A 56,410-nucleotide genomic window follows, 5' to 3' on the forward strand; every position below is an offset into this window, starting at 1 on the left:
CGTTGCGGCCTCGCTGGTCAAGGGGATGAAATCGGCGTTTGCCGCCTCCCCCACCAGCAGATGCTCACGCACGAGACGGGCGTTGCTGTCCGGGCTTTCGACATCGACCCAGCGCTCGTCGGCCAGCGTCACCTGCACCCGCTCCCAGGCAAGCGGCCTTTGGGCGAGGGCGGAAAAAAAAGGCACCGGCGTGGAGCCGCCGGAGACGACCAAAAGCACCTTCTCCTGGCGCTCGAGATCCTCGGCCAGGGCCTGATAAACCGCTTCGGCCAGCTGTTCGGCCAGCGCTTTACGTGCGTTGCTCATGTCAGTAGTCCTCGTACCAGCTGCGCCCGTCCTGGGTGATCATGGCGATCGACGCCACCGGCCCCCAGGAGCCCGCCGGGTAGCGCCGGGGCGGCGTTTCGCGCGTTTTCCAACCTTCGATGAGCTGGTCGCACCAGTGCCAGGCGTACTCGACTTCGTCGCGGCGCACGAACAGGTACTGCTGGCCCTTCATCACTTCCAGCAGCAGCCGCTCGTAGGCATCGGGAATCCGCGACTTGGGAAAAGCACTGTTGAAGTCCAGATGCAGCGGGCCGGGGCGCAGGCGCATGCCCTTGTCCAGGCCGCTATCCTTGGTCAGTACCTGAAGCGCGATGCCCTCTTCCGGCTGCAGACGGATGATCAGCTTGTTGGCGGCGATATCGCGCTGGTCGGGGTCGAAGATGTAGTGCGGCTGCTGGCGAAAGTGAATGACGATCTGGGACAGCTTTTCCGGCATCCGCTTGCCGGTGCGCAGGTAGAACGGCACGCCGGCCCAGCGCCAGTTGGACACCTCGGTTTTCATCGCCACAAAGGTTTCCGTGCGGCTTTCGGTATTGGCGCCGTCCTCTTCCAGGTAACCAGGCACGGACTGGCCATCGCTGGTGCCGGCAATGTACTGACCGCGCACCACGTCGCGCCCCAGCGCCTCGCCGGTAAACGGCTTGAGCGCCTTGAGCACCTTGACCTTTTCGTCGCGAATGGCATCGGCGTCCAGATTCGACGGCGGGTCCATGGCGATCAGACAAAGAAGCTGGAGCAGGTGGTTTTGCACCATATCGCGAAGCTGGCCGGCGTCGTCGAAGTAGCCCCAGCGCCCTTCGATACCGACCTTCTCGGCTACGGTGATCTCCACATGTGAAATGTGGTTCTGATTCCACTGGGTGCCGAACAAGGGGTTGGCAAAGCGCAGCGCGATCAGGTTTTGTACCGTTTCTTTACCGAGGTAGTGGTCGATGCGGTAGACGCGCTCTTCCGGGAAGACAGCGCCGATGGCGTCGTTAACCTCTTTCGAGGACGCCAGGTCGTAGCCAATGGGTTTTTCCACCACCACGCGGGTATCGTCGTCGAGGCTTTCGCTCGTTGATAGGTTATGGCAGATATCGCCGTAGATGCGCGCCGCCACGGAAAGATACACCACCATGGGATGCTTCGAGCCTTCGCGCCACTGTTTGATTGCGGCGTAACCTTCGGCCTCTTTGAAGTCGAGCTGCAGGTACTCGAGCCGGTTCAAAAAGCGCGCGAGACTTTCCGGGTCCTGATCATCATTTTTGAGACGTTTTTGGAGCGCCTCATTGACCAGCTCGCGAAAAGCCTCGGTATCGTGATCCTGGCGGGCAAGCCCCAAAATGCGCGTGGCCTCAGGCATCAGCCCTTCGCGGTCGAGATGATAAAGGGCTAAAAAGAGCTTGCGCGTGGCAAGGTCCCCCAGCGCGCCGAACAGCGCCAAATCGATGGCGTGGTTGGGGTCGCCCAGAGGGGATGGGGGCTGGCTCATCGTGACTCCTTGAATCTTGAGGCCGCTCAACGTTGTTTAATTACCTAAAATTTATCCGATGGCGGCTACTATACGCAATAAACGATGTAATTTTACTACTAAATGATCACTGCTCGGCCAGCGCGTCTGAATACGCCGCCGTGCCAGCCAGGACCGCTCGCTAAAGACTTGCTGGCATAAAAAAAGTATCCCTTACTTTTTACAGACTTTTTATACTACCCCGTGCTGAGATAGCGCTGGATGATCCTCGAGGGAACGCAATGCCCTTTTTGAATGTGCATAGAGTGAAACACTGGGCGCTTCGCCGGCGCTTTGCGCCCATCGTGCGAATTCTGGCGGTGCTCTGGGTAGTGCTGGCGCTTTTCATGCTGGTGCCGCTAGTGGTGCTGCTCTGGGAACATGACCCGGACGCCAAGGCCTTCATTCTGGCGATCGTGATCGTGATGACGCTCGCCGGGGGGGCGCTTGCCGCGACGCACCGCGTTCCCATTGAGCTTAAACCCTGGCAGATGTTTGTGCTAACCGCGGCAAGCTGGGCGAGCGTTAGCGGCTTTGCAAGCCTTCCCTTGATTCTGGGCGCCCCGCAATTGAGCGTCACCAATGCGGTGTTCGAATCGGTGTCGGCGATCACCACCACCGGCTCCACCGTGATGGTGGGCATCGAGCATCTTTCTGACGGCCTCAAGCTCTGGCGGGGTTTGATGCAGTGGCTCGGCGGTATAGGCATCATCGTGATGGGCATCGCCATTCTGCCGTTTCTGAAAGTGGGCGGCATGCGCCTTTTCCATACCGAGTCCTCCGACTGGTCGGACAAGGTGATGCCGCGAACAGGCGGCATTGCCAAGGCCACCTTGAGCATCTATGTGGCGCTGACCCTACTGGCCATGATCTGCTACTGGCTAGGCGGCATGCACCCACTGGACGCCATCGTGCATGCCATGTCATCGCTTTCGACAGGCGGCTTTGCCAACTCCGATGCCTCCTTCGGGGCTTATGCGGAAAAGCCCTGGCTCTTGTGGATGGCCAGCGCCTTCATGCTCAGCGGCGCGCTGCCCTTTGTGCTGTATATCCGCTTTATCCGCACCTCACGCAGCGCGCTGTGGAAAGACCAGCAGGTACGCGGGCTCTTGAAGCTGCTGCTGGCGGCGATCCTGATCCTCAGCGCCTGGCGGGTGCTTCAGGGCGATGACTGGTTCGTGTCGCTCACCCACGTTACCTTCAACGTGATTTCCGTTGTCACTACCACCGGCTACGCGTCGGATGATTACACGCTGTGGGGGTCGCTGCCGGTGGTGGCGTTTTTCTACCTGACCTTTGTCGGGGGCTGCAGCGGCTCCACCAGCGGTGGCATAAAGATCTTCCGTTTCCAGATTGCCATGCTGATGCTGCGCAACCAGCTGCGCTATCTGATTCATGCCAACGGTGTCTTCACCACGCACTATAACCAGCAGCCGGTTACCAGCGATATTTCCAGAAGCGTGGTGGCGTTTTCCTTCTTCTTCTTCATCACCATCGCGGTGCTGGCCCTGCTGCTCTCTGTGCTGGGGCTGGACCTGGTAACCGCCGTGACCGGGGCGGCCACGGCGGTGGCCAACGTGGGCCCGGGGCTTGGCGATACCATTGGCCCGGCCGGCAACTTCTACACCCTGCCGGATGCGGCGAAGTGGCTTTTGTGCATCGGCATGCTGATGGGCCGGCTGGAAATCCTCACTGTGGTGGTACTGATGACACCGATGTTCTGGCGTCGCTAGATGGCGTGCGCGCGCACGGGCTCCACTAAAAGCCGATACCCGACGCCGGCTTCGGTCTGCAGCAGTACCGGCGTCTGGGGGTCGTCGCCGAGTTTCTGGCGCAGCCGGCTGACCACGATGCGAAGGTAGTGGGTATCGTCCACGTGGGTCGGGCCCCACACTTCCTTGAGTAGCTGGGTCTGGGTCACCACCCGGCCCGTATAGCGGCACAGGCGGGCCAGCACCGCGAACTCCTTGCGAGTAAGGTGCACCGGCACCTGGTTCAACGCTACCCGGCGAAGCTCCAGGTCAATGGTGAGCCCCTGGCTTGTATAGCAGCGGGCGACCGCCTCGCCCTTCGCCCGCAGCGCCTGGCGCTGCACGGCGCGGATACGCGCCAGAAGCTCCTGAATGCCGAACGGCTTGGTCACGTAGTCGTTGGCACCGTTATCCAGCGAGCTGACCTTCTCCTCTTCACGGTCGCGCACGGAGACCACGATCACCGGCACGCTGCTGTGCTCGCGGATGCCGCGCAGCACCTCATGGCCATCCATGTCGGGCAGCCCCAGATCGAGCAGCACCACGTCCGGCGCCTGGGTATACACCGCGCCCAGCGCCTGCTCGCCGTTCTCGGCTTCGATTACCGCGTACCCCTGGGACGCCAGACTGATGCGCAGAAAACGCCGGATCTGCGGCTCGTCGTCAACAATCAGTATGCGTGTGCTGCCTTCACTCTTCATCGGCTCTTCCTGGGTCGGTCTCCAATAGCGGCAGGGTCATGATGATGGCGGTGCCCCGCCCGCTTTCTGCGGTATCGGCACTGATCGTGCCCCCGTGGGCGCCGACCATGCCGCGGCAGATCGCAAGCCCCAGGCCACTGCCGTGAGCACTGCGGTCGCCGTCGCCACCGCTGTAGAACATGTCGAATACCTGCTCGCGCAGATCATGAGCAATGCCCGGCCCCTGATCCTCGATGGTGATCACCAGCGTCGCGGGCTCTCCTTCACGCAGGTGCGCCTTGATACAAAGCTCGCCACCCGGCGGTGAAAATCGCTGGGCGTTATCCAGCACGTTGACCAGCGCCTGCTCGATCAGCGCCGGATGAACGTACAAAAGCGGCAGTGACGCGGGCCAAAACCGGCGCACCGTCACGTGCTTCAAGGAGTGCCCCAGGCGTTTGAGCGCCGAGTTGATCAGGTCCTCGAACGCCACCCAGTCACGCTCGAGCTTGAGCGTGCCGTGGCCCAGACGCGTCATGTCCAGCAGGTTCTGGATGTAGCGGTTAAGGCGCTCACTTTCGGACAGAATACCGTCGAGCAGTTCGCGCTGGTCACTGTCGCTGAGCTGTGGCCTGAGGTCGATCAGCGAGCTGGTCGCCCCGATGATCGAGGCAAGCGGCGTGCGCAGATCGTGGGAGACCGATGACAGCAGCGCCGAGCGCAGCCGCTCGTTCTCCTCGGACACCCGCGTGGCGTTGAGCTCGGACACCAGGCGGGTACGCTCCAGCGCCATGCTGAGCTGGCGCACCAGGGTATCCATCAGCGCTTCCTGCTCGTGGCTCAAGGCCTTGGGAGCCGCCGACAGCTTGAGCGCCAGCATGCCCACGCCTTGCCCCTGCACGGTCAGCGGCGTCAGGCGCCAGGCCTGCTGGCTGAGCGTCTGGGTGCCGCGGCCGCTGGGTTTCTGGTGCTGCCAGCTCCATACCGCGGCCTGCCGGGCGGTGATGTCCAGGTGCTCGGAAGCCGGCAGCGCATGCACTACGCGCACTTCGCTGGCACTTTCGGCACTCTCGAGAAATGCGGTAGGCACCATAAAGCAGTCCACCAGGGTATCCACCCCCACCTTGGCAACGCCTTTGCTGTCGGTCGCCATGGAGAGCTGCTCGGCGTAGCGCAGCAGCAGCCGGGTCTGGTCGCGGCTTGCGCGCAGCGCCATCAGCCGCTGACGCCCGCGCCCGGCAAGCTGGCCCACCACCAGGGCCACCAGAAAGAACAGCACCACCGTCAGCAGCTGGCCGCGCTCCACCATCGCAAAGGTCAGGCGCGGCTGGGTAAAGAAGAAATTGAACACCAGAAAACCGGCCACGGCGCTGAACATGGCCATGGTGGTGCCTGCCCATACGGCGCTGAACAGGACCGCGGCCAGAAACACCAGCGACAGATTGGCAAGCTCCAGCCAGGGTTCCAGCAAAAGCGCCACGCCAAGCGACGCCGCCACGCCCAAACTGGTGGCGATGAACTGAGAAGGACGCAGCCGTACCCCCAGGCGACGCAGCGGCCGACGGCGGTTGCCGCCTCCCTTTGCCACCACGACGATATCGAATGCCTCGGCACGGGCCAGCAACCGCTGAGCCAGCGGCCGCGACCATGGCCATGCGCGGCGTCTGACCTCGCGCCCCACCACGATCGTGGTGGCATTGATGGCGCGGGCGTAATTGACCACTTCCCCCAGCTGGCTTTGCCCCTGCAGGCGTAGCGAATCACCGCCCAATCGGGTCACCAGGCTGAAGGTCTGTTCGACCGCCAGCTGCTGCTCGGCGCTGTCGGCGCCCTTGTCTACATAGACGGCGCGCCACACCGCCAGGCGCCGCTCGGCCATCCGGTGGGCCGCGCGCACCAGCGATATATCCTCGTCACCGCCGTTGATGACCACGACCAGATGCGGCCTGACCGGCCAGGGCCCCGCCCGCCCACCGGCGTCCATGGCCACCTTTACATCGGCATCGACCCGCTCGGCCATGGTCTGAATGGCCAGCTCGCGCAGCGCGTTGAGGTTCGACTCGTTGAAATACCCCTCCATGGCGGCCCGGGCCTGCTCGGGGATGTACACCTTGCCACGCCTCAGTCGCTCGAGTAACTCTTCGGGCGTGAGGTCAACCAGCGATACATCGCGGGCGCGCTCGAGCAGCGTATCGGGCACGGTTTCGCGCATGCGGATGCCGGTAATCCGGGCGACGTCGTCATTGAGGCTCTCCAGATGCTGGACGTTGACCGTGGTCCACACGTCGATGCCCGCCTCCAGAAGCTCCTCGATATCCTGATAGCGTCTGGCGTGGCGGCTGCCGGGGATATTGCGATGGGCGAGTTCATCCACCAGCAGAATGCCGGGGCGCCGCGCCAGGGCGGCATCGAGATCGAACTCGTGAAACGTTCGCCCGTGGTGCTGCAGGGGCGAAAGCGGAATGCGTGCCAGCCCCTCGCACAGCGCCTCGGTGTCGGCACGCCCGTGGGACTCCACCACGCCGATCACGATATCCTCGCCCTCTTCCATACGTTCGCGCGCGGTGCGCAGCATGGTGTAGGTCTTGCCGACGCCAGGAGCGGCGCCCAGGAATACACGCAAACAGCCGCGCGCCTCCCGGCGCGCGGCTTTGAGTAATGCATCGGGATCGGGCCGCGGATCCGCTGAATACATCGTATCACTCCACGGTGTTTGAAGGGGTATCGTTTGCTGCCGAGTCAGCCCCCGGTGCAGCCGGGTAGCGTTCATCAAGGCTTGCGTTCAGACGCAGCACGTTGATCACCGGCGCCCCCAGCCAGCCGGTATTCTCAAGGGCGGGCTCAAGCAGCGCGGTCACGCTAGCTTCGTCGATTTGGCGTGCCTGCGCTACCCTTGCCACCTGGAGCCTGGCGGCTTCCGGCGACATATGCGGGTCAACCCCGGAACCGGAGGCGGTAATCAGATCGACAGGTATCTGATCGACACTGACACCTTCACGCAGGGCAATGGCCTGGGCGTCGGCTTCAGCCCGCTCGCGCAGCGCCACGTTGCTGGGTGCCAGATTGGAGCCGGATACACTGGCCGCATCGTTGCCCGCGGCAGAGGGTCGGCCGATAAAGTATTCATTGCCCACAAAGGTCTGGGCGACCAGGCGGGAGCCGATGACCCTTCCCGAGGCGTCCCGCAGCAGGCTGCCGCCCGCCTGTTCCGGAAACAGCCAGCCGCCGACGGCGGTGGTGGCCAGGGGGTAGGCAAGCCCCAAAAGCACGGCCATCACGGCCAGAAAGCGCAGCGCGCTGCTCCACGAGGCGCGTGTCTGAAGGGCCTCGTCTTCCACGGGTAACGTTTCTTGCTCGACGTTCTCGACAGTTTCCATCGATGTTTCTCCTAAAGGAACAGGGCGATCAGCATGTCCAGCAGCTTGATGGCAGGGAACGGCAGCAGCAGCCCGCCGAGCCCATAGATGAGCAGATTGCGACGCAGAAGCTCCGTGGCCGAAGCCGCCTTGACCGACACCCCGCGCAGGGCGAAGGGGATCAGTGCCGGAATGATCAGCGCATTGAACAGCACCGCGGCCAGCACCGCCGAGGTAGGCGAGTGCAGATTCATCACATCCAGCACGCCAAGCGCTGGAATGCTCGCGGCAAACAGCGCCGGCAGAATGACGAAGTACTTGGCGACGTCGTTGGCCAGCGAAAACGTGGTCAGCGCTCCGCGCGTCACCAGCAGCTGCTTGCCGATTTCCACCGCGCTGATCAGCTTGCCGGGGTCGGAGTCCAGATCCACCATGTTGGCGGCCTCGCGGGCGGCCTGAGTGCCCGAGTTCATCGCCAGACCAAGATCCGCCTGGGCAAGCGCGGGCGCATCATTTGTGCCGTCCCCTACCATGGCCACCAGGCGGCCGCTGGCCTGCTCTTCGCGAATCAGCGCCAGCTTGCGCTCCGGGGTCGCCTCGGCAATGTAGTCATCCACCCCTGCCGTGGCGGCAATCGCCGAGGCGGTGATCGGGTTGTCGCCGGTGATCATGACCGTCTTGATGCCCATGGCGCGCAGCTCGGCAAACTTCTCTGCAATACCGCTCTTGATCACGTCAGACAGTGCCACCACGCCCAGCAGCTGCTTGCCTTCGGCCACGGCGATGGGCGTGGCGCCGTCTCGGGAAATACGCGCAATCACCTGCTCGTAGTCGCCGGGTATCTCGCCGCCCTGCGCCGTCACCCAGGCGGCGATGGCGTTGGGCGCCCCTTTGCGCAGTGTGCGTCCGCTCGTCAGGTCAACGCCGGAGAGCCGGGTCTGTGCGCTGAAGGCTTCAAACGTGGCGCCGTCGGCCTCTTCACTGAGCTGACTATCCACGCCCTGCTCGGTGGCCAGCGCGACAATCGAGCGGCCTTCCGGGGTCGGATCGTCCAGTGAGGTCAAGAATGCCACGTCGCGCAGGCGCTGACGCGATACCTGCTGGCAGGGGGCAAACTCCGTGGCGCGGCGATCCCCCAGGGTAATGGTGCCGGTCTTGTCCAGCAGCAGCGTATCGATGCTGCCGGCAATCTCGACGGCCTTGCCCGACTTGGCCACCAGGTTGGCGCGCAGGGCGCGCTCCATGCCGGCAATGCCGATGGCCGGCAGCAGGCCGCCGATGGTGGTGGGAATCAAACACACCAGCAGCGCCACCAGCATCACCGTGGACGTTTCCACACCGACGAAGGCAGCCATGGGCACCAGGGTCACCACCACGATCAGAAACACCAGGGTGAGCATGGCCAGCAGCACCGACAGCGCCAGCTCCGAAGGCGTCTTCTGACGGCTGGCACCTTCGACCAGGGCAATCATGCGATCCAGCAGCGACTCGCCGGGATTGGCGCTCACCTCGATGATCAGCTGATCCGACAGCACCTTGGTACCTGCGCTGACACCGCTGTTATCGGTACCGGCTTCACGCAGTACCGGGGCGGATTCGCCGGTCACCGCGGATTCGTTGATGGACGCCGCGCCCTCGACGATGTCGCCATCCGCCGGAATCAGCTCACCGGCCATCACCTTCACCCTATCGCCGCGGCGCAGGGAATCGGCGGACACTGGGTGGATCGAGCCATCGGCATCGAGCCTCTGCGCGGTGAGTTCTCCCTTGGTCTTGCGCAGTGCCCCGGCGTGCGCCTTGCCGCGTGACTCCGCCAGCGACTCCGCGCCGGTGGCGAACAGCACCGTGGCCAGCAGCAGCAGCGCAATGGCCAGGGCAAAGCCACCGTTTTCACCCTGGGCAAAGGCCACGGGGGTCAGCGCAAAGCACACCACGGTGCCAATGGCGACCACGGCCATGACGGGATTGCGGGCCAGAAGCTGCGGCGCCAGGCCCTTGATCGCGCCGGTGACCACCTGCCCCACGGGCAGCGAACGGCGTGGCTTGTTGACTAACGGTGTATCTGACATCTCGTTTCTCCTAGAAGCCCTGCACGACGGCTTCGGCAATGGGGCCCAGCACCAGCGCCGGCAAAAAGCCCAGCAGATTGACAATCACGATCACCCCGGCGGTCAGGCCCATGAACGCCAGGCTGTCCATAGGAAGCGTGCCCCGGCCAGCAGGAGCCGCGCGCTTGCCCGCCAGCCACGCGGCCACCGCCAGAGGCACCAGCATGGGCAGAAAACGCCCCACCAGAAGCGCCACCACACAGGCAAGGTTCCACCAGGGCGTGGCGTCCCCCAGCCCCTCGAAACCGGAGCCGTTGTTGGCAAATGCCGAGGTAAATTCGTAGAGCACCTGGGACAGGCCATGGAAGCCGGGATTCGAGTTCTGCACGGCGCCAGGCATGGCCACCGTGAGTGCCGAAAGCCCCAGAATGACCAGCGGCTGGGCCAGAATTGCCAGGGAAATCCAGCGCATCTCGCGGGTCTCCAGGGGCTTGCCGAAAAGCTCCGGTGCCCGGCCGACCATCAGTGAGCCGACAAAGGCGGCCAGCATCAGGTAGAGAAAGAAGCCAATCAGCCCCACCCCTATGCCACCAAAGGTCACGTTCACGAACATGTCCATCAGCAGCATCATGCCGCCCATGGGGTTGAAGCTGTCGTGCATGGCATTGACCGAGCCGTTGGAGGTCTGGGTGGTCCAACTGCCCCACAGCGCGGAAAGGTCCGTACCGAAACGGAGCTCCTTGCCCTCCAGGTTGGCCCCGGGCTGGGAAAGCTCGGCAAGCGCGACGTTGGGCATCCGTTCGGAGTAGACCACCACCGAGGTGGAGACGAGCGAGAACACCAGCATCACCACCCCCACCCCCAGCATGAGCCGCCGACGACCGCTGATCAGGGCAATGGCAAACAGCAGCGCCACCGGAATCAGCGTAAGCGAGGCGGTTTCAATCACGTTGGCAAGCGGCGTGGGGTTCTCGAGCGGCACGCTGGAGTTGGGTCCGTACCAGCCGCCACCGTTGGTGCCCAGCTGCTTGATGGCAACCATGGAGGCCACCGGCCCGAGCGGAATGGACTGTACCTCCTCGACCTGGGGGTCCAGCATTTCAACCTGAGGCGCCGCCTGATAGCTTGCCGGTACGCCCTGCCAGGTGAGCAGCAGCGCCACCACGACGGCCAGAGGCAGCAGAACGCGTACCACGCCGCGGGTCAGGTCCTGGTAGTAGTTGCCCACGCCTTTGAGCACGCTGGCGCCGCGCTTGATCAACAGCGTGCGCGCGATGGCCACCAGCACCGCAAGCCCCGTGGCCGGGGTCAGAAACTGCAGCGTGACAATCGCCAGCGTCTGGCTCAGGTGCGAAAGCTGCGCCTGGCCCGAGTAGTGCTGCTGGTTGGTGTTGGTCGCAAACGATACCGCCGTATGCAGCGCGGTATCCCAGGGCATGCCGGCGATACCGTCCGGGTTCAGCGGCAGCATGCCCTGGAACATGAAGACCAGCCAGGCCAGCAGGATCAGCCCTGCATGGAGCTTCAGGATGGCCAGCGCATAGGCCTGCCAGGTCATGCTCTGATGGCTGTCGATACCTGCCAAGCGGTAGATGGGGGTTTCAATGACGGCGAACAGCGCATCCATCCGGGTTCGCCTGCTCCCCAGCGCCCGCCCCATGTAGAGCCCCAGCGGCACGCCGAGCAGTGCCACCAGCGCGTAAATCGCGATCATGTCATTCATGGCGATCTCCTAGAAACGCTCGGGGCAGATTAATGCGTAGAACAGATACGTGGCCGTAACCGTCGCGATGATCAGCAGTACAATATTCATCAATACGCCTCCTGTGATTGACCCAACGAGCATAAGAAGAGCAGGCGTAAAAATTCGATGTCGTTTGGGGCCTCAGGCGTTAAAAAGGCGTAAAAAAACGCCATTCAAGGCGTTTTGGAGGGATCTTGCGACCGCGTGCTCTCGACAGCTTCCCCATGAATAAGGGACTATCGACGCTGCCCTGTTGATCAAGTGAACCTGCCCCGATGAAAATCATCATTCTTGGCGCCGGCCAGGTCGGCGGTACGCTGGCCGAACACCTCGCGCGTGAAGAGAACGACATCACCGTGGTCGACACCGATGCCGCCAAGCTCCGCGAGCTGCACACCAAACTCGATATTCGCACCGTCACCGGCGCCGGCTCCTACCCCATCGTGCTGCGCCAGGCCGGCTGCGAGGACGCCGACATGCTGATCGCCGTCACCAACTCCGACGAAGTCAACATGATCGCCTGCCAGGTGGCGCATACGCTATTTCGCACGCCGACCAAGATCGCCCGGGTGCGCGCCACGCCCTATCTGACCCGCAAGGGCCTGTTTGCCCACGAAGCGATTCCCATCGACGTGCTGATCAGCCCCGAGCAGGTGGTCACCGATCACGTACGCCGCTTGATCGAACACCCGGGGGCGCTGCAGGTGCTGGAATTCGCCGGTGGGCTCGTCCAGCTCGTGGCGGTCAAGGCGTTCTACGGCGGCCCGTTGGTGGGCCAGGACCTCGCCTTTCTGGGGCGCCACATGCCCAACGTCGACACCCGCGTAGCGGCCATCTACCGGCGCAACCGGCCGATCATCCCGCGCGGCGATACGGTGATCGAAGCCGACGACGAGGTGTTCTTTCTCGCCGCGCGGCGCGATATCCGCGCGGTGATGAGCGAGCTCAGACGCGTCGAGCGCGGCTTTCGCCGGGTGGTGATCGCAGGGGGCGGCAACATCGGCGAGCGCCTGGCCGAGCATCTCGAGCACAGCCATCAGGTCAAGATCATCGAGCACAGTCTCGAGCGCTGCACCACGCTTTCAGAGCGCCTCGACCGCACCGTGGTGCTCCACGGCAGCGCCACCAGCAAGCGGCTGCTCGAAGAGGAGAACATCGAGGATTGCGACATCTTCTGCGCGCTGACCAACGACGATGAGGTCAACATCATGTCGTCGCTGCTGGCCAAGCGGCTGGGGGCCAAGAAGGTGCTGACGCTGATCAACAACGCCGCCTACGTGGATCTGGTGCAGGGCGGCGAGATCGACATCGCGATTTCACCGCAGCAGGCGACCATCGGGAGCCTTCTCACCCACGTGCGCCGGGGCGATATCGTCAACGTGCATTCGCTCAGACGCGGGGCTGCCGAGGCGATCGAGGCGATCGCCCACGGCGACAAGCAGTCGTCGAAAGTGGTGGGCCGGGCGGTGCGCGACATCGACCTGCCCGAGGGCACGACCATCGGGGCGATGGTGCGCGGCAAGGAGGTCATCATCGCCCACGGGGACGCCACGGTGGAAAGCGGCGATCACGTGATTCTGTTCGTGATCGACAAGCGACGGATTCGCGACGTCGAGCGGCTTTTCCAGGTGGGCTTGAGCTTTTTCTGAGGGCTCAGATCTCCACGGCGCGCCCGATATACTCGATGGGGCCGGTGGGCAGGCCGGTGGGCGAACCGGTGGCGTCTTCCAGCGTGAGCTCGAAGAGCTGGTTGTCCTCGAGCGGCGGCAGGTCATCGAGATTCAGGCGGATGGGCTCGCCGGGTTCGACCAGCCCTAGTGACACGGGCCGCTGCCAGTCGTCGGCCTTGGTCCAGAACTCCAGCGTCTTGCCTTCGGGCACCTCGAACGTGCCCAGCGGTATCAGCTCGATTTGACGGCGGTTGGCCGCCTGCACCACCCAACCGGCAGACTGGTTCTGCGGCGCCAGCAGCACCACCATGTACTCCGGCGTGACGGGGCCCAGCGGCTGCAGCAGCAAAAGCGCGGCCATCAGGATCGTGGCGGCGACGCCCATCCCGGACACCGCGCGCCAGAAGCCAAGGCGCTGCCAAAGGCTGGGCGCCTGGACGGGCGGGTTCGACAACGAGGCCGTGTCGACCGGCGCCGGGCGGCGCTCGTCGAGGCTTCGCTGAATACGTGGCCAGAGAAAATCGCTCGGGGCCACCGGCTCGGTCAGCGCGTTGTAGGGGAAAAAGCGCTCTTCCCAGTCGCGGACCGCTTGCTGTAGGGCTGGGTCGTTTTCCAGGCGCGCTTCGAATGCCTGGCGCTCGGTAAAACTCAGCGTGCCGAGAACGTACTCTCCCGCCAGGGCGTGGTTGTCATCGTGTTGATCGGCGGCTTTCATGCCAGACACTCCCTTAAACGCACCAGGCTGCGCTTGATCCAGGCCTTGACCGTGCCCAGCGGCGCACCCGTGTGTGCGGCGATTTCTGCATGGCTCAAGCCATCGACATAGGCCTGAAGCACGCAGTTGCGGCGTTCGACATCGAGTTCTTTCAAGCATTCGTCCATTCGCTGGCCGGTTTGCCAGTCGAAGGCGTCGACGCTCTGCCCTTCCGGGCGTCTCACATCCTGCTGCTCGAGGGTATCCGGCTCGACCTCGTCACCACTCAGGTCACGCCGTCGAATGGCGTTGAGTGCCAAGTGACGGGCGATGCTGTAAATCCAGGTACGGGCGGCGCCCTTTTGCGGGTCGAAGGTATCGGCCCGCTGCCAGATCGACAGAAAGGCGTCGTGGACGATGTCCTCCGCCATACCGCGGTCCTTGACGATACGCAAAACGACGCCGAGCATCCGTGCGCCTTCCTGGCGATAGAGGGCGTGAAGCGCCTCCTGCTCTCCGTTGGTGCAGCGTCGTAGCGTTTCGGCGACATCTAATTCGTTGATGTTTTCGGACACAGCCATGCTCCCTCGTGATGCGCTGGCTCATTTCCCTGTGCGCGGAGGTAGCATAACGAGTAAGGGCCCGCTTAACGAGCCCTTGATTCAACTGAGGCGGGCCAAGCCCTCCTCACTGCTTCTTATCGCGCGAGGCTTACTCGGCCATGAAGAAGTTGTAGTCGGCCTGATACGTGACGATGGCGGTCGCGCCTTCGTGGTCGGCGTTACACTCCATGTCCGGGGCGACGCCGCCTTCGGTATTCAAACGTTGAATGTAAGTAACGCCGGTCATGGCGCCTTCACCTTCGGCCGGGTTGGCTTCGACCAGCTGAAGCGGAATGTTGCCTTCACCGTTGTCGGCAGTGGCAAGCTGGGTACCGGTCACTTTGGAGCCGTCCAGCGCTTCCCACGTGGCGGGCGGGCCGTAGTAGCTGCCAACCTGGTTGCCGTCGCTGTCGTTGAGCGCCGCGCTCGGGCCCTTGAAGACCCACTCGACGTCGCCGGAATCGTTGGTTTCACACATGTATTTGATCGCACCAACGCCGACGGTTTCGAGCGCAACGGCGTGGCCGTCCGGTACCTGGACGTCCTCTGGCGTTTGTGCCAGAGCAGCGTGACTGAAGGATGCAATCAGGGCGGTTGCCAGGGTAGCACGCGTTAGATGTTGAATAATCATTTCAGTCTCCTTAAAGGTTGTTGTCAGCCGCATCATTCCCGGCGGCTGTACAGGGGATACACACGAGCCTCCCGTTTGGATGCACTTTTTTTAAAATTTTTTTGGCGCGCCACGCGCTATCCGCTTTTGGGCCTTTTCTTTTATAGTCAAAACAGCGTCTTACCCTTCGAAAAACAGGGGCGTCAACGTAGCGTCATAGGGTCTCGCTACGCTTTAAAGAAAACCCTACCGCCTTTTGCCTTTTGCCTTTTGCCTTTTGGAGTACTGCATGTCGTTACACCAAGCGCCGTATACCCTGTCACGCCGCACCTTTCTGGGCGGGCTTGCCGCCTCCTCCTCGCTGATTCTGCTGCACCCGTTCGCCGTGCACGCCTCGCCCCGGCAGGCGCACCTACGGCTGATGGAAACCACCGACATTCACGTCAACGTGCTGCCCTACGACTACTACGCCGATCAGCCCAACGACACCATGGGGCTTGCCCGCACCGCCTCCTTGATCGACGCGGTGCGTGCAGAGTCCACCAACGCGATGCTGATCGACAACGGCGACTTTCTCCAGGGTAACCCAATGGGCGACTACATCGCCTACGAACGCGGAATGCGTGAAGGCGACCGTCATCCGGTGATCGACGCCATGAACGTGCTGGGCTACGACGTCGCCACCCTGGGCAATCACGAGTTCAACTACGGCCTGGACTTCATGTTCAAGGTGCTCAACGGGGCCAACTTTCCCTACGTTTGCGCCAACCTGACCCGCGGCGCGCTGGCGGCCAACCCGCGTGACGACGATCTTTTCCTGCGCCCTTATCTCATCAAGGAGAAGACGATCATCGATGGCGCCGGGCGCGCCAGCACCGTCAAGGTGGGCTTCATCGGCTTCGTGCCGCCGCAAATCATGGTATGGGACGAAAAGCATCTTGCCGGCGCCGCCAATACCCGCGATATCGTCGAGGCGGCCAACGCCTGGGTGCCGGTCATGAAGGAGGAAGGCGCGGACATCATCGTGGCGTTGTCACACTCGGGGATCGACGGCGCGCGGCCGACTGAGCGCATGGAGAACGCCTCGCTCCATCTGGCCGGGGTCGAAGGGATCGACGCGATCTTCACCGGCCATCAGCATCTGGTCTTTCCCGGTCCCACCGACTTTCAGAACATCGACGGGGTCGACCCGCAGCGCGGCACGCTGATGGGCAAGCCAGCGGTCATGGCGGGCTTCTGGGGCTCGCACATGGGACTGATCGACCTGATGCTCGAACGCGACGGCGACCGCTGGCGCATTGTCGATTTCACCACCGAGGCGCGGCCGATCTATCACCGCGAAGAGAGCCGCGACGTGGTGCCCACCGTGACCTCCAGCGCCGCCGTCACCGCCGCCGTCAGCGAGGAGCACCAGGCGACACTCGACTACATCCGCACGCCGGTCGGACGAAGTGCCGCGCCGCTCTACTCCTACTTCGCGCTGGTCGCGGACGACCCCTCGGTACAGCTCGTCGCCAACGCACAGACCTGGTACATCAAGGAGATGCTGAAAACCGGCGAGTACGCGGATCTACCGGTGCTCTCCGCCGCCGCGCCGTTCAAGACCGGCGGCCGCGGCGGGCCCGACTACTACACCGACGTTCCGGCCGGCGATATCGCCATCAAGCACGTGGCGGATCTGTATCTTTACCCCAACACCATTCGCGCCGTGGCGGTCACCGGCGCCCAGGTGCGCGAGTGGCTCGAGATGTCCGCCGGCATGTTCCACCAGGTGCCCGAGGGCACGGTGGATGCACCGCTTCTCAACAAGGACTTCCCCTCCTACAACTTCGATGTGATCGACGGCGTGAGCTATCGCATCGATCTGTCAAAGCCCGCGCGCTACACCGCCGAAGGCGAGCTTGCCCGCCCGGAGGCGCGCCGCATCGTCGATCTGACCTTTAACGGCGCGCCGATCGATTTGGAACAGCGGTTCGTGGTGGCCACCAACAACTACCGCGCCGGCGGCGGCGGCAACTTCCCCGGCATCGACGCGGATGCGGTCATCTTCGTTGGGCCGGACACCAACCGCGACATCATCGTGCGCTATATCGTCGAGCAGGGAACGGTGGACCCGGCGGCAGATTTCAACTGGTCGTTCAAGCCGATGCCGGACACCACGGCGCTGTTCGACACCGGGCCCGGCGCGCAGCGCTACCTGGACGACGTGGCGCAGACCACGGACATCGAACCCGCCGGGGACGGTGACAACGGCTTCGCGCGCTATCGCATCAAGCTTTGAGCGTTTACACGTGCAGGCGCCCTCGGCGCCGGCACGTGCCAAAAGCGGGCGTTAACGAAAAGGGGCGCGGCGCCCATGGCGCCCCGCCCCTTTCGATGTGAGAAGCTACCCGAGGCACAGCCCCGGGTGGCCGGCTTACTGCGCCGCTTTGTGCATGGCAAGCGCGGTATCGAGCATGCGGTTGGAGAAGCCCCACTCGTTGTCGTACCAAGCCATGATCTTGACCAGCCGGCCGTTGACCCGGGTGTGGTTGGCGTCGAACGTCGAGGAGTTCGGGTCGTGGTTGAAGTCGATCGACACCAGCGGCTGGGCGTTGACCGCCAGCACCTTGGAGTTCGCCGCGGCCTTTTCGACGATCTCGTTGATCTCGGCCTTGGTCGTATCGCGGCCAGCGGTGAAGGTCAGATCCACCAGCGATACGTTGATGACCGGCACGCGCACCGCCAGACCATCCAGCTTGCCGTCGAGCTCCGGCAGCACCAGCCCGACCGCCGCCGCGGCGCCGGTTTTGGTTGGAATCATCGAGTGCGTGGCGCTGCGCGCGCGGTACGGGTCCGAGTGGTAGACGTCGGACAGGTTCTGGTCGTTGGTGTAGGCGTGCACGGTGGTCATCAGTCCGTTCTCGATGCCGACGGCGTCGTTGAGCGCCTTGGCCACCGGCGCCAGGCAGTTGGTGGTGCAGGAAGCGTTGGAGACGACGGTGTGCTCGGCGGTCAGGATGTCATCGTTGACCCCAAACACGACGGTCGCGTCGGCGTCCGGGCTCGGCGCCGAAATCAGCACGCGCTTGGCACCGGCCTCGATGTGCTTGGCGGCGGCGGCGCGCTTGGAGAAAAGCCCGGTGCACTCCATCACAAGCTCAACGCCAAGCGCCTTCCAGGGCAGGTTGGCCGGGTCGCGCTCGGAGGAGATCGCGATGCGGTCGCCGTCCACGGTGATGCTCTCTTCGTCGTGCTCGACGGAGAACGGGAAGTGGCCGTGCACGGTGTCGTGACGCAGCAGGTGGGCATTGAGCGACGCCTCGCCCAAATCGTTGATCGCCACGACCTCGAAGCGGTCGCGATAGCCGTTTTCGTAAAGCGCGCGCAGCACGTTGCGGCCGATACGACCAAAACCGTTGATGGCAATCTTGATGCTCATGAGACACCTCGTTTGGCAGATAAAAACCGGGGTTGAAATCGGTCGAGAAACGGGAAGAAGGCAGGCAGCGGAAAAATCGTCAATTCAGTAAAAAAATTACAAAAAAGTGAAAGATACGCGTAAATGAAGCCGATCATGTCGCATTCAGGCGCTCCTGCCCGTTAGCCCTTCGAATATGTAGTAAAATTACTATAAAAACGTTATCCTGGTCCAATCATTAATCGTGGAATTTGGCCCGCTTTTCGCAGCGCGGCCAACGTCGTTCAGGAGACGCCCCAATGAGCAACAACGCCCCCGCCCTTCCCCTGCGTCGGACCAAAATCGTTGCAACGCTGGGCCCGGCCAGCGACCGTCCCGGCGTGCTCGAGGCGATGATCGAGGCGGGGGTCGATGTCGTGCGGCTCAATTTCTCCCACGGCGCCAAGGAAGATCACCAGCGCCGGCTGGAAGCGGTGCGCGAGATCGCCGCGCGCCTGAACAAAAGCGTAGCAGCGCTTGGTGATCTGCAGGGCCCGAAAATTCGCATCGCCCGCTTCAAGGATGGCCCGGTCAATCTCAAGGCAGGCGACGCCTTCGTGCTGGACATGGCGCTGGATAGCCAGGAGGGCACCGCCGAGCGCGTGGGCTGTGACTACAAGGCGCTGATCGATGACGTTTCCCCGGGCGACCGGCTGCTGCTCGACGACGGGCGCGTGGTGCTCGACGTGAGCGCCATTCAGGGTCAGGAGGTGCATACCACGGTGCACGTGGGCGGCAAGCTCTCCAATAACAAGGGCATCAACAAGCAAGGCGGCGGTCTTTCCGCCCCGGCGCTGACCGAGAAGGACAAGGAAGACCTGAAAAGTGCGGTCGAGATCGGCGTCGACTATTTGGCGGTGTCGTTTCCGCGAAGCGCGGCGGACATGATCGAGGCGCGCGAGCTGCTCGGCGAGGCCGGCCGTGAAATCGGCCTGGTCGCCAAGCTCGAGCGCGCCGAGGCAGTGGCCAACGATGAAACCCTCGATGGCATCATCGAGGCCTCCGAGGCGGTCATGGTCGCGCGCGGCGACCTGGGCGTGGAGATCGGCGACGAGGCGCTGATCGGCACCCAAAAGCGCATCATCAAACACGCCCGCACGCTCAACCGAGCGGTGATCACCGCCACGCAAATGATGGAGTCGATGATCGAATCGCCCCTGCCCACCCGGGCCGAGGTGTTCGACGTAGCCAACGCCGTGCTGGACGCCACCGACGCGGTGATGCTTTCCGCCGAAACCGCCGCCGGCGAGTTCCCGGTGGAAACCGTCGAAGCGATGGCGCGGGTCTGCCTGGGCGCCGAGCGCGAGCGCCTGGCCCAGTCGTCGAATCACCGCATTCACGAAGGCTTCGAGCGCATCGACGAAACCATTGCGCTATCGGCGATGTACGCCGCCAACCACCTGACCGGCGTGCGCGCCATCGCCTGCATGACCTCGACCGGCTATACGCCGCTGATCGCCTCGCGCATCCGCTCGGCGCTGCCCATCGTGGGCCTTGCCCACAGCCCCATCGCGCAGCGGCGCATGGCGCTTTATCGCGGCGTGGTCTCGATTCCCTTCGATACCTCAAACATGGAGGCCGCCGAGGTCAATCGCGAGGCGCTGGCGCTGCTCAAGGCCCACGGATTGGCGCGCGCCGGCGAGCATGTCATTCTTACCCGCGGCGATCACATGAACGCCCACGGCGGCACCAACACGATGAAAGTGCTCGCGTTGGAGGAGTGATCCTTTATAAAGCCACCGTCGTGTTTTAATCCGATTAGAAAAAGAACAGGAGTGATCCATGCTTGATGCGCGCCCACCTCGCCAGGCCTCTCGCACGCTTGCCGCCCAAAAGCGTATTGCGCTGATTGCCCACGACGGCAAAAAAACCGAGCTGATGGAGTGGGCAACGCGCTGGCAGGACACCTTGCGTCGACATACGCTCTTGGGCACCGGCACCACCGCCGGGCGGCTCAAAAAGGCGCTGGGGCTGGAGGTCGAAGGCTTGATGAGTGGCCCGCTCGGCGGCGACCAGCAGATCGGCGCGCGTCTGGCCGAGCAGCGCCTGGACATGCTGATCTTCTTCTGGGACCCCTTCGCCCCGCAGCCCCACGACCCGGACGTGAAGGCGCTCTTGCGCCTGGCCGCGCTCTGGAACGTGCCGGTGGCCTGTAACGCGGCCAGCGCCGACTTCATGCTCTCCTCACACTACATCGACGAGGAGTACGCAATGATGATTCCCGACGCCGAGGCCTGGGCCCAGGCCCGCGCGCCAGAGCGGGCCGAATGACCCGCCCAGGTTCCTTGTTCTTTAGCGCCTAACGGGTGCGCAGCTGGCGCGGCACCACCTGCTGACCGGTCTGCGCGCGCCCTTCGATTGCATCGAGCGCACATGCCAGCACTCGCTTGGCCATCGCATCGTGATCCTGAGCGACGGTGTTGATCGGCTGGGGCAAAAAGTCGAGCAGGCGGTGGTCGCCAAAGGTGGCAAGCCGGACGCGCTCGGAAAGCCCGCCTTTGGCCAGATAGTGGTCAAACACACCTTCCAAAAGCGTATAGGAGGCAGTGACGATGGCATCCACCGGGGCGTTTTCCCGTTCGAACGCCGCCAGCAGCTCGGCGCCCTCGCCGCGCTCGTAGCGGCTGGCGCAGAGAATCTGCCCGTCCAGTTCGCGCTCGGCCAGGGCGGCCTCGAAACCGGCGCGCCGGTCGCGGCTGATCGAAAGCCCGGGCATCGCCTCCATCCAGAGAATCCGCCTGGTCGCCTCATCGATCACCGAGCGGGTCAGCTCCCGCGCCGCCTCGAAGTCGTCGCTCACCACGCTTGCAAAGCGTGACGGCGACAGCCCCCGGTCCACCCCGACGATACGCGCCCCGTCGCGGGCAAGCTCCAGGTAGAACGGGTCATCCTGGCTTAAACAGCTGGCGGTGATCAGCACGTCGCAGCGCCGGGCGCGCAGCGCCAGGGCGAGCTGGCGCTCGCTGTCGGGGCAGTCGTCGGAGCTGACCACCAGCAGCTGGTAGCCTTTTTCGCGGGCGCCGCGCTCCAGGCGCTTGGCGAGGCGCGCGTAACTTACGTTCTCCAGGTCCGGTACGATCAGCCCAAACACCCGGCTCGCCCCGCGCCGCAGCGCCGCCGCTTGGGGGTCGACGTGATAGCGGTGTGCCCGCACCACGCTCATCACCTTCTCGATGGTCGCCGCGCTGATGCGGCGCTGCTCCGCCTGGCCGTTGATCACATAGCTTGCCGTGGTGCGCGAAACGCCGGCCAGTCGTGCAATGTCGGCAAGTGTCATGTCGTGTCCTCACAATGTGCCGTTGAGTGTATCAGCGCCTTGACTAAGCCCCTATTGACTAAGCCCCTACCAACGTCTAAAAACACACCCCTTGTGCCTTCGGGTGAATCGTTTCAGCATAGCGTCATCGAGAATAGCATTACGCGAGGGCGAGGTGTACGCACCGCGCCTGCCCGCCTTACAGGAGAATTCAATGCTCACACTTGGCCCTCACGATATCCTGCCGGGTTGCCAGGCAAGCGACTGGCACGCCGCGCTGGACGCCGCCGCCGATGCGCTGATCGAGGCGGGGCTGGCCGCCCCCGGCTACCGTGACGGGCTGCGCGCCCGCGAAGCCCAGTCGTCGACTTATCTGGGTAACGCCATCGCCATTCCCCACGGCACCCCGGAAAGCCGCGAGCACGTGCGCCAAACCGGCGTGCGCGTGCTGCAGTTCCCAGAGGGCGTCGAATGGCACGACGGCCACCGCGTCCACGTGCTGGTGACCATCGCCGCGCAAAACGACGAGCACCTGAACATTCTACGCGCGCTCACCCACGTGCTGGACCGTGACGGCGTGGCCGACGCCCTGGCACGCGCCGGCTCGCGCGAAGAAATAGCCGCGCTGCTCGCCAAACAGGTGCCGACGCCCCAACTCGATGGGCAGACGCTGTGCCTGAAGTTTCCCGCCCAGGGGCTCAAGGAGCTGGCGCTGGCCGCCGCGGCCAGGCTTTACGAGGGGGGCCTGGTGGATAACGCCTTTATCGCCGCGATCGCCGAAAAACCGCCGATGTGGCTGGGCGACGGCTACTGGCTGACCCGCCACGCCAGTACCTCCATCACCCCGGCGCTGGCGCTCGCCACGCCGGCGGATGAAACGCTTGAAGACGAGGGCCACCCGGTGCACGCCCTTTTCTGCCTGGCGGCCAACGCCGACTACCATTTACCGCTCTTGACGCAGCTCGACACGCTGCTTCAAAACGTCGAGAGCCACACCCTGGCCAGTGCCGACGCCGCCCGGGCGCTTTCGCTGCTGGCCGGTGAGAACGCCGCCACGCCGACCCGGCGCGTGCGCGTGCTTAACCCCCACGGCCTGCACGCCCGCCCGGCCAAACAGCTGGTGCAGGTAGCGCGCAGCCAACCCGTGGCCGTTCAGGTGCGCCTTGAAGAGGGAAGCCCGACCAGCGTCTCCGCGGCGAGTTTGACCAAGGTGATCGGCCTGGGCGCCCGACGCGGACAGTGGCTTGCGCTCTCTGCCGAAGGCGAAGGCGCCGAGACCGCGCTCGAAGCCGTGGCCGGCGCCATCGAAGCGGGCCTGGGCGAGAAGGTCACGCCCTTTGACGGCGGGTTCGCCGCCCCCGCCGCCGCCGACCATGAGGAAAAAGCGGTGCCTGCGCTTGCCCCGGATACGCCCCATCAGGGCGTGGCCGCCTCCCCCGGGCTTGCGATCGCCCCGGTGTTCGTGCTGCGCGCACCGCAGTTCGACTACCCGGAAAAGGCCGCGGATGCCGACATCGAGCGCGAGCGGCTGTGGGCCGCGATCGAGCAGAGCAAGGCGCAGCTTAGCGCGCTGGTGCGCAACGCCGCCGGTGGTGACGTGGCCGACATTCTCTCGATGCACGCCGAAATGCTCGACGACCCGGAGCTTCATCACGCCGCGAAGGACGCGATCAGTGAGGGCCGCTCCGCCGAGGCGGGCTGGTGGGAGGCGATCGACACCGCCGCCCACGCCCAGGAGATGCTGGCGGACCGGCTGCTGGCCGAGCGCGCCGCGGACCTTCGCGACGTAGGCCGCCGCGTGCTCAGCGTGCTGTGCGACTTCGAGCTTCCCGAGCCGCCGGCGCACCCCTACATTCTGGTGACCGAGGATGTCGGCCCGTCGGACGTGGCGCGCCTGGATACCGCGAAGGTGAAAGGCCTTTTGACCGAACGCGGCGGCGCCACCGCCCACAGCGCGATTCTGGCGCGGGCACTTGGCATTCCCGCCGTCGTGGGCGCCGGTCGCGCGGTGATGGCGCTGGGCAATGCCAGCATGATGATTCTCGACGGCGACCGCGGCCGGGTAACGCCCTCGCCTAGTGAGGAGCGCCTGAGCCGCGCCGAGCAGCAGCTGCTCGATCTCCAGGCGCGCGAAGCGGATGCCTGGGAGCGCCGCTTCGAGCCCGCCAGAACCCGCGACGGCCACCCGGTCGAGGTCGCCGCGAATTTGGGCAATACGCTGCACGCGGCGGACGCGGTGGAGCGCGGCGCCGAAGGCGTGGGCCTTTTGCGCACCGAGTTTCTGTTCATGGCGCACTCGAGCGCCCCGGACCTGGCCACCCAAACCAGCGAGTACCGCCAGGCACTCGAGGCGCTGGCCGGCCGGCCGCTGGTGGCGCGCACGCTGGACGTCGGCGGCGACAAGCCGCTGCCCTACTGGCCGGTGCCCCAGGAGGACAACCCGTTTCTGGGCCTGCGCGGCATTCGCCTGGCGCTGACCGAGCCCCAGGTGCTCGAAACCCAGCTCAAAGCGCTTCTGATGGCCGCCGCCCCGGACGCCCAGGGCAACGCGCGCCCGCTTCGCATCATGCTGCCGATGGTCAAGGACGTGGCCGAGTTTCGCGCAGTGAAGGCGATCTTCGACCGCCTGCTGGGCGAAATTCCCGAGGCCGAGCGCGCCTCGGACGTACAGCTGGGCGTCATGATCGAGATTCCCTCGAGTGCGCTGTTGGCGCCGAGCCTGGCCGCCGAGGTCGACTTCTTCTCGATCGGGACCAACGACTTGACTCAGTACACACTCGCCATCGACCGCGGCCACCCGGCGCTCTCCGCCGAGGCCGACGGCCTGCACCCGGCGGTGCTGCGCCTGATTCAAATGACCGTCGAGGCCGCCCACGCCCAGGGCAAGTGGGTCGGCGTGTGCGGCGAGCTTGCCTCCGACGCCGCCGCCGTGCCGGTGTTGGTGGGCCTGGGCGTCGACGAGCTCTCGGTTACCGCCCGCCAGGTGCCGCTGGTGAAAGCGCGGCTTCGCGAGTTCGACCTCGATGAAGCCAAACGCAGCGCGGCACTTGCGCTTTCAAAGGCGACAGCGGGTGACGTGCGCGACGCGCTGGAGGCCAACTGATGGCGCGGATCATGACGCTGACGCTCAACCCGGCGCTGGATCTTGCCTTCGCGCTCGATACGCTGGCACCCGGCGCGGTCAACCGCCCGCATCACGCCCAGCTCGACGCCGCGGGCAAGGGCGTCAACGTGGCGCGGGTGCTGGCCGGGCTTGGCCATGAAGTGATCGTCGGCGGCTTTCTCGGCGCCGATAATGACGGCCCGTTCAAGCGCGCTTTTGAGCAGCTAAAAGTGACCGACGCGTTCTTGCGCGTGCCGGGGGAAACCCGCATCAACGCCAAGCTGGCCGAAAAAAGCGGCCGGGTCACCGACATCAACGGCCCCGGCATCGCGGTCGACGCTAACTCAATCGCCGCGCTGATCGCCACGGTGGAAAACGCGCAAAAGGCCGCACCGCTCGACGCGCTGGTGCTGGCCGGGAGTCTGCCGCCGGGGCTCGACCTCGAGGCGTTCGGCGATCTGTTACGCCGGCTCAAGGCCACCGGCGTGCCGCTCTGGGTCGATACCAGCAATGAAGCGCTCAAACGCGCCATCGACATCGCTCCGGCCGCGGTCAAGCCCAACGAGCTGGAGCTTGCCGACTGGGCGGGTAAGCCGCTCGACACCGCCGAGCGTCGTCTTGAGACGACCCAGCGCCTGCACCGGGCGGGTATCGACCACGCACTTCTCTCCGCGGGTGAACACGGCGTCACCTGGGTCAACGCCCAGGGCGCCTGGCGCACGACGCCGCCGCGCGTTCACCCGGTCAATACCGTGGGCGCCGGCGATACGTTCGTGGCCGCCATGCTGCACGGTTTGCTCAGCCAGTGGCCGCCAGAGCAGACCCTTCGCTTTGCAACGGCGCTTTCCGCGGAGTCGGTGCGCCACCCAGGCGTTGGCGACCCCGATGCCCGTGACTTTTCAACCCTGGAACAAGAGACTCACGTCGAGCGCCTGCACGCCGGTAGTCCCGAGGGAGCCTTTCAATGAACGTTATTCTCATCACCAACTGCCCCAGCGGCATGGCGACCACCTTTCTTGCCGCCCGGCGCCTGGAGCAGGCCGCCACGCGGCTTGGCTGGCAGGCGCACGTCGAGATGCACGGCGCGCTGGCCCCGGTCGAGCAGGCAAGCCGCGAGCAAATCGACGCTTCTGATCTGATCGTGGTGGCCGCCGAGCAGGTGCCGGACCCGGCCCGCTTCGAAGGCAAGCGGCTTTATCACGGTAGCATCGAGCAGGCACTGCCGGACCCGGCCGCGTTTCTCGCTACCGCCAAGCGCGAGGCGCCGCTCTACACCCCGGCCCCAATGCCGGCCGACGCCGAACCCGCCGACACTGCGGGCACGGGCGCCAAGCGCATCGTGGCGGTTACCGCCTGCCCCACCGGCGTTGCCCACACCTTCATGGCCGCCGAGGCGCTCAGCGAGGCGGGCCGCGCGCTTGGCCACGCGATTCGCGTGGAGACTCAGGGCTCGGTCGGCGCTCAGGACCAGCTCACGGAAGAAGAGATCGCCCAGGCCGACGTGGTGATCCTCGCCTGCGATATCGAGGTCGACCCCACGCGCTTTGCGGGCAAGCGGGTCTATCGCACCTCCACCGGCACGGCGCTCAAAAAGCCCCAGGTGACCATCGAAGCGGCGCTGGCTGAGGCCAGCGTAGAGGACGGCGCGGCCGCCCCCGCTTCCAGCCAGACCAAAAGCCTCAAGGAGAAAGGTGTTTACAAGCACCTGCTCACCGGGGTGTCGTTCATGCTGCCGATGGTGGTCGCGGGCGGGCTGATCATTGCGCTGTCGTTCGTGTTCGGTATCGAGGCGTTCGAGGAGCCCGGAACACTGGCCGCCGCCTTGATGCAGATTGGCGGCAGCGCCATGGGGCTGATCGTGCCGGTGCTGGCGGGCTATATCGCCTACTCCATCGCCGACCGGCCAGGCATCGCGCCGGGGCTGATCGGCGGGATGCTCGCCGCCGACATCGGCTCCGGTTTCATCGGCGGTATTCTCGCCGGCTTTCTTGCGGGCTACGTGGCGCTGGCCGTCACCCGCGGCGTGAAGCTTCCCTCAAGCGTCGAGTCGCTCAAGCCCATTCTGATCATTCCGTTTGTCGCGAGTTTGATCACGGGGCTGGTGATGGTGTACATCATCGGCGAGCCGGTCGCCGCCCTGCTGACGGCGCTGGAGAACTATCTCGAGTCGCTGGACTCCACCAACGCGGTCATTCTTGGGCTCTTGCTGGGCACGATGATGTGCGTCGACCTGGGCGGGCCGATCAACAAGGCCGCCTACACCTTCGGAGTAGGCCTGATCGCCTCGAACACCTATGGGCCGATGGCGGCGGTCATGGCCGCCGGCATGGTGCCGCCGATCGGCATGGGGCTCGCAAGCGTTCTGGCGCGCTACAAGTACGCCCCCGCCGAGCGTGAAGCGGGCAAGGCCTCCTTCGTGCTCGGGCTGTGCTTTATCAGCGAAGGCGCGATTCCCTTCGCCGCCAAGGACCCGCTGCGCGTGATTCCCTGCTGCATCGCCGGCGGCGCGGTGACCGGCGCGCTCTCGATGCTGGTCGGCGCCAAGCTGATGGCGCCCCACGGCGGCATCTTCGTGCTCCTGATCCCCGGCGCGATCACCCCCGTACTGCTCTACCTGGGCGCGATCATCATAGGTTCGCTGATTACCGCGGTGAGCTACGCCTTTTTGAAGCGCGGCGCGGCGCAGGTGGTCGTGGCAAGCTAAGCTCACATGATTGAAAAAGCGCCTTAACGGTTGGTTTTATTACGTTAAAGGCGCTTTTTTTTGCCCGGCGTTTGCGCTCCACCGTGTTTTATGTAGTATTTTTACACAAAAATACGCGCTGGCGACTGACCGGCCAGCGCTTTCAATAAGGTACTTCTGCCCATGTTCCAACTCACCCGCAGCGTCACCTGGCAGGCCCTCGAGCGCCTGCGCGATAAAACCCATCACGACCGCATTCGCGACTACTTTGCCAGCGACCCAAAGCGCTTCGAAAAAATGAGCCTGCGCGTGGGCGGGCTGTTTCTGGACTACTCCAAGCATCACGTCTCCGACGACGTGCTGACCAAACTGCTGGAGCTGGCCGACCACTCGGCGCTGGTTCAGCGCCGGGCGCAGATGTTCTCCGGCGACATCATCAACGTGACCGAAAACCGCCCGGTGCTGCATACCGCGCTTAGAAACCTGGGCGATGAGCCGGTATACGTGGATGGCGAGGACGTGATGCCGGAGATCACCCGCACCCGCGAGCAGATCAAGCGCTTTTCCGAGGCGGTCAGAAGCGGCGAGTGGAAAGGCTACAGCGGCAAGCCCATCAAGGACGTGGTCAACATCGGAATCGGCGGCTCGGACCTGGGTCCCAATATGGCGGTGCGCGCCCTTCTGAAGTACCGCCACCCGGAGCTGCACTTCCACTTCGTCTCCAACGTCGATGGCACGCACATCCAGAAGGTGCTCTCACGGCTCGACCCAGCCACCACCCTGTTCATCGTCTCGACCAAGACCTTCTCCACCCAGGAGACGCTGCTGAACGCCAAGACCGCGCGGCGCTGGTTTCTGGAGAACGCCGGGGATGACGCCGACGTTGGCGCGCACTTCATTGCGGCTTCCACCAACCGCAAAGCAGCGATGGAATTCGGCATTCGCGAAGAGAACGTGTTCGAGTTCTGGGCCTGGGTGGGCGGGCGCTACTCGATGTGGTCGTCGATCGGGCTGCCGATCGCGCTTTCCATCGGCTTCGAGGGCTTCATCGAGCTGTTGGAAGGCGCCCACGAGATGGACCGCCACTTCATCGAAGCGCCGTTTGCCCAGAACATGCCGGTGCTGATGGCGCTGATCGGCATCTGGTACATCAACTTCATCGGCGCCGAAACCCAAGCCATCGTGCCCTACGATCAGGCGCTCAATCAGCTGCCGTCGTTTTTGCAGCAGCTGGACATGGAGTCCAACGGCAAGTCGGTGGATATCTTCGGCCACCCGGTCAACTACAAGACCGGGCCGATCGTCTGGGGCCAGACCGGCTCCAACGGCCAGCACGCGTTTTTCCAGCTGCTGCACCAGGGCACGCGCTACGTGCCTATCGACTTCATCGCCTCGCTCAAGCCCGAACCGGGCATGGAGGAACACCACTTTGCGCTTTTAACCAACATGCTCGCCCAGGCCAACGCCTTTATGGAGGGAAGCCAAAGCGCCGGTCAGGAGCTCAGCCAGGACCCCTACAGCTGCCCCGGCAACCGCCCCTCCAGCACGCTGCTGCTCGACGAACTCACGCCGAAAAACCTGGGCGCGCTGATCGCGCTCTACGAGCACAAGGTGTTCGTCCAGGGCGTGATCTGGAACATCAACTCGTTCGACCAATGGGGCGTACAGCTTGGCAAGCGTATTGCCGGTGAAATCAGCGAGCGTATTGATACCAATGCGGCGGATTTTGATGCCTCGACCCAAGGGCTTTTGGAGCTGGTGCGGGGGCATTTTCCAAGTGGCGGTGCTGAAGAGGATGGTCAGGCTGAAAGTGGTAAGAAGATGGCAAAGAAAAAAGGTTAAAAAGTTTTAAAAAGCAAGACATAAGGTAAGCAAAAGCCTTGGCTGAATAGCCGGGGCTTTTTTGAAGGCGCAGCGCTGATTCTGACCGCTAGTTAACTCGCTTCCATCCAGTATTGCGTTGGTGTCTCCCCGCACCTTGTAAAACCCAGCCGCTCGTATAATGCGATAGCATAGCTCTGTTTCAAAACACGGAGCCGTAAGGGCATGTTTGCCGCTCGTGCCTTTTTTAGTTCCTCACGCACAACCTGCGTTCCAATCCCCTGCCCTTGATATTCAGGCGCAAGAAATATATCTCGCAGTTGAATAAATCCCTCTTCGCTTGTTATCCACAAGCCTCCTGAATAGATACCGTTTGAAGCCATGATTTCAAAACCATCTTGGCGCCACTTCTCACCAAAAGCTGACTTTTGAAGTCTAATGCCCCAAACGCCAAACTGACGCTCGACCACTTCTTGGTAGGCGCTTGAATACGCGCTCCAGATAAAATCGCGATCACTTTCTTTTGCTATCGATCTGGCAGTTTGCATTTAAACACCCAAATTGGTTGCTGACAGATTAATGCAAAATGGCATAGCGTCGCCGTAAAATGCGGAAAAATGATTGGCTATAATTCGAGACAGATGAGCGAAAGCCAAGCTTTTTAAGCCCTTCTTGACGGCTTTGTTAAGCATTTACTCTCCATCATCCCATGAGTTAAGAAAATCAGCTAAAACATCGCCATGACAAGCTTCTGGCTTGCAAAAACAGCCCAGCCTTTTTCCCTTGAGCTTGAACACCTCTGATTTTTCTTTATTTGGAAACTTCTCATAATCAAAGTCATATTTAAACTTACGGATAACTTCTTCTCGGCTTTCCCCTTCCTCATGCATTGAATAAGGATTTCCCCAATATGACCCTCTACCTATATATTCATAGTGGGGAGTGCTTTTTTTATCTTGATATTCTGGTTCTCTCTTAATATTTATAACGCGTGTAATGGAAATCTTTATTCGCCTAACCGGTTTACCACTAGCTTTTAATTTTATTGTTTCTTTTATGAATTCTTCACCATCATCAAATATCAACGCATGAGTGATACTTTCATCTTCCAATTCATCTTGTTGCCTGAACGACACGTCGAAATTTTGACAATACTTTTCTATAAACCCATTAGGATCTTGAAGATAAACGAGTGTGCATTCATCTAAATTAGATGTGATTTTTTCAACCTTTCTAACGAACTTAGAATAACAATTAAAAAGAGCTGGATAAAGTAATAATACGTTTGCCATTAGAATAAGTGCTTAACTTTGAGATTTAAATCAGAATGTTCATTAAGGTATTCCACTACCAATCTTCTATGACATAAGTGTGGCTCATGCTCACTACATAAAAAACAGCCGTGATCTAGCAATGCCGGCGTTACATTTTTTTCAATATTTCTCTGGCTCATCAAATTTAGGAATTTATCCTCATAAGTTTCCCAAGGCATATCGCCTTTCTTGTAAGCATTTAAAATATCCTTAGTTGGTGCTAATTCAGGTGAGTGCACATAATCTGCACCGCATAGTTCATTTAAAAAGAATTTCAAGTCATCTCTTTTGGCAAATCCAGCTAGTTGAGATAAATTATTTAAACGAACATCAATAAGTGTTTTGACATTTGATTCTTTTAGAAATTTAAAAAATGTTTCGGCATTTTTTTTTGTAAATCCGATTGTATATATATTCATATAAGCCCTTAAAAAATTGTGGCTACAAGTTTGTAGCAATATCCTTGATATTCTTCACCCAAGCTAATACAAAGTATACCATTTACTTCGCGTTGATCACTCAAAATTAAGTCAAACTTAGGGTCGGTAACAGCTAAGTCGTATTGATTACCGTTATAGTTAAAAGAAGCTCTTCTTTTACCGTCATCTTTAGTATATAAGTTAAGGTTATCAACCTGCACAAGATAAAGGGACTGATCAATACTATGGAGCCCCATAGTAATTAAGTTGTGTTGCACCCTATTACCTTGACCCCATAGGTTATCAGGCGTGTCGAGGAGGGCTGGTAATTCAGCTTCACCAATCGAGTAGTTTTGCTGCCACAAATTACCATCAATCAGGTGATTTTCAGGTTGATGCGAAAGCGGAGCATACTGCGAAAATCCCATTCTGATCCTTTGAAGAGGTTTAACACCAAACGTACCATAAGGGTTTTGATATTTGGCTTGATCATGGCTTAACTCAGCGCCATTTACATTAGACACTGGGCGAATCCAATTCCCTGTATTTATACATTTTCCAGCAACACAGTGCTTTCGGTGTTTAACAGAGTTTGCGAGCACGATAATTTCTGCTTGATTCATACTATATCCTAGCTACGTAATTGCTGGTGTTTAAGAGTGATTATATAGTCAGCTGCATAACCTCAATGAACGTGCTGGCGCGTTCATTGGGGTTATCTAGCCGCCTGGATCAAATTTATCTCATTGATACTATTCTGGCAAAGCGAATTTTGGCTGCCCATCCAAAATTCGCGTGCCTTCTCAATTTGCCTGACCTAAAGCACATGTGATTGTGTCGCTACGAGGGGCGTCCTATCTCCATGTGTGTACACTAGAGCCAGCGCCCTTTTGATTAGCTACGTAGCCTGCTTAACAAATCGCTAAGATGCGCGCACACCTCTGGCCACTCTCCCCTGCGCAGGCTATACATCACCGTGTCACGAATGGTGCCATCGCGGCGTAGTTTGTGCCCACGTATGACACCGTCCTTTTCGCGCCTAAACGCTCAATGGCACGTTGGCTTGCGTAGTTGAAGTCGTCGGTGCGCCAGCCCACCACGTTACAACCCAACGTATCGAACGCATGTGTCAACAACAGCAGCTTGCAGGTGGTATTGATATGGGTACGCTGCGCGCGTTTGGCATATCAGGTGTGGCCAATTTCCACCCGTTTCACCTCAGGCAAGATGTCGTGATAGCTGGTCGTACCCAGCACGGTACCGCTGGCCTCATCGATAACGGCAAACGCAAAACGGTGACCTGTCACCCGATCTTTCAAGGCAGTTTCAATAAAGTCCCGTGTTTCATCAGGTGAAGGCACCGATGTGACGCGTAGACCCCACAGCTCGCCATCGGCGGCAGCGGCGCGCAGACCACGTCCCTGGCAGTGGCGAAAACGGTTAGCCGTGAACTTGATAAAGTTATCTGTGGAGCAGCCGATAGGTTCTATTAATAAAAATGAGTGATCGGTCATGAAAATCGGATTTTCCAACCTGATGATCAATACTCGCCGTGAGCCCTCCTCTGGGCTGAGCGCGGCGCGGGTAACGGGCCAACCCTTGCCGGTAGCCGCTCTCAACCCGGACGACCCGCAGACCAAACGGCTAAAGAAACAGAAAGAAGCGTTCGAAGCGCTGTCATCGCTGCCAAGCCCCAAGGAATCGGCGATGCAGAATGCGTCGCAAAAGGTAGGCTTTTTGAAGCAGCGGCTGGAGTCGCTGAAAGCGATGATGCGCTTTGCCTCGCCGGAACAGCTCAAGGCGATGGCCAGCGAACTCAAATCCATTGCCCGGGAGCTGGGTGCGGCGGCGCGCCAGCTCAGTGGCGGTGGCGGTGGCGCGAGCGCCGGCCCCACCATGACGCCCACGGTCAACGCGGCCCAAGGTGGTCACGCCGGCGTATCGGCGCCGCTCGACGCGAACGCGCAAACTGAGGCCAGCAGCGCCGAACGCGGTGTCGAGGCCGCCAACGCGACGCTCGAAAGCGCCGAGGCGGCTACCGCCGAGGAGCCCGTAAGCGACAGCGAACAACTGGAAGCGCAGGAGCAGGAGCGAAAGGAGTCGCTCGCGCCATTGGATATGTTGGCGCAGGCCCCCTCATTCGCGCCGCCAGTCGCCGAACGTACCCCAACCATTAGCGCAAGCGAACACGCGCTACGCTCGATTCTGACCGATGCGAAAAAGGCGTTTCAGGAAGCGGCCAGCGAGCTAAAAATTTACCTGCACAAGGAACAGAAAGAGGCGCGCCGCGAGCTCAAACAAGCCGAAGAAGAGATGGACAAGGTCGGCCATTCGCTCGCCAGGGCCGAATCCCACGCCCTCTACTCGACCCTCGGGCAACTGCTGCCGACCTCAACCGCCAATACTGCTACGGCCGCGGTCAGTATCGATATCAAGGTGTAGCGGTAGGTTCACTTTGCCGCGTACCAACGGCTCCACCCCGTCGTGCGATGATCCAACCGCACTGCGGGGTGTGGCCGTGCCGCTTTAAGACACCGAGACGAAAGCGCTCTCACCTGCCGAATTAGAATCGCTTACCCAGACTCAAGAATAGCGCGCTGCTGTCAGCGTCCTCGACATCGACGCTGGCGCCAATCTGAGCGTCGAAACCGCCAAGCGTCGCGCGGGCGCCTAAATCGACCTCGACATAGTCGCGGTCAAGATCGAGCCGGGGCGCGCGGTAATCACCCAGCTGTGGCAGGGTTTGCAGGGTTTGCAGGGTGGCGCGGCCAGCGTCGCTCGTTTCGAACTCGCGGCTGTAGCTCACCTGCAGGTAGGGGTTGAACGTCGCCCCGTCGCGCCGCACCTGCCAGCCCAGCCGCCCGATGAGCGAATCGACGTCCCGGTCGGGATACGCAAGCGCCGTCGAGGAGCGCTCGGTTTCATCGAACCCGTCGAGCTCGACGCGCTGCCAGGTCAGCCCGGCGATGGGGCCGGTTTTGATATCGCTTCCAGCAACGGAGAAGGCGCCCACATCGACGCCGGCATTCATCGCCGCGGTCAGGTTCTGCCCTTGCGTGGACCCGCTGTGGCGCCGAGTGGCGCTGCCCAGCTGAACGTCGCGGTCGGTATCGACATCGAGCCAGCTGTAGCTCAGCTGAGCGTTGGCCCAGGCGCTGTCGGTGTACCAGCCGGTGAACAGTCCAAGCGTCGACGCCTGTTGCTGAAAACTTCCGCGACCGCCGCCAAAGTCGGCGTCCTGATCGCCGTAGCCGGCGAACCCGCCCAGCACGACGCCGTCCTGGTACCAGTCCACGCCAAGAAGCCCCGACGGCGTATTGGCATCATACAAATCGCTCGAACCCGGCTGCTGGCGCTCGGCACGCAGATCGCTCCACCAGCGCACGCCGTTATCAAGCGTTGCGCCGTTCAGATGCTCGGCGACCCGATTGGCGCGGGTTCGCCCACTAAGCACTGCCGAGTGGGTCACCAGCTGCTGCAGCTGCGGCGCCTCGATCAGTGATACCACGGCTTCGCCGATGATGCGATGAGTGGCACTCGAGGGGTGGATCTCGTCGGCGAACAGGTAACGTTCGCCGGCGTTCGGCGCGACCAGTGTGGCCTGATTGCAAAGCGGCAGCGGCACCGTGCAGGCGGGATCAACGACGTTGGTAAACCCGTAATTGCCGGGCGCGGCGGCGACCTCCTGCAGAAGTGTGAAGGTATCGACCGGGATCACCTCAACGCCGCTTGCCGCCAGAGCGGTATAAAGTGTCTCGTTGTATTGACGGGCAAGCGCGGTGGCACCGGCGCGGCTAGCCGGGTCGCCGTTGAAGCGCGGCGTCAAGCCAAGGTCGGGCACGTTAAAAAGCAGCACGTGGCGGGCGCCAGCGCCTTGCAGCGTAGAGATGAGCCCGGCGGTGGCCACGGCCGTATTGCCAATGACGCTTGCGGCGTCCGCCCCGCTGCTTACGGTAAAGAGATCGTTCGCCCCGCCCCAGACGGCGTAGAGCGCATCCCCGTCGGCAACGCCGCCGGTCGAAGCCAGGTAGCTTGCCAGTTGATCGCTCACCGCGGGAGCGGCGCCGAACAGGCTGCTCGAAGAAGCGGCTACCCGCGCCCCGCCGGCGGCGTAATTATTGCCCCCGGCATTGGCGGGAGCGGCGTTGCTGTCGTAGCGCGCGGCGACGTGTTCGGCCCACACCGGCCCCGGGTTATCGGTAAAGCGGCCGACGAGGTCGAGCCGGTCGGGCGGGATGGGCAGCAGCTGCCCGATGGTGGCGCGGTAGTAGCCGCTGTCGGTCAGGCTATCGCCGAAAAAGACGGTCTCGTTGAAGGCGTCATCGAACGTGCTGGCGGCAAGCGCCGAGAGCGGCAAGGCGCCTACAGCGACGAGTATACTCAGCGCCAGGCGCCGGTAGAGAAACGTTGGCATGACAGTGATCCCCTGATAGCTGTTGTTGTAGGTCGTGGGGTGATGGCTAACCGGCGCCCCGGGCAGCGCGTCACGTTTAGCGATGTCTGATGTTATGGCACAGCGCCCTGCCCGCTGCAAGAAGGTATACAGACGATCAGCACGAGGGGATTGTCGCCCGATACACATAAAAAAGCCGCCGACGCGAAATCGCGTCGGCGGCTTTTTAAATCCCTTGGCGGGGTTAGAGCGTATTCTTGTACGCCACGCCGCCTTTCATGATCAGCATCAGCTGTTCATCGGGCTTGGTCAGAACGGTGATGTCTTCGAGCGGGTTGTCCTTGAGAAGGATGACATCGCCGCGGGCGCCGGGAATGATCTCGCCGAAATCGCCCACACAGCCGTAGGCATCCGCGGCGTGGCTGGTCGCACCGCGGATCAGCTCGTCGGCGGGCACCACGTCCTTGCGCAGATGGAACTCGTTGAGCTGATGGACCTGCATGCGGCCAAGCAGGTCGGAGCCGTAAAGCATCTTCACACCGTGCTCCTGGGCCATTTTCAGCGCCTTGCCGCCGGCCTCGAGCACTTCGAACACCTTACGCTGCAGCTCTTCGGCCATGCCCGCCTCGACCCCTTCGCGCGCCAGCGCATCGTAGGTGCTCAGCGTCGGCGTCAGGTAGGCGTCGTGCTCGATGAACAGGCGGCAGCTCTCTTCGTCCATCAGGTTGCCGTGCTCGATGGTTTTCACACCGCGCGGAATCAAGCGGTTGATGGCGCGAGCGGTGTAGGCGTGGGCCATGGTGTGAATATTGGCGGCCGTCGCTTCCTCGACGATGGCATCGATCTCTTCCAGCGAGAACTGGGTGCTGTCGATACGATCCGTGGGTGAGGCTACGCCACCGGAGGCCATGATCTTGATCTGCGTGGCGCCCTTGCGGATCTCGTCGCGGGCGGCCTGGCGCACTTCGCTTACGCCGTCGCACACGCGGCCAAGGCCCGCGCAGCAGAAGCAACCCTCAAACGTTTGCTGGCCCGGCCCGCGCATGTCGCCGTGGCCGCCGGTTTGGGAGAGCGCGCGCCCGGCGTACATGATGCGCGGACCGGCCAGAGCGCCTTCGTCCACCGCCTTGGCCAAGCCGTAGTCCGCGCCGCCGGCGTCGCGCACGGTGGTGAAGCCGCGCATCAGCATGGCTTCAAGAAGCTCGGATGACTTGGCGCCAACGTAGAACGGCGACAGCGTTCCCAGCAGCGCGAAGTTCGGCGTGATCGCGGTAACGTGGACGTGGGAATCCACGAGCCCTGGCATCAAATAATGGCCCTTGGCGTCGATTATTTGGTCGTCGCTGCCCTCGAGCGGTGAGGCGCTGACCGCGTCGATACGGCCGTCCTTGATGCGCACCTCGTGGTTTTTCAGCACTTTGCCGGCGCGGGAATCGATGACGTTAGCGTTGATGAAGCGAATCGTAGACATGGAAGTTCCTTGAAGTGAAGGCGTCAAAACATTTTCTGCGGAAGATAAAGGGAAAGCGCAGGAATCAGCACGATGAGCAGCAGCGCAACGATGTCCATGACGATGAACCAGCTCACGCCCTTGAAGACTTCGCTCAGGCTGACGCTGTTACCCAGCGACCCCTTGATGACGTAGACGTTGAGACCGATCGGCGGCGTAACCAGCCCAACCTCCAAAAGCTTGACGACGATGATGCCGAACCAGACGAGGTTAAGGTCTGCCCCTTCCACCAGCGGCAGAATCAGCGGCAGGGTCAAAAGCAGAAGACCGATCGAGTCGATGAACATGCCCAGAATCAGATAAATCAGGGCGACGGCCAGAATGATCCACCAGGTCTCGGTGCTCACGCCAAGAATCAGCTCGGAAAACGCCGAGGGCACGCCGCTCATCGCCAGAAAACGGGTGAAAAAGAGCGAGCCGATCAGAATGATGAAGATACTGGCGGTGCTCACCGCCGTTTGCGTCACCGCCTCGCGCACGGCGGCAACGGTGAGCGTGCGCCGTGCCAGCGCAATGACCGCTGCGATGGTGGTACCCACGGCGCCGGCTTCCGTCGGCGAGAAGATGCCGGTGAAGATACCGCCGAGCACCAGCGCGATCAGAAGCGGCAGCGGCCAGATGTTCTTGAACGCCTCCCACTTTTCAGACCAGCTCGAGCGCACGTTGGCATCGCCTGCCAGGCTCGGGTTGAGCTTGGTACGCACCATGATCATCGCGATGTAGAGAAGCGCCGACAGCACGCCGGGTAGAAAGCCCGCCATGAACAGCTGGCCCACGGAGACCTGGGCGTACACCCCGTAGAGCACCAGCAGTACGCTGGGCGGAATGAGCGAACCAAGCGTACCCGACGCCGCCACGGTGCCGGTGGCCAGGCCCTTGTCGTAGTTGTGCTTGAGCATTTCCGGCACGGCGATGCGCGACATGGCAGCAGAAGTGGCCACACTCGAACCGGAGGCGGCGGCGAAAAACGCCGAGGCCATGACGCTCGAGACCGCAAGCCCGCCGGGCAGGCGCGCCAGGTAAAGCCGCATCGCCTGAAAAAGCCCCTGGGTCATGTTGGTCGTGGTGCACAGATACCCCATGAACAAAAACATGGGGGCGGCGGTCAGCTCCCAGGTACCGGCGAAGTCAAACGGCGTGGCGGAAATCATGCCCCAGGCCACGCGCATACTGGTCATTTCGCCGATACCAATGATCGACACAAGCCCCAGGGCGATGCCGATGGGCACCCTCAAGGCGATCAAGGCCAAAGCGATGGCAATGCCTGCCACGCCTATCTCGATATTACTCATGGGTTGCTCCTACAGGGCTTGGCGCAGTCGCACTGCCTTGATCATGTTGGCGAGAATGGCCAGGCACATGGCGGCGAAGCCGGCCGGCAGCGCCCAGCGGCTGGGCCACAGGTAGAACGTGAAGTTGGCCATGGCGGTTTCCTGGCGCAGGGTGGCCCGCAGTGCGTCCAGGTAGCTCTGGTAGCAAAGCATGCCGAAATAGACCAACCCCAAAGCGCCTGCGAACAGGTAGAACGCCAGCTGCACGCGGGCAGGCAGGCGCCCCACCACGACATCGACGCTGATGTGCTCGCGCTGAAGCTCGACGTAGGCAATCGGCAGAAAGACCACCGCGACCATGTAATAGAACGAGACGAACTCGAGGGTACCGGTGAAGGACTTGCCGAAGAAAAAGCGAAGCGCTACGTCCAGCGTGACGTGAAGCGCCATCAGGATCAGAAACAGCGCGGCCAGCACCAGCGCGCTTTTGGCGACCCATTGACTCAAGGATTCAACGATGCGCGCGATCATACAGTTTCTCTTGTCATAGCCTGGGAAGATGAAAAGCCAAGCTCGATGAGGGCATCCCTCCAGAAAATCAGCATGTCGTGGTAAAGCTCCGGGTCGTCGCGCCAAATGCTTTGCGCGCCCATGCCGCGCATCATGCAAAGCGTGGCGTTCAGCGCCACGCGGTTTTGCCGCGACGTATGCCGAGAGCTTGCCACCAGCTGTTCCCAGATGGCTTCCAACGAACCGTTGAACCTGGCTGCAAGGGGGATGAGCACTTTCATGATGTCGGGATCGGTACGCGCGGCGCTCAGATACTCCAGCGTCACCATGTACAGATCCCCCTTGAAGTGCTCATGAAGTACTCTCAAGAGGCTGTCGAAATCGAAGTTACCCTCGCGCACGCTGATCGTCAGCTGGCGAACGCTCTCGACCTCGCGGTTGAGCAAATCCTCCAGCGCCGACTGCATCAACAGCGTTTTCGACGGGTAGTGATGCACCAGCGCCCCTCGAGAGACCCCGGCCTGACGAGCGACATCCACAGTCGAGGTGTCACGTATGCCCTTGGCCAGCACGCATTCGATCGTTGCCTGCATCACGCGTGCCTGGGTATTGCGTGAACGCTCTTCCTGATTCTGTCGCTTCGTCATGACGGTCCCTTATCGATCTTGTAGATATTGGCTGGCTTGAAAAAAGCCACTCTACGTCAAATCAATAAATACCGTAATCCGCCGGGAGCTTGCTGTAGATTTCGTCCATCGCAAGCTGGGCCAGCGCTTCTTCATCGGTGCGATCGACGCCTTCCAGCAGGGTTTGCCACTTGTCGATGGTGGCGAGGAAATCATCGATCAGCGCTTCGGGGTCTTCCACGCCGTACTCGTCGCGCGCCTTGTCGTAAACGCCGGACAGCGCCTTTTCGCGGAAGGCTTCGACGGAAGCCATCAGGTCGTCTTCCGGCTCGTAGACGTTGTTGCCGTGCTCTTTCGCCTCTTCGATGGCGGACTCCGCGGCAGCGATGAACTGAACCACCATGCGCGTCATGGCCTGAGCGGTGGCCTGTTTGAAGACATCACGCTCTTCATCGTTCAAGCCGGCCCAGAAACCTTCGTTGAAGCCCCACTGTGGGCCAGACCAGTACATGCCGGTGGGCAAAAGCGTGGTGTGCTCCGCCACTTCCCACAGCGAGCGGTCGATCAGGTCGTTGGCCGCGTTGGTCGCGCAGTCCAGCGAACCGCGGTCGAGGCCGCTGTACATTTCGCTGGAAGGCACGTTGACCGGCGTACCGCCCGCCTCTTCCACCCAATTTGATACGGTCGAACCCGCGGTGCGAATGCGCTTGCCGCGCAGCTCCTCGAGATTACGCACCGGCTCGCGGCAGAACATGACGTAGGGCGGCGTGCTGTAGGCCCCCAGGTAGACGATACCGAGATCTTCCCACTCCGCCAGCTGGGTGGGGTTGTTCATGCTGAAATCGGTCACGGCGAGAATGCTCACCAGCGGATCGGCGTAGTTGAAGCCAAGCTCCTGCACGGCGTTGGCGACCGGCATTTCGGACGGCGTATAAATCGCGGCATGGTGCGCGACCTGAACGATGTTGTCCTGAATACCCTGAAGGTTGGCGCGAGGGGCCAGTAACACCGTGCCGGTATAAACCTCGGGCGCCAGCTCTCCCGCGGAGAGCTCTTCGACCATCTCCGCCCACTCGATATAGCCGTAGCGTGAATGGGGGTGCTGCTGATCGTAAAACGAGTTAGCGATGAAAGACGTTTCAGCCTGGGCCGTGACGCTTAAAGCGGGCAGGACGAATGCAGAAACGGCCACCGCGAGTGATGTGCGTTTGAAGTTCATGGTCAGGTTTCCTGGAGCAAATTAAACATCATTATTAATGTTATGTTATTACGTATTTAACGTTTGCAAGTTTCAAACTTTGAAGCGCTAATGCATTATCGAATCTAAACTTATGTAAAAATAAAAACAAGCAGGCCTGTTTGTTTTTTACTGAAAAATCTCTCTCATTGCCGGTAAATCCATGATGGGTCAACAAAACGAGACAACGCTCGATATCGCCGGTACGTGGCAAGGCATCCGCCTGATGCTGCCGCTGGCGTGTTTCACGATCGCCTTTGGGCTTGCCTTTGGCGTAGCGGCCTCGCACCATGGCCTGGCCGCATGGCAGGCGATGTCGATGAGCGCGCTGGTGTTCGCCGCCCCCTCGCAATTCGCCGCGCTGGAACTTTGGCAAGCGCCGCTGCCGCTGCTGGCACTGGCGGGTACGACGCTTGCGATTCACACTCGGCACATGCTGATGGGCGCCTCGCTCTACCCCTGGCTTGCGCCTTTACCGCGCCGGCAGCGGTTTGCGGTCATTTTCCTGGTGACGGATTCGAACTGGGCGCTGGCGCTTTCCAAATACCACCAGGGCGAGCGCAATGTCGGTATTTTGCTGGGCGGCGGTATCGCGCTTTGGGCGGCCTGGGTGCTGGGCACCGGCGCGGGGCTCGTGTTCGGCGGCGGCATCACTCATCCGGAGCGCTTCGGGCTGGATATGATCATGCTCTGCTTTCTGCTGGTGATCGTGATCGGCAACCGGCCGCGGGCGTTCATGGTGCTGCCCTGGCTTGCGGCGGGCACCAGCGCGCTTTTGGCGTACTGGTGGCTGCCGCCCTTTCTGCACGTCATGGTAGGGGCACTGACCGGTGGGGGCGTCGCGGTGCTGCTTGCCCGATACCAGAGCGTGAAGGTGAGCGAATGATGACACCGACCGTCTGGTCGTCGCTTGCGGCCATTTCGATCATGGTACTTGTCGGCTATGGCTCGCGGGTGCTGGGGCTGATCGTCATGGCGCGACTGACGCTTGGACCGAACGTGCGCCTTTTTATCGACGCCATGTCGAGCTCGGTGCTCATCGCCATACTGACGCCGATGATCGTCGACGGCGATCACGCCACCCGCGTCGCGGCCCTTGCCGCCGGGCTGGTGGCGGTCGCGTTAAAAAGCCCGCTTGCGTCCATCGCCGTGGGTATCGCCTGCGCAGCGCTTTGGCGCTGGCTGGTCTAACGCTTGAAAAAAACGCTATGCCCCTGCGCTCACTGCCTGGCAGGTCGTTTCTTCGCCGGACTCCTTGAGGCGCAGGATCATGGCGTCTTCATCGCGGGAGACCACTTCGATCGGCGCCGAAGGCTCGAGATAAAAAGCGCGGCTTGCTTCGAGAAACTCGGGCGAAAACAATCTGAGCTCATCCGTGCGAGGAACGAGTTCTATCTCTTCGGGGTAGGCAATGAACGTGTGGCCGACAACGTCCTTATGCCCGGTGATGAAGACCTGCAGACGCGAATGGCTTCCCGGAACGCTGCTCGTTCGATAGTCGAGCGTCAGCGTTTCCTCATAGGTGAGATCTTTTCGTGTCGTGACGCGACTTTCGATGTGCTCTTCCATGCCGTCCGGGTAGACATTGTTCGAGGTACAGGTCCAGTCACCCAAGCCAAACAGGGAGATTCCCGCCATTGCCAGTTCAATCATTCTTCTAACGCCTCATCGAGCATTTCTTCGGTCGAGCGGATACGCGCGTACTCCCCATTCAGATTCGCAAGCGACATGGCGTGAACCTCGTCAGCCGAGCGTTCCACCCCGGCATAATCGCGTTTGGCGAAGGTGAAGGTAGCGTCATGAACGACCGTGACATCGAAGCCGAGATTACCCGCGCTTCGCACGCTGGCCTCCACCGAGTTGCTGGTGCTGACACCCACGACGACGAGACGCTGAATATCGCGCACGCGAAGCCACCGCTCGAGCCCCGAATGGACAAAGGCATCGGGAACGTTCTTCTCGACCACGTGCTCGCTTTCCCATGGCGCCAGTGCCGGCTGGAATTCGGCGCCCTCTTGTCCCGGCCAGAAGGGAGAGTCCAGCGAGCGGGAGATATGGCGTACGTGAACGACGGGGGCACCTGCATCACGCCACACGCCGAGCAGCCGCACGATGTTCGTCTCGGCACAGGCGTTGTTGCGAGCCCCTGCAGCGGGGTCGCTCATGCCGCGCTGCATGTCGATGATGAGAAGAGCGGGAAGCTCGAACATGAATAAAACCTTTAAAAATGAAAACGCCAGGCTCGAATAGCCTGGCGTTTTTCGGGTGCCGTAAACCTTACAGCATACGCGGAATTTGCGAGGAGTGGTGGTGCAGAATCGGCGCTTCTCTGGACAGATCGACCACGTAGCTAAAGCGCGCCTCGAAGTTCAGAAGCTCGCCTTCGACCTCAAAACGCCAGTTGTAGAGGCCGGTCAGCGCGGCAACGGTCTCGGAGACTTCCTGAACGATCAGGGTCTTTTCGTGCAGCGTGATGCTCAGACCCGGGCGCGCGCCCAGACGCTCGAAGTAGTCGCGATGCTTCTCGCGGGTGTTGGAAATACGGTTGGAAAAGGTGGGAATCAGTACGGCGTTCTCATCGTAGAGCGAGAGCAGCACTTCGACGTCGGCGTTGTTGATTGCCTGCATCCACTCGTTGAGCACGTCATGGGGAGTTCTCATATGACTAACGACCTCTTTAACCAATGTCGGTGACCTGATGCCGCGGGCTCAAACGGCGGTGACCTTTTACGACAGTGACTTTACAAGCCCATCATTCTTATACCAAAGATGTAGCGCGTACTATCTTACCCAAATCGACACGCGAGCGCATGGCGAGTTCCCAGGCCCATTAAAATTCCCGCAATCGCTTGAACAATTTCCCCATGGCGCTGGCTCCCGGTATCAGCGCCAGGCCGATCAGGAGCGCGGCGAGCGAGCCGATGTCGAGCCCCCCGCCCCACTGCCAGCGGGAAAGCAGACTGCTCAGGTGCTGTACCACCAGATACACGCCGATGAGAAAGCTGCCCGCACGCACGAGCCCCGCCTCCCCGACCACGCTGTCAGACGCCGACTCATTCGGGTGAAGCCTTTGCGCAAGCGCGGGCGCCTTGAACCATAAAAGCACGCCCAGCAAACACGGCAGCACGAGACTGGCGGAGAACAGTAGTCGCCAGTCTTCGAACGCCTCTGCCGTGGCGAAGGCCGTGGGCAGCGACGACGCCAGCGCCATGAGCGGGCGGGCCACGAAATAGACGGCGAGAAGGCGAATCGCGATGATCGAGAACGCGCGCATAGAGACTCCCGGCAAAACCGTCAGCATACGTTCATCGCACGCGTTCTAAAACACGCACAAAAAAGCCCCCGGCCATTACTCACCGGGGGCTTGGTGCCTGCACTGGGGCGTTACGGCGTGTCGCTGTCCTCGTCGATACCGAGCGCGCTCATCGCGGCGCGGAACACATCGGTGTTGTCCACCCACTGCTGGGCGTTTTCGTCCACACCGTAGGTGGAGAGGCCTTCATCGCGCTGGGCCACGTCGAGGAAGTACTCGGCGCCGGCGCCCTGGGCGTAAAGCGGCACCAGCTCGCGGGTGTGGTTATCCGAGTGCCAGCGCACCAGCGGCAGCGCGCCGGCGCCCTGGCTTACGATCGGGCTGTAGGCGTTCTGGTCCGAATCCGGGCCCTGCAGCAGGCCGTTACCGTGGTCGGTAGTGACGATGACCATCGTCTCATCCCAGTCGCTGTTCGCCTCGACCCACTCGACCGCGGCTTCCACCGCTTCATTGAAATCGACCTGCTCCTCGACCAGGCGCGGCAGGTTGTTGGCGTGCGCGGCCCAGTCGACGGCGCCGCCTTCGACCATCAGGAAAAAGCCTTCGTCGTTTTGCTTGAGCACCTCGAGCGCCCCGCGGGTCAGCGTCGGCAGGCTCGGCACGTTCTCGATCAGGTTGCCAGCCTCCACACCCGGGCGGTTGAACTGCAGCGTGGCGTGGTTCTGCGCCACGCCCAACACCTTGTCGCCATCCAACGTTAGCTCGCCGTTGGCCAGCGCTTCGAAGTCGTCGCGGCTTTCGATCAGCTGATAATCGGTGTCGCCGTCGAGCACACGCTGCCAGGTGGCTTCGCCGCCCACGTAGCGAAAGGCGTCTTCGTCCGGATTGTCGACCGCGTTACCGGCGTCGTCGAAGTACGGGTGGCCGGCGCCGAACACTACGGTGGCAAGGCCCGAGTCAATGATCTCTTCACCCAGCGCGGCGTATTCGTTGCGGCTAGGGCTGTGGCCCAGAAACGCGGCGGGCGTCGCGTGGCTCAGCTGCACCGAGCTGACCACGCCCAGCGCCCGACCGCTTTCGACCACGTACTCGCCGATGTGCTTCATGCGCTCGTCGTTGTTCGACCAGTTGATGGCGCTGTTGTAGGTCTTCTGGCCGGTGGCCAACGCCGTGCCGGCGGCGGCGCTGTCGGTGAAGTTCTCACGGGCGTAGTTGTAGCCGGCGAAATAGCTGTCGTAGTCGCCCAGCTTGCCTTCGAAGCCCACGCCCTCGGCCGCTTCATCGCTCCAGAGCTCGGCAGGGTCGAACTCGACCTTGCCTTCGTCGCTCATGGTCGGCTCGGTGGCGGTAGTCAGCGGGTAGGTAGCGGCGAAAACCTGGGTGTCGAAGTCGTCGTACACTTCCTGACCCAGCACTGCGTGGCGGTAGTAGCTGGCGGCGCGGAAGGTTTCGATACCCGCACCGTCGGTGATCATCAAAATGACGTTTTTGGCACTGTGTTGTTGGGCAAGCGCCGGCGTGGCAAAAACGGCACCCAAGGCAAGCGCGAGCGCGCAGCGTTTGAAAGCGACCATGCTGTTCATCCAAGTCATTGATTAAGAGAGACTTAAATTAGCCACGCCAGATGACAGCGGGATGAACGTTTAGCGCGATTTCAGTGACACTCCGTTCACCACGGCCAGCGGTTGTCGTTAGCACGAGCGGTAATATAGTGTATATTCATACAGTCAACCTATTGCCGATCGGATAGCGTCATGTCGGATTCACGCGCCCTCCCCCGGGGCAGTGTCGTTCACAAGGGCCGCGGGGCAACGTTCGACCCGCACAACCGCTTTGCGCCGAGTGTCAGCGTCGAGGAATCCGACGGCTGGTGGCAGGAGCACGCTCCTTTAAGCCTTGCCACCGAGGTACGCGAGGAGCCAAGCAAGAGCGCGCTTGCGTGGAACAGCTCACCGGATCTCTCCTTTGATCGCTCGCTCAATCCTTACCGCGGCTGCGAGCATGGCTGCATCTACTGCTTCGCCCGGCCCTCGCACGCCTACTGGGACATGTCGCCAGGGCTCGATTTCGAAACCCGGCTGATCGCGCGTACCGGCATGCTCGAGCACCTGCGCGACGAACTTGCGAAACCGGGCTACGTTTGCCGGCCGATCAACCTGTCCGGCAACACCGACTGTTATCAACCGATCGAGGCTAGATACCGCACCACTCGGAGCCTGCTCGCGTTTTTGCTCGAATGCCGCCACCCGGTCACGCTGGTGACCAAGGGAAGCCTCGTACTGCGCGATCTGGATCTTTTGAAACAGATGGCCGAGCACCGACTGGTACGGGTGCTGGTGAGTCTGACGAGCCTGGACGGCGACTTGAAGCGCACCCTGGAGCCGCGAGCGGCTTCGCCCCAGGCGCGGCTGAAGGTGATTCGCGAACTCAGCGCCGCCGGGGTGCCGGTGGGGGTGTTGATCTCGCCGGTGATACCGGGGCTGACCGACCACGAAATCGAGCGGCTGATCGAGGCGGCCCGCGGCGCCGGCGCGCGCACCGCGAGCTGGATGCTTCTACGCCTGCCCCGCGAGGTCGCGCCGCTGTTCCAGGCGTGGCTGGTGGCCCACTACCCCGAGCGCGCCGACAAGGTGATGAGCCTGATTCGCCAGTGCCGGGGCGGCAAGACCAACGAGGCGGCGTTCGGCAAGCGCTTTCGCGGTGAAGGCGTGTTCGTCGACATGATCGAGCAGCGCTTCAAGCGCGCCAGCCGTCAATGGGGCATGCAGCCCCGCGCCGAGCAGGGGCTCAACACGCGCGACTTCAGGCCACCCCGTACTCAGGGCGACCTGTTCGACTAACCAACGCTAACGGTTCGGGCCGCGCCGCGCCTTGAGCTCGTCGAGCACCAGCGCGAAGAAGCCGCGGATCTCCTGAAGCTTCGGCCGGGCCTCGACCATCAGGGTGTCCATCTTTTCGAGCTCCTGAGTCTGGGCTTCTCGGGCGTCGAGCTCAGCGCGAATTTCGTCGATGATCTCCACCGAGTCGTTCAACATCGCCTTGAGTTCGGCGGTCGAGGTGGTGTGCAGGCTTGGCCTGGAACCTTGTTCAATACTCATGGCGCCCTCCTTACAGTACGGTAACAGCGATCAGCAGGGCCGGCAGCGCGATGAACACGCCCAGCACCCAGCCGGCGGCCAGCGCCTTGCGCTCGGCGGCGACCCGGCCCAGCCACTGCGCCCCTTTCACCGGTAGCAGACGCAGAAACGGCAGTCCGCCGATGATCAGCACGGCGCACAGATTGAAAAGCAGATGCACCAGGGCGATCTCCAGCGCCAACAGCGCCGTGGCACCGGAAATCGCCGTGGCGGCCAGCAGCGCCGTCATGGTGGTGCCGATATTGCTGCCGATGGTGAACGGATAGATCTGGCGCAGCGTGAACGCGCCAGAGCCGGCCATGGGCACCATCAGGCTGGTGGTCGTGGAGGACGACTGCACCAGCATCGTCACCAGCGCCCCGGAGGCCACACCGGTGAACGGCCCGCGGCCGATGGCGCTGAGCATGATTTGTCTGGCGCGCCCAACCATCAGCGTCTTCAACAGCTTGCCGATGTAGCGAATGGAGAGAAAAATCAGCGCCACGCCGATGACGATCAAGGCGATACCGCCGGCCACCGCCGGCAAACTCGCCACCAGCTGGCCTGCCGTGTCCGTCACCGGCTGGGTCAGCTGGCCCACGATATTGACGTTATCCAGCGAAAGATCGGCATCGCCGTAGAAAACGCCGGCCACGGCGCCGGCCATACGCTCCAGCGGGTGGAACAGGATCTCGATGGGGAGCAGGATCACCACGGCCAGCAGATTGAAGAAGTCGTGCACGGTGGCGGCGGCAAAGGCGCGGCGAAACTCGTTCTTGTCGTTGACGTGGCCCAGGCTCACCAGCGTATTGGTCACCGTGGTGCCGATGTTCGCCCCCATGACCATGGGGACCGCCACCGCGACCGGCAGCCCCCCGGCCACCATGCCAACGATCACCGAGGTCACCGTCGAGGACGACTGGATCAAGGCGGTGGCGACGATGCCGACCATCAGGCCGACGAAGGGGTTGGTGGCGAACTCGAACAAGCGCTCGGCGTGATCACCGGTGGCGAGCTTGAAGCCGTCGCCGACGATGGATACCGCGCAGATCAGAAAGTAGACTAACAGCAATAGCGTGAGCCACTGACGCAGGCGGCCCTGCTTCTCCTTTTGCGCCGGGCGAGCGTAGCTCTCTGGCGCGGCGCGATGGGTCGTCTCTACCATGGTGATCCCTCCGGCGGTTGGTAACGTGGCGCACGTTCACCCTTCCACGTTGCGCGCCGCAGGTGACAGCCTGATGACGCCCGCGTGACGACGCTCACTTATTCCTGATATCACCCCTTTGAACCACCGAGCCGGAACGCCTTATGACCCAGCCCTCGAGTAAGCAGCCCTTGAGCAAGACCCGATCGAGTTTCTACCGCCGCCTCTACGTGGCCCACCTGATCGACCAGGGCGTGGCCAGCGTGCCGGCACTGATCGAGGCCACCGGCATGCCCCGGCGCACCGCTCAGGACACGATCAAGTCGCTCGACGAGCTCGATATCGTCTGCGTTTTTGAGGGCCAGGAAGGCGAGCGGCACAACATCGGCCGCTACGTGATCGAGAGCTGGGGCGCGATCGACCGGCGCTGGGTAAAAGAGCACGCCACAAGGCTGGGCGAGGCGCTGGGCTACTGCTAGCGCTTATCGCTCACCCAAGCGCTAGCGGGGCGACGGACGAGCAGTCTGGCCGCCAGCGGCGAGGTAATCATCTGGATGACGGCGAAAAACGCCGCGGGAATGGCGATCTCCGGCGAAAGCCCGGAGGCCGCGACGAACGCCGCCGCAATGCTGAACTCCTTCTTGCTCGTGGTAAAGAGATACGCCACCACCTCTGACCGCTCATTGGTGATCAGCCTGGACGCCGTGCCCACTGCGTAACCTGCCAGGTTCAAACACAGCGCTGCGGCAGCGATCACCAGAGCAAAGGCGCCGTACCCCAGAATGGTCGCGGCGTTGGGCCCCACCACCGCCAGCAGTATCAGCAGATAGAGGATAGAGCCCAGCCCCGCGTAGCGGTCGTCAAAGCGGGCAAGCGTTGTGCTGAACCGGGTGCGCAGCGCCACGCCCAGAAGCGTCGGAACGAAAACGATCAGTAAAAGCTCGACCACGATGGCGAAAAGCGGCACGTCGAGCTCGATGCCGGTAAGCGCGAGAAACAGCAGCGGGACCAGTAGCGGTGAAAGTGCCGTATTGATCGCGTTGAACACCGCCGCCATCGCCACGTTGCCCCGCGCCATCAGCACCAGAAGCGGTGATGACACGTCGGTGGGCAGCGTGCCTAGAAGCGTCTGCCCCGCGGCGAGCGCCCCGGTGCCGAAAAAGAGCCGCCCGGTCAGCCAGCCCAGTAGCGACATCGGGCCGTACACCAGACAAAGCGCCAGCAGCGGCCGCGAGGGGCGGCGCAGCACCGCGCCGACCTGATGGGCATCGAAGGTCAGGCTGATGACGAACATCAAAAGCGCCAGCAGCGGACCAATCAGCGGCGCCAGCGCCACGCCCGCCGCCGGGTACAAAAGCCCCAGCGCGGCCACCGCCATCACCAGCCATAGAAGCTGAGCCTCGACCCAGACGATGACCCGACTCATGGCGAGCCCTTTGCAGGGTCACCGTCGACCGGCGCCCAGGCGAGCCGGGCGGCGTTCAGCGTCACGCTTAAAGAGCTCGCCGCCATGGCCAGCACCGCCGCCAGCGGCGGCACCGCCATGACGATGACCAGCCCCAGCGCCAGGGTGTTGTACACCGCCGAGAACACCAGGTTCTGAAGCATGACGTTGCGGGTACGCCTGGCCAGGCGCAGTAGCTGTACCACGCCGCCAATACCGGGTCGCAACAGTTGGGCCGCCGCCCCTTCACGGGCGGCATCGCTTGCCTGCATGGGCGCAACGCCCACACCCGCGGCGGCCAGACACAGCGTGTCGTTGACCCCGTCGCCCACATAAAGCGTGGGTGACGCAAGCCCCGCCAGCAGCCGCGCTTTCGCCTCCGGCGAGCGTTGGGCGTAGCACGCGTTGGGCGCCAGACCCACCTGCTCACCCAGCCAGCTCACCGCGCCCTGGCGGTCACCGCTGATCAGCGCCGTGAGATAGCCCTGCGCCTGCAGCGCGCGAACACTCGCCCGGCCATCCTCCACCGGCGGGTCGGCGAGATAAAACGTCGCCAGCCACCCGCGCTCATCGGCCACCACCACCTGGGAGGCGAAGGCATGGTCGGCTTGATGAGCCGCACCTTCAAGCGTGACGCCGCGCTCGCCAAGCCAGCCCAAACTTCCCATCCACCAGCGCTCGCCGCGCTCAAAAGCGATCACCCGCCCGGCGCCGGCGACTTCGTCCAGGCGCACCACGCGGCTTGCGTCCTCCTCTTCGTTCTGTTTATCGCCACTTTCAAGCGCCCAGCGCAACAGCCCCTGGGCCAGCGGATGCTCGCTTTGCCGGGTGGCGGCGGCGAGCTTTCGATGAAAGTCACCACCGAGCGCATCGCGGCACTCGGCGTGAACGACCCGGTGGCGGCCGGCGGTGAGCGTGCCGGTTTTATCGAAGGCCACCGCACGCACTCGGGCCAGCGTCTCGAACGCGCCGGGGTCTCGCAGGGCCACGCCGCGCTGCAGCGCCTGGTCGCTGCCGGCAAGCGTTGCCAGCGGCACGGCCAGCCCCACCGCGCAGGGACAGGCGACCACCAGCACGGAAAGCGCTCGTACCACCGCCTCATCAAGGCTTGCGCCCAGCATGAAGGCCACGGGCAGCGTGATTAGCGCAAGTACCAGCGCGACAGGGCTCAACCAGGCCGCGAAACGGTCGGCCAGCTTGTGAAGCTCCCCCTTTTGGGTTTGCAGCAGACGCATCTGCTCACACAAATGATCCCGGCGCCGCTCGCCGGGCGTAGCGTTTACCCGAAGCCGAAGGGCCACTTCGCCGTCGGCCTCGATGAAGCGGTAGCCGGCGTAAACCCGCTGGCCCGCGACCAGATAGCGCGGTACGCTTTCACCGGAGAGCGTGGCGGTATCGAACCAGCCGGCGCTCATCAGTTCACCGTCGAGCAGCAGGGTCTCGCCCGGCGCCAGGCGTTGAACATCGTTCATGCACGCTGCGCTCAGCGGGTGCGACGCGATTTGCCCTTCCCGCTCGAGCGTCACATCGCCCGGCGCCAGCGCCAAGGCCTCGAAGGCTTTCAGGCCCCGCTGGCGGCACAGCGTTTCAGCCAGCCGCCCGACCAGCAAGAGCGCGATCAGCATGACGGCCGTATCGAAGTACACCTCGACAGACCCTTGGCCAAGAAGCCAGACCGACACCGCCATCGCCCCCAGCACGCCCAGGCTCACCAGCACGTCCATGCCTGGCCGGCGGGCCAACAGCGTACGAAACCCGGCGCGGTAGAACGGCACGCCGGCGTAGAGCACCACGGGAAGCGAAAAGGCGCCGGAAACCCAGGCCATGACCAGCTCGATACGCCCCGCCGGTACGGCGCCGGCGTAGATCAGAATCGAGGCGAGCATCGTCCACATGCCGAACACCGCGGCGACCCCCAAACGAAGACTCAGGTAGCGCCCCTCTTGTTCGAGCCGCTCGGCGGCGTCCTGCACCGCCTCGAGCTCGCCCAGCCGATAGCCGATGCGCGAGACCCGCGGCGCAAGAGTTGCAAGCGCGATGGCCTGTGCCTCGCCCTGTACGTACACCGTGGCGGTGGGATAGTGAACGCTTGCCTGGGTAATGCCGGGTGCGCGCTTCAAAACGCCTTCGACGGCAAGCGCGCAGCTGGTACACCACATGCCGTGCAGACTAAAAAGCGCGGTCGAGCCGGCAGGCGCGCTATCGCTCATGGCGTCGATCGCCCCACCGGCGTTACAGACAGGGCGGCACGCCGATGATCGGCATGCCGGTAAAGACCACCCCAAAGGCGGAGAAGAGATAGAGCCCAGCGGAGACCAGCGCGTTAAAGCGCGGCCGGCCGGTAAGCTCGCGGCCTACCTTCCAGCCGGCCCAGGCAAGCCAGAAAAGCAAGACAGTGGTGGCGACGCTGACAAGCCCAAGCCCCAGGTTGAGGCCAGTCAGTGAGCCTTGATCCGGTGCCGGCGGCGCTACGGCGCAGGCCACCGACAGCCCGCCGTACACCGCCACGAACCAGATACTCCAGAGCGTGAGCCCGACGATCAAATGCGCCGGATGGCCAAGGTGTAGTCGCTTGAACGCGGTTGGCATCATCTAGCCTCCCATTACGCGGGGCAGCACGCCGAGCGCGCCGACCAGCACCCAGAACGTCACCAGGTTGTAGCGCCAAAGCTGCACCACCACTGCCGGCTCGAAGGGCGCGTGGGCACCCACGTAGCCGCAGCGCACGCGAAACCCCTGCATCGCGGTGAGAATCATCGCAAGCGCCCCATGGAACAGCGCGTACACCAGCCCCACGAGCAAAATCGCATCGTGGCTGGTTTGGGTAGGCTCGAGCCCGGCACTCAGCAGCGACCAGAGCACCAGCCCCACCTGCACCGCGCCCAGCAGCGCGGCGATGAAAAACCCGCCCATCAGGCCGCTATCGCGGCGGGCGCGAAGCCCGCGTACCAGCTTCTCCATGACGCCGGCGCCCACCGTGAGCGCGATGCCGGCGCAGACCAGCACCAGCAGTGAAAGCGGCGACACCTCGGGCATGCGCCACTCGGGTGAGACGGTCCAGAGATAGAACCAGCCGAAAAGATACGAAAGAAAGAACGACCCGTTGGCGATCGAGAACGTCGCCATCGCCCAGACGCCAGGCCCACTCATGGTGCGCGAATGCAGGGGCGGGTCGCCTTCCTTGACCTCGGCGTCCGGGGCGGCCTTGGGGTGGGCGCCGTTCTCCCAGGCCCAGCGCAGCAAAAACACCCCGGCGACGATGACGAACACCGCGGCGACCGGGTAGAGGCGCGTCAGCAGACTGACACACACCACGGCCAGCGCCAGCGCGGCCAGAAACGGCCACCAGGAGTTGCCCGGCAGGTGAACGATTTCGCGCACCTTGCCGGTGATGGAATCAGATCCCCACATCTCGCGCCGCCCGTGGCTCGCCACCGCCAGGCCATGTTTGCCTTCGGCCATGGTGCGCGGTAAATCCGGGTTGTCCCACAGCGGGTGGCGGGTTTCGATGTTAGGCAGGCTTACGAAGTTATAAGCGCTTGGCGGCATCGTATTGGCCCACTCAAGCGTATCCGCGCCCCAGGGGTTGTGTTTGGCCGGCTTGCCGAAGCGAAAGTGCAGCGCGATATCGATCAACACCATGGCGATGCCGGCGGACATCACGAAGCTGGCAACGGACGAGAGCAGGTTGAAGATCTCCCAACCGTTGCCCGCTTCATAAGTGTAGATACGCCGCGGCATGCCCAGAAGCCCGGTCCAGTGCATGATCAAGAACGTGCCGTTGAAGCCCAAAAAGGTGAGCCAGAAGCCCCAGCGACCGATGGTTTCCGATGGCATGCGCCCGGAGAACAGCGGCAGCCAGTAGTAGAAGCCCGCCATCAGCGGAAAGAGCATGCCGCCGACCAGCACATAATGCATGTGCGCGACCACGAAGTGGGTGTCGTGTACCTGCCAGTTGAACGGCACCAGCGCCAGCATCACGCCGGTCAAACCGCCGCAGACGAAGATGATCAAAAAGCCCAACACCCAGAGCATCGGCAGTTTGAATTTCGGTTTACCGAGCCACAGCGTGGCCAGCCACACGAACACCTGAATGGCGGTGGGCACCGCCACCAGCATACTCGCCGCCGAAAAGAACGCCTGGGCAAGCTGGGGGATCCCCACCGTGAACATGTGGTGCACCCAGAGCCCGAAGCTGATAAAGCCGGTGACGATGATGGCGAACACCACCCAGCCGTAGCCGACGATCGGCCGGCCGGCGAATACCGGAATCAGCGTGGAAATGATGCCCGCGGCGGGCAGGAAGATGATGTACACCTCCGGGTGGCCAAAGAGCCAGAAAAGGTGCTGCCATAAAAGCGGATCGCCCCCACCGGCCACCTGGAAAAACGGCATGCCGACCGCGCGCTCGAGCTCGAGCAAAATGCTGCCCAGAATCAAGGGTGGAAAGCCGACCACGATCATCAGCGCCATGGCGAGAATGTACCAGGCAAACAACGGCATCTTGTGCAGCGCCATGCCCTGGGTGCGGGTGCGCAATATGGAGACGACGATCTCGACCCCCGCAGAGAGCGCCGAGATTTCGACGAAGGTGATGCCCAACAGCCAAAAATCCGAGCCGAGCCCCGGCGAATACTCGCTGCTCGAAAGCGGCGTGTACATGAACCAGCCGGCATTGGGCGCCATTTCGATGACCAGGCTCGAGGCCAGAATGATGCCGCCGAAAAGGTAGCAGAAGTAGCCAAGTGAGGTCAGCCTGGGGCAGACCAGGTCACGGGCGCCGATCATCTTCGGAATCATGTAGATCGCCAGCCCCTCGAGCACGGGAATGGCGAACAAGAACATCATCACCGTGCCGTGCATGGTGGTGACCTGGCTATAGATCTCCGGGGTCATGAAGTTCTGGTCGGGGGTGGCGAGCTGGGTGCGCACCAGCATCGACAAAATGCCGCCGAACAGGAAAAACGCCATCCCGGTGATCATGAAGCGTAACCCGAGCGTGGTGTGGTTGACGATGGTCAGCGCCTTGATGCCGCGCGGGTTGCCCCAAATGTCGTGCAGGTCGTCGTGCAGCGTGCGGCCATCCTCCGGCTCCTGCGGGTCCTGGGGCGTCGCTTGACGATTGATGGTTGTCATGGGGTTAAAGTCTCCAGCCAGGCACCCAGGTCCCTAAGCGTTTCGTTATCCAGATCGTCGTGTCGCGGCATCAGGTTACTGGGCTTGAGCGTCTGATGGTTTCTCAGCCACTGGTAGACCGCGCCCTCCTCCATGGCCATTACGCCGGCGCCCAAGGCTTCGCGGCCACCGACATCCGAGAGATTCGGGCCGATGTTGCTCGCACTGATACCCGCCACCTGGTGGCAGCCAGAACAGAACCGAGTGAAGTTGTCGCGGGCGGTATCGAAGGCTGCGTTTTGGGCGGCAAGCTCGGCCAGCGCCTCGTCACTGCGCGCGGCAAGCCAAGCGTCGAACTCCGCACGCGGCAGCGCCTCGACGTGAAGCTTCATATGAGCATGGCCCACGCCGCAAAGCTCGGCGCACTGGGCGCCGAACACGCCGGGCTCGTCGGCCTCCAGGCGAATGCGGTTGATACGCCCGGGCAGCATGTCGATCTTGCCGCCCAAACGCGGAATCCAGAAGCCGTGGATGACATCGGCGGCGGTGACATGAAAGTCCACCGGCTCGCCGGCAGGCATCATGAGTTGATTGGCGGTCACGACCTCACCACCTTCGGCCCCCGGGTAGCGTACCTCCCACCACCACTGATGCCCGATGACCTCGATCACCTCCGGCGGCTCGTCCAGCGGCAGCGTCAGCATGCGCTTGCCGGTGGGCACGCCAAACATCAAAAGCGCAATGACCGTGAGTGTGGGCAGAATGATACCGCCGCCGATGATCCAGCGTCGGCCGATGCGCCGCTCCTGGGCGGGAGTGCGGGTAACGTAACGCTTTTTGAAGGTATAGAGCCAAAGCGCGATCACGACGACGAACACGACGGTTCCGAAGCCCAGCATGACGAACCAGATCAGGCGGATATCGCGCGCCGCCGGCCCCGCCGGGTTCAAGATCGAGTGGTCGCCGCCGCAGCCGGCCAACAGTATCGGCGCGGCCAGTAAAAGCGTTAACGCGGCCAGGTTGACCCGCCGTCGCGATGCGCGTTGAATACGCCTTGGGGGCGGCGCCGAATGGTTACGTTCCCTCATACTCTTTTCCCTTTGTCTGCCCACAGGACGTGTCCATGGCATCCACTCCGCAGCGTTCCATAAAAAGCCGCGCCTCGCTGGCCGGTCACCCGCTTCATCCGGTCATGATTCACTTCCCGGTGGCGGCATTGATGGCGCTGGTCGCAAGCGATCTGGGTTACTGGTACACGGGTGACCCCTTCTGGGAGCGCAGCGGCCTGTGGCTTGCCGGCGTCGGTGCCTTTGGCGGCTGGATCGCCTCGATCGCCGGCATAATTGATCTGGTCACGGTGTCGCGTATTCGCCGTTTGATCACCGGCTGGAGCCATGCCATCGTCGCCGTGGTGATGCTCTCGCTTGCCTCGCTGAACTGGCTGTTGCGTCTGAATTCGCCGGAAGCCATTCTGCCCTGGGGGCTTGCGATATCGCTGGTCACCGGCGCCCTGATTGCGCTGGCCGGCTGGCTCGGCGGCCAACTCGTTTACGAACACGCGGTCGGCGTCGACGTCGACGAATGACACCGCCCCACGGCCCACGCCACACTGTTTACGCTTGAAGCACCTTTTATTTCTCATCGCCTAGCCCCACGCCAGGGGCTTTGCCAGTACGAACCCCAGCACGCCGAAGATCCCCACCAGGCTCAACAAAAGCCCCAGCAGCGTGGCGGTTTTGACGCCGCGATAGATCCCCATTTCCAGGCGCAGAATTAGCCAGCC

General features: G+C 62.5%; 53 protein-coding genes (2 of these 53 running past the window's edge). 15 read left to right on the forward strand and 38 right to left on the reverse strand.

The window, feature by feature from the left end; all coding sequences use genetic code 11:
- Positions 1 to 306, reverse strand: partial view of a 6-phosphogluconolactonase gene (pgl, locus tag RN347_RS10315; RefSeq protein WP_311958164.1) — the start only. The gene continues 360 nt to the left of window position 1, outside the view; 306 of the gene's 666 nt are visible here — the first part of the coding sequence; its start codon is at positions 304 to 306; the stop codon falls past the left edge of the window.
- A gap of 1 nt (position 307) precedes the next feature.
- A complete protein-coding gene (gene zwf / locus RN347_RS10320) occupies positions 308 to 1,801 on the reverse strand; it encodes a glucose-6-phosphate dehydrogenase (protein ID WP_311958165.1) in 1,494 nt (497 codons plus the stop codon).
- A 260-nt stretch (positions 1,802 to 2,061) separates the two neighbouring features.
- Here zwf and RN347_RS10325 point away from each other — a divergent pair, with 260 nt between their 5' ends.
- On the forward strand, positions 2,062 to 3,552 hold the full coding sequence (locus RN347_RS10325) for a TrkH family potassium uptake protein (RefSeq protein ID WP_311958166.1): 1,491 nt from the start codon (positions 2,062 to 2,064) through the stop codon (positions 3,550 to 3,552).
- Here RN347_RS10325 and RN347_RS10330 read toward each other — a convergent pair.
- The 6 genes from RN347_RS10330 to RN347_RS17120 form a co-directional block, all read right to left on the reverse strand.
- Positions 3,549 to 4,271, reverse strand: coding sequence for a response regulator transcription factor (locus RN347_RS10330; protein ID WP_311958167.1), 723 nt, complete (start codon positions 4,269 to 4,271; stop codon positions 3,549 to 3,551). The two genes, RN347_RS10325 and RN347_RS10330, sit on opposite strands and share 4 nt — an antisense overlap.
- A complete protein-coding gene (locus RN347_RS10335) occupies positions 4,261 to 6,873 on the reverse strand; it encodes a sensor histidine kinase KdpD (protein WP_311958168.1) in 2,613 nt (870 codons plus the stop codon). Before RN347_RS10335 ends, RN347_RS10330 begins: the two co-directional genes overlap by 11 nt.
- A 76-nt stretch (positions 6,874 to 6,949) precedes the next feature.
- Positions 6,950 to 7,627, reverse strand: coding sequence for a potassium-transporting ATPase subunit KdpC (kdpC, locus tag RN347_RS10340; protein WP_311958169.1), 678 nt, complete (start codon positions 7,625 to 7,627; stop codon positions 6,950 to 6,952).
- Between the two features lie 11 nt (positions 7,628 to 7,638).
- On the reverse strand, positions 7,639 to 9,675 hold the full coding sequence (gene kdpB, locus RN347_RS10345; protein WP_311958170.1) for a potassium-transporting ATPase subunit KdpB: 2,037 nt from the start codon (positions 9,673 to 9,675) through the stop codon (positions 7,639 to 7,641).
- Positions 9,676 to 9,685: 10 nt separating this feature from the next.
- Complete coding sequence (kdpA, locus tag RN347_RS10350; protein ID WP_311958171.1) at positions 9,686 to 11,377, reverse strand: potassium-transporting ATPase subunit KdpA; 1,692 nt, start codon at positions 11,375 to 11,377, stop codon at positions 9,686 to 9,688.
- A 9-nt stretch (positions 11,378 to 11,386) separates the two neighbouring features.
- Complete coding sequence (locus RN347_RS17120; protein WP_208623638.1) at positions 11,387 to 11,500, reverse strand: potassium-transporting ATPase subunit F; 114 nt, start codon at positions 11,498 to 11,500, stop codon at positions 11,387 to 11,389.
- 173 nt (positions 11,501 to 11,673) lie between these two features.
- Between RN347_RS17120 and trkA the strand changes: the two genes are divergently transcribed.
- Positions 11,674 to 13,047 (forward strand): Trk system potassium transporter TrkA, encoded by a 1,374-nt coding sequence (gene trkA / locus RN347_RS10355; protein WP_263586870.1) that lies wholly within the window; start codon positions 11,674 to 11,676, stop codon positions 13,045 to 13,047.
- 4 nt (positions 13,048 to 13,051) lie between these two features.
- Here the strand turns inward: trkA and RN347_RS10360 are convergent, their stop codons facing one another.
- The 3 genes from RN347_RS10360 to RN347_RS10370 all read right to left on the reverse strand — a co-directional run bounded on the left by RN347_RS10360 (position 13,052) and on the right by RN347_RS10370 (position 14,995).
- Positions 13,052 to 13,783 carry an anti-sigma factor domain-containing protein gene (locus tag RN347_RS10360; RefSeq protein WP_311958172.1) on the reverse strand — a complete coding sequence of 244 codons (732 nt, stop codon included), beginning with the start codon at positions 13,781 to 13,783 and terminating at the stop codon, positions 13,052 to 13,054.
- Complete coding sequence (locus RN347_RS10365; protein WP_263586868.1) at positions 13,780 to 14,343, reverse strand: sigma-70 family RNA polymerase sigma factor; 564 nt, start codon at positions 14,341 to 14,343, stop codon at positions 13,780 to 13,782. Before RN347_RS10365 ends, RN347_RS10360 begins: the two co-directional genes overlap by 4 nt.
- Positions 14,344 to 14,473: 130 nt before the next feature.
- Positions 14,474 to 14,995, reverse strand: coding sequence for a DUF3455 domain-containing protein (locus RN347_RS10370; protein ID WP_263586867.1), 522 nt, complete (start codon positions 14,993 to 14,995; stop codon positions 14,474 to 14,476).
- Between the two features lie 268 nt (positions 14,996 to 15,263).
- Here RN347_RS10370 and RN347_RS10375 point away from each other — a divergent pair, with 268 nt between their 5' ends.
- A complete protein-coding gene (locus RN347_RS10375) occupies positions 15,264 to 17,255 on the forward strand; it encodes a bifunctional 2',3'-cyclic-nucleotide 2'-phosphodiesterase/3'-nucleotidase (protein ID WP_311958173.1) in 1,992 nt (663 codons plus the stop codon).
- A 135-nt stretch (positions 17,256 to 17,390) separates the two neighbouring features.
- Here the strand turns inward: RN347_RS10375 and gap are convergent, their stop codons facing one another.
- Entirely contained in the window at positions 17,391 to 18,395 is a 1,005-nt protein-coding gene (gap, locus tag RN347_RS10380; RefSeq protein ID WP_311958174.1) for a type I glyceraldehyde-3-phosphate dehydrogenase, read from the reverse strand.
- Positions 18,396 to 18,673: 278 nt separating this feature from the next.
- Between gap and pyk the strand changes: the two genes are divergently transcribed.
- Both pyk and RN347_RS10390 read left to right on the forward strand, forming a co-directional pair.
- On the forward strand, positions 18,674 to 20,137 hold the full coding sequence (gene pyk, locus RN347_RS10385; RefSeq protein ID WP_263586863.1) for a pyruvate kinase: 1,464 nt from the start codon (positions 18,674 to 18,676) through the stop codon (positions 20,135 to 20,137).
- Positions 20,138 to 20,195: 58 nt separating this feature from the next.
- Entirely contained in the window at positions 20,196 to 20,684 is a 489-nt protein-coding gene (locus RN347_RS10390; protein ID WP_263586862.1) for a methylglyoxal synthase, read from the forward strand.
- Positions 20,685 to 20,712: 28 nt separating this feature from the next.
- On the opposite strand, the gene cra is transcribed toward RN347_RS10390, so the two are convergent.
- Positions 20,713 to 21,690 carry a catabolite repressor/activator gene (cra, locus tag RN347_RS10395; protein WP_311958175.1) on the reverse strand — a complete coding sequence of 326 codons (978 nt, stop codon included), beginning with the start codon at positions 21,688 to 21,690 and terminating at the stop codon, positions 20,713 to 20,715.
- Positions 21,691 to 21,883: 193 nt separating this feature from the next.
- Here cra and ptsP point away from each other — a divergent pair, with 193 nt between their 5' ends.
- The 4 genes from ptsP (at position 21,884) to pgi (ending at position 29,297) form a co-directional block, all read left to right on the forward strand.
- Positions 21,884 to 24,772 carry a phosphoenolpyruvate--protein phosphotransferase gene (ptsP, locus tag RN347_RS10400; protein WP_311958176.1) on the forward strand — a complete coding sequence of 963 codons (2,889 nt, stop codon included), beginning with the start codon at positions 21,884 to 21,886 and terminating at the stop codon, positions 24,770 to 24,772.
- Positions 24,772 to 25,740 carry a 1-phosphofructokinase gene (gene pfkB, locus RN347_RS10405; protein WP_311958177.1) on the forward strand — a complete coding sequence of 323 codons (969 nt, stop codon included), beginning with the start codon at positions 24,772 to 24,774 and terminating at the stop codon, positions 25,738 to 25,740. The genes ptsP and pfkB overlap by 1 nt, the downstream gene beginning before the upstream one ends.
- A complete protein-coding gene (locus RN347_RS10410; RefSeq protein ID WP_311958178.1) occupies positions 25,737 to 27,476 on the forward strand; it encodes a PTS fructose-like transporter subunit IIB in 1,740 nt (579 codons plus the stop codon). The genes pfkB and RN347_RS10410 overlap by 4 nt, the downstream gene beginning before the upstream one ends.
- Positions 27,477 to 27,638: 162 nt before the next feature.
- Complete coding sequence (gene pgi, locus RN347_RS10415) at positions 27,639 to 29,297, forward strand: glucose-6-phosphate isomerase (RefSeq protein ID WP_311958179.1); 1,659 nt, start codon at positions 27,639 to 27,641, stop codon at positions 29,295 to 29,297.
- Positions 29,298 to 29,389: 92 nt separating this feature from the next.
- On the opposite strand, the gene RN347_RS10420 is transcribed toward pgi, so the two are convergent.
- From RN347_RS10420 to RN347_RS10440, 6 genes are all read right to left on the reverse strand, one after another.
- Positions 29,390 to 29,824, reverse strand: coding sequence for a GNAT family N-acetyltransferase (locus tag RN347_RS10420; protein WP_311958180.1), 435 nt, complete (start codon positions 29,822 to 29,824; stop codon positions 29,390 to 29,392).
- A 144-nt stretch (positions 29,825 to 29,968) separates the two neighbouring features.
- On the reverse strand, positions 29,969 to 30,568 hold the full coding sequence (locus RN347_RS10425; protein ID WP_311958181.1) for a DUF4326 domain-containing protein: 600 nt from the start codon (positions 30,566 to 30,568) through the stop codon (positions 29,969 to 29,971).
- Positions 30,568 to 31,008 carry a DUF488 domain-containing protein gene (locus RN347_RS10430; RefSeq protein ID WP_311958182.1) on the reverse strand — a complete coding sequence of 147 codons (441 nt, stop codon included), beginning with the start codon at positions 31,006 to 31,008 and terminating at the stop codon, positions 30,568 to 30,570. Before RN347_RS10430 ends, RN347_RS10425 begins: the two co-directional genes overlap by 1 nt.
- Before the next feature lie 8 nt (positions 31,009 to 31,016).
- Positions 31,017 to 31,631 carry a dual OB domain-containing protein gene (locus tag RN347_RS10435; RefSeq protein ID WP_311958183.1) on the reverse strand — a complete coding sequence of 205 codons (615 nt, stop codon included), beginning with the start codon at positions 31,629 to 31,631 and terminating at the stop codon, positions 31,017 to 31,019.
- 348 nt (positions 31,632 to 31,979) lie between these two features.
- The gene (locus RN347_RS17125; protein WP_409365753.1) at positions 31,980 to 32,144 is read right to left on the reverse strand and encodes a GNAT family N-acetyltransferase; all 165 of its coding nucleotides are present in this window, start codon (positions 32,142 to 32,144) and stop codon (positions 31,980 to 31,982) included.
- 51 nt (positions 32,145 to 32,195) lie between these two features.
- Complete coding sequence (locus RN347_RS10440) at positions 32,196 to 32,522, reverse strand: GNAT family N-acetyltransferase (protein ID WP_311958184.1); 327 nt, start codon at positions 32,520 to 32,522, stop codon at positions 32,196 to 32,198.
- Here RN347_RS10440 and RN347_RS10445 point away from each other — a divergent pair.
- On the forward strand, positions 32,521 to 33,450 hold the full coding sequence (locus tag RN347_RS10445; RefSeq protein WP_311958185.1) for a hypothetical protein: 930 nt from the start codon (positions 32,521 to 32,523) through the stop codon (positions 33,448 to 33,450). The two genes, RN347_RS10440 and RN347_RS10445, sit on opposite strands and share 2 nt — an antisense overlap.
- Before the next feature lie 121 nt (positions 33,451 to 33,571).
- Here RN347_RS10445 and RN347_RS10450 read toward each other — a convergent pair whose 3' ends face one another.
- From RN347_RS10450 to RN347_RS10475, 6 genes are all read right to left on the reverse strand, one after another.
- A complete protein-coding gene (locus tag RN347_RS10450) occupies positions 33,572 to 35,422 on the reverse strand; it encodes an autotransporter domain-containing protein (protein WP_311958186.1) in 1,851 nt (616 codons plus the stop codon).
- Positions 35,423 to 35,645: 223 nt separating this feature from the next.
- Positions 35,646 to 36,872, reverse strand: coding sequence for an amidohydrolase family protein (locus tag RN347_RS10455; protein ID WP_311958187.1), 1,227 nt, complete (start codon positions 36,870 to 36,872; stop codon positions 35,646 to 35,648).
- Positions 36,873 to 36,895: 23 nt separating this feature from the next.
- On the reverse strand, positions 36,896 to 38,203 hold the full coding sequence (locus RN347_RS10460) for a TRAP transporter large permease (protein ID WP_263586848.1): 1,308 nt from the start codon (positions 38,201 to 38,203) through the stop codon (positions 36,896 to 36,898).
- Positions 38,204 to 38,212: 9 nt separating this feature from the next.
- Positions 38,213 to 38,713, reverse strand: coding sequence for a TRAP transporter small permease subunit (locus RN347_RS10465; protein ID WP_263586847.1), 501 nt, complete (start codon positions 38,711 to 38,713; stop codon positions 38,213 to 38,215).
- Positions 38,710 to 39,339, reverse strand: a complete 630-nt coding sequence (locus RN347_RS10470; protein ID WP_263586846.1) for a TetR/AcrR family transcriptional regulator — start codon at positions 39,337 to 39,339, stop codon at positions 38,710 to 38,712. Before RN347_RS10470 ends, RN347_RS10465 begins: the two co-directional genes overlap by 4 nt.
- A gap of 61 nt (positions 39,340 to 39,400) precedes the next feature.
- Positions 39,401 to 40,537 (reverse strand): C4-dicarboxylate TRAP transporter substrate-binding protein, encoded by a 1,137-nt coding sequence (locus RN347_RS10475; protein WP_311958188.1) that lies wholly within the window; start codon positions 40,535 to 40,537, stop codon positions 39,401 to 39,403.
- Positions 40,538 to 40,718: 181 nt separating this feature from the next.
- Between RN347_RS10475 and RN347_RS10480 the strand changes: the two genes are divergently transcribed.
- Positions 40,719 to 41,441: an AzlC family ABC transporter permease gene (locus RN347_RS10480; protein ID WP_311958189.1), complete on the forward strand. Its 723-nt coding sequence runs from the start codon at positions 40,719 to 40,721 to the stop codon at positions 41,439 to 41,441.
- Complete coding sequence (locus tag RN347_RS10485; protein ID WP_311958190.1) at positions 41,438 to 41,746, forward strand: AzlD domain-containing protein; 309 nt, start codon at positions 41,438 to 41,440, stop codon at positions 41,744 to 41,746. The genes RN347_RS10480 and RN347_RS10485 overlap by 4 nt, the downstream gene beginning before the upstream one ends.
- Positions 41,747 to 41,761: 15 nt before the next feature.
- Here the strand turns inward: RN347_RS10485 and RN347_RS10490 are convergent, their stop codons facing one another.
- The 5 genes from RN347_RS10490 to RN347_RS10510 form a co-directional block, all read right to left on the reverse strand.
- The gene (locus RN347_RS10490; protein WP_311958191.1) at positions 41,762 to 42,208 is read right to left on the reverse strand and encodes a hypothetical protein; all 447 of its coding nucleotides are present in this window, start codon (positions 42,206 to 42,208) and stop codon (positions 41,762 to 41,764) included.
- Entirely contained in the window at positions 42,205 to 42,765 is a 561-nt protein-coding gene (locus RN347_RS10495; RefSeq protein ID WP_311958192.1) for a cysteine hydrolase family protein, read from the reverse strand. The genes RN347_RS10490 and RN347_RS10495 overlap by 4 nt, the downstream gene beginning before the upstream one ends.
- A gap of 67 nt (positions 42,766 to 42,832) precedes the next feature.
- A complete protein-coding gene (locus RN347_RS10500) occupies positions 42,833 to 43,216 on the reverse strand; it encodes a nuclear transport factor 2 family protein (protein WP_311958193.1) in 384 nt (127 codons plus the stop codon).
- A 169-nt stretch (positions 43,217 to 43,385) separates the two neighbouring features.
- A complete protein-coding gene (locus RN347_RS10505; RefSeq protein ID WP_311958194.1) occupies positions 43,386 to 43,829 on the reverse strand; it encodes a hypothetical protein in 444 nt (147 codons plus the stop codon).
- Between the two features lie 110 nt (positions 43,830 to 43,939).
- Entirely contained in the window at positions 43,940 to 45,382 is a 1,443-nt protein-coding gene (locus RN347_RS10510) for an alkaline phosphatase (RefSeq protein WP_311958195.1), read from the reverse strand.
- Positions 45,383 to 45,562: 180 nt separating this feature from the next.
- Between RN347_RS10510 and RN347_RS10515 the strand changes: the two genes are divergently transcribed.
- Positions 45,563 to 46,648, forward strand: a complete 1,086-nt coding sequence (locus tag RN347_RS10515) for a PA0069 family radical SAM protein (RefSeq protein ID WP_311958196.1) — start codon at positions 45,563 to 45,565, stop codon at positions 46,646 to 46,648.
- Positions 46,649 to 46,654: 6 nt separating this feature from the next.
- Here RN347_RS10515 and RN347_RS10520 read toward each other — a convergent pair whose 3' ends face one another.
- Positions 46,655 to 46,906, reverse strand: coding sequence for a hypothetical protein (locus RN347_RS10520; protein WP_263586836.1), 252 nt, complete (start codon positions 46,904 to 46,906; stop codon positions 46,655 to 46,657).
- Positions 46,907 to 46,916: 10 nt separating this feature from the next.
- Positions 46,917 to 48,089, reverse strand: coding sequence for a Na/Pi symporter (locus RN347_RS10525; RefSeq protein WP_311958197.1), 1,173 nt, complete (start codon positions 48,087 to 48,089; stop codon positions 46,917 to 46,919).
- Positions 48,090 to 48,232: 143 nt separating this feature from the next.
- Here RN347_RS10525 and RN347_RS10530 point away from each other — a divergent pair, with 143 nt between their 5' ends.
- Complete coding sequence (locus RN347_RS10530; RefSeq protein WP_311958198.1) at positions 48,233 to 48,547, forward strand: winged helix-turn-helix domain-containing protein; 315 nt, start codon at positions 48,233 to 48,235, stop codon at positions 48,545 to 48,547.
- Here the strand turns inward: RN347_RS10530 and RN347_RS10535 are convergent.
- The 5 genes from RN347_RS10535 to coxB are packed head-to-tail and all read right to left on the reverse strand — an operon-like array spanning position 48,544 to position 55,715.
- Entirely contained in the window at positions 48,544 to 49,494 is a 951-nt protein-coding gene (locus tag RN347_RS10535) for a bile acid:sodium symporter (RefSeq protein ID WP_311958199.1), read from the reverse strand. The two genes, RN347_RS10530 and RN347_RS10535, sit on opposite strands and share 4 nt — an antisense overlap.
- Positions 49,491 to 51,722 carry a cation-translocating P-type ATPase gene (locus RN347_RS10540; protein ID WP_311958200.1) on the reverse strand — a complete coding sequence of 744 codons (2,232 nt, stop codon included), beginning with the start codon at positions 51,720 to 51,722 and terminating at the stop codon, positions 49,491 to 49,493. The genes RN347_RS10535 and RN347_RS10540 overlap by 4 nt, the downstream gene beginning before the upstream one ends.
- Before the next feature lie 22 nt (positions 51,723 to 51,744).
- Complete coding sequence (locus tag RN347_RS10545) at positions 51,745 to 52,104, reverse strand: hypothetical protein (RefSeq protein WP_311958201.1); 360 nt, start codon at positions 52,102 to 52,104, stop codon at positions 51,745 to 51,747.
- Positions 52,105 to 54,648, reverse strand: coding sequence for a cytochrome c oxidase subunit I (gene ctaD / locus RN347_RS10550; protein ID WP_311958202.1), 2,544 nt, complete (start codon positions 54,646 to 54,648; stop codon positions 52,105 to 52,107).
- Entirely contained in the window at positions 54,645 to 55,715 is a 1,071-nt protein-coding gene (gene coxB / locus RN347_RS10555) for a cytochrome c oxidase subunit II (RefSeq protein WP_311958203.1), read from the reverse strand. Before coxB ends, ctaD begins: the two co-directional genes overlap by 4 nt.
- A gap of 35 nt (positions 55,716 to 55,750) precedes the next feature.
- On the opposite strand from coxB, the gene RN347_RS10560 reads away from it, so the two are divergent.
- Positions 55,751 to 56,212, forward strand: a complete 462-nt coding sequence (locus tag RN347_RS10560; protein WP_263586829.1) for a DUF2231 domain-containing protein — start codon at positions 55,751 to 55,753, stop codon at positions 56,210 to 56,212.
- A gap of 60 nt (positions 56,213 to 56,272) precedes the next feature.
- Here the strand turns inward: RN347_RS10560 and RN347_RS10565 are convergent, their stop codons facing one another.
- On the reverse strand, positions 56,273 to 56,410 hold the 3' portion of the coding sequence (locus tag RN347_RS10565; RefSeq protein ID WP_263586828.1) for a CopD family protein. Its footprint extends 288 nt past the window's final position; 138 of the gene's 426 nt are visible here — the last part of the coding sequence; the start codon falls outside the window, past its right edge; its stop codon occupies positions 56,273 to 56,275.

The organism is Halomonas sp. PAMB 3264 (assembly GCF_031954245.1).
GTDB lineage: Bacteria > Pseudomonadota > Gammaproteobacteria > Pseudomonadales > Halomonadaceae > Vreelandella.

Coding starts and splice junctions, on each gene's coding strand:
- RN347_RS10430 (WP_311958182.1), bottom strand. CDS start 31,008: ATGAATATATATACAATCGGATTTACAAAAAAAAATGCCGAAACATTT.
- RN347_RS10370 (WP_263586867.1), bottom strand. CDS start 14,995: ATGATTATTCAACATCTAACGCGTGCTACCCTGGCAACCGCCCTGATT.
- RN347_RS10435 (WP_311958183.1), bottom strand. CDS start 31,631: ATGAATCAAGCAGAAATTATCGTGCTCGCAAACTCTGTTAAACACCGA.
- RN347_RS10520 (WP_263586836.1), bottom strand. CDS start 46,906: ATGAGTATTGAACAAGGTTCCAGGCCAAGCCTGCACACCACCTCGACC.
- RN347_RS10545 (WP_311958201.1), bottom strand. CDS start 52,104: ATGATGCCAACCGCGTTCAAGCGACTACACCTTGGCCATCCGGCGCAT.
- RN347_RS10560 (WP_263586829.1), top strand. CDS start 55,751: ATGGCATCCACTCCGCAGCGTTCCATAAAAAGCCGCGCCTCGCTGGCC.
- RN347_RS10365 (WP_263586868.1), bottom strand. CDS start 14,343: ATGGCTGTGTCCGAAAACATCAACGAATTAGATGTCGCCGAAACGCTA.
- trkA (WP_263586870.1), top strand. CDS start 11,674: ATGAAAATCATCATTCTTGGCGCCGGCCAGGTCGGCGGTACGCTGGCC.
- gap (WP_311958174.1), bottom strand. CDS start 18,395: ATGAGCATCAAGATTGCCATCAACGGTTTTGGTCGTATCGGCCGCAAC.
- cra (WP_311958175.1), bottom strand. CDS start 21,690: ATGACACTTGCCGACATTGCACGACTGGCCGGCGTTTCGCGCACCACG.
- RN347_RS10445 (WP_311958185.1), top strand. CDS start 32,521: ATGAAAATCGGATTTTCCAACCTGATGATCAATACTCGCCGTGAGCCC.
- RN347_RS10525 (WP_311958197.1), bottom strand. CDS start 48,089: ATGGTAGAGACGACCCATCGCGCCGCGCCAGAGAGCTACGCTCGCCCG.
- RN347_RS10515 (WP_311958196.1), top strand. CDS start 45,563: ATGTCGGATTCACGCGCCCTCCCCCGGGGCAGTGTCGTTCACAAGGGC.
- ptsP (WP_311958176.1), top strand. CDS start 21,884: ATGCTCACACTTGGCCCTCACGATATCCTGCCGGGTTGCCAGGCAAGC.
- RN347_RS10375 (WP_311958173.1), top strand. CDS start 15,264: ATGTCGTTACACCAAGCGCCGTATACCCTGTCACGCCGCACCTTTCTG.
- pfkB (WP_311958177.1), top strand. CDS start 24,772: ATGGCGCGGATCATGACGCTGACGCTCAACCCGGCGCTGGATCTTGCC.
- RN347_RS10495 (WP_311958192.1), bottom strand. CDS start 42,765: ATGTTCGAGCTTCCCGCTCTTCTCATCATCGACATGCAGCGCGGCATG.
- RN347_RS10475 (WP_311958188.1), bottom strand. CDS start 40,537: ATGAACTTCAAACGCACATCACTCGCGGTGGCCGTTTCTGCATTCGTC.
- RN347_RS10500 (WP_311958193.1), bottom strand. CDS start 43,216: ATGAGAACTCCCCATGACGTGCTCAACGAGTGGATGCAGGCAATCAAC.
- RN347_RS10425 (WP_311958181.1), bottom strand. CDS start 30,568: ATGGCAAACGTATTATTACTTTATCCAGCTCTTTTTAATTGTTATTCT.
- kdpB (WP_311958170.1), bottom strand. CDS start 9,675: ATGTCAGATACACCGTTAGTCAACAAGCCACGCCGTTCGCTGCCCGTG.
- RN347_RS10325 (WP_311958166.1), top strand. CDS start 2,062: ATGCCCTTTTTGAATGTGCATAGAGTGAAACACTGGGCGCTTCGCCGG.
- RN347_RS10420 (WP_311958180.1), bottom strand. CDS start 29,824: ATGCAAACTGCCAGATCGATAGCAAAAGAAAGTGATCGCGATTTTATC.
- RN347_RS10505 (WP_311958194.1), bottom strand. CDS start 43,829: ATGCGCGCGTTCTCGATCATCGCGATTCGCCTTCTCGCCGTCTATTTC.
- RN347_RS10410 (WP_311958178.1), top strand. CDS start 25,737: ATGAACGTTATTCTCATCACCAACTGCCCCAGCGGCATGGCGACCACC.
- kdpC (WP_311958169.1), bottom strand. CDS start 7,627: ATGGAAACTGTCGAGAACGTCGAGCAAGAAACGTTACCCGTGGAAGAC.
- zwf (WP_311958165.1), bottom strand. CDS start 1,801: ATGAGCCAGCCCCCATCCCCTCTGGGCGACCCCAACCACGCCATCGAT.
- RN347_RS10540 (WP_311958200.1), bottom strand. CDS start 51,722: ATGAGCGATAGCGCGCCTGCCGGCTCGACCGCGCTTTTTAGTCTGCAC.
- RN347_RS10360 (WP_311958172.1), bottom strand. CDS start 13,783: ATGAAAGCCGCCGATCAACACGATGACAACCACGCCCTGGCGGGAGAG.
- RN347_RS10530 (WP_311958198.1), top strand. CDS start 48,233: ATGACCCAGCCCTCGAGTAAGCAGCCCTTGAGCAAGACCCGATCGAGT.
- RN347_RS10390 (WP_263586862.1), top strand. CDS start 20,196: ATGCTTGATGCGCGCCCACCTCGCCAGGCCTCTCGCACGCTTGCCGCC.
- ctaD (WP_311958202.1), bottom strand. CDS start 54,648: ATGACAACCATCAATCGTCAAGCGACGCCCCAGGACCCGCAGGAGCCG.
- RN347_RS10480 (WP_311958189.1), top strand. CDS start 40,719: ATGATGGGTCAACAAAACGAGACAACGCTCGATATCGCCGGTACGTGG.
- pyk (WP_263586863.1), top strand. CDS start 18,674: ATGAGCAACAACGCCCCCGCCCTTCCCCTGCGTCGGACCAAAATCGTT.
- RN347_RS10460 (WP_263586848.1), bottom strand. CDS start 38,203: ATGAGTAATATCGAGATAGGCGTGGCAGGCATTGCCATCGCTTTGGCC.
- RN347_RS10470 (WP_263586846.1), bottom strand. CDS start 39,339: ATGACGAAGCGACAGAATCAGGAAGAGCGTTCACGCAATACCCAGGCA.
- pgi (WP_311958179.1), top strand. CDS start 27,639: ATGTTCCAACTCACCCGCAGCGTCACCTGGCAGGCCCTCGAGCGCCTG.
- RN347_RS10510 (WP_311958195.1), bottom strand. CDS start 45,382: ATGGTCGCTTTCAAACGCTGCGCGCTCGCGCTTGCCTTGGGTGCCGTT.
- RN347_RS17120 (WP_208623638.1), bottom strand. CDS start 11,500: ATGCTCGTTGGGTCAATCACAGGAGGCGTATTGATGAATATTGTACTG.
- RN347_RS10490 (WP_311958191.1), bottom strand. CDS start 42,208: ATGATTGAACTGGCAATGGCGGGAATCTCCCTGTTTGGCTTGGGTGAC.
- RN347_RS10450 (WP_311958186.1), bottom strand. CDS start 35,422: ATGCCAACGTTTCTCTACCGGCGCCTGGCGCTGAGTATACTCGTCGCT.
- coxB (WP_311958203.1), bottom strand. CDS start 55,715: ATGAGGGAACGTAACCATTCGGCGCCGCCCCCAAGGCGTATTCAACGC.
- RN347_RS10455 (WP_311958187.1), bottom strand. CDS start 36,872: ATGTCTACGATTCGCTTCATCAACGCTAACGTCATCGATTCCCGCGCC.
- RN347_RS10330 (WP_311958167.1), bottom strand. CDS start 4,271: ATGAAGAGTGAAGGCAGCACACGCATACTGATTGTTGACGACGAGCCG.
- RN347_RS10465 (WP_263586847.1), bottom strand. CDS start 38,713: ATGATCGCGCGCATCGTTGAATCCTTGAGTCAATGGGTCGCCAAAAGC.
- kdpA (WP_311958171.1), bottom strand. CDS start 11,377: ATGAATGACATGATCGCGATTTACGCGCTGGTGGCACTGCTCGGCGTG.
- RN347_RS10535 (WP_311958199.1), bottom strand. CDS start 49,494: ATGAGTCGGGTCATCGTCTGGGTCGAGGCTCAGCTTCTATGGCTGGTG.
- RN347_RS10440 (WP_311958184.1), bottom strand. CDS start 32,522: ATGACCGATCACTCATTTTTATTAATAGAACCTATCGGCTGCTCCACA.
- RN347_RS10485 (WP_311958190.1), top strand. CDS start 41,438: ATGATGACACCGACCGTCTGGTCGTCGCTTGCGGCCATTTCGATCATG.